This window comes from Streptomyces caniscabiei (genome assembly GCF_014930365.1).
GTDB lineage: Bacteria > Actinomycetota > Actinomycetes > Streptomycetales > Streptomycetaceae > Streptomyces > Streptomyces caniscabiei.
The window spans coordinates 226,930-284,233 of the sequence record NZ_JABXWI010000014.1 but is presented as its reverse complement, the minus strand read 5'-3'; the positions used below and the strand labels follow the sequence as shown (position 1 = coordinate 284,233).

Below are 57,304 nucleotides of genomic sequence, written 5' to 3'. Positions count from 1 at the left end.
GCGGCGGACCGTCGGCGAGGTTGGCGGCGTAGCAACCGCCGGGCTTCACGACCCGGCGTACGTCCGTGAGGAACTCCGTCGACGTCAGGTGCGCCGGGGTGCGCGCCGCGCTGAACACGTCGGCGATCACCAGGTCCGCCCACCCGTCGGGCACTTTCGCGAGCCCCTCGCGCGCGTCCGTCGACCGCACCCGTATGCGCGCGCCCGGGTCCAACGGCAGCTCCCGCCGGACGAGTTGGACGAGGGCCGCGTCACGCTCGACGACCTGCTGGGTGGAGCGGGGGCGGGTGGCGGCGACGTACCGGGCGAGGGTGAAGGCGCCGCCGCCGAGGTGCACGGCGTGCACGGGCCGTCCGGCCGGGGCGACCAGATCGATCACATGCCCGAGCCTGCGTTGGTACTCGAAGGACAGATACGCCGGGTCGTCGAGATCCACGTGCGACTGGGGCGCCCCGTCGACCAGCAGGGTCCAGGCCCGGGCCCGCTCCCGGTCCGGCACCAGCTCCGCGAGCCCCCCGTCGACCTCCTCGACCACGACGTCGGCATCCCGCCCACGCCGCCCCTGCCCTTTCTTCGACCTGCCCATTCACCCATTATCGGCCTGGACGCGGACAGCCGCGCCGCATGGGGAGCGCACCCTTCGGGCCGCAGGCCCGTTCCAGGGGTGCGGGGAACTGCGCGTTCAACCACGACGAACCCGCACCCGGCGACGAACAGAACCCCCACGGCGACCGGCGCTGAAATCAAAGGCAGTTGTCCGCGGCCTCGATCAGCCGCGCCGCCTCCCCCAGCGCGGCGCGCAGCACCGTCGGATCGGTCGCGAGGTCCGCCTCCCCCGGCGGCAGCAGCCAGCCCGCGCCCTCCGGAGGAGCCAGGACGGCCCCCCGCCCGTCGCTCTGTGTGCAGGTGCTCCCGGGCACGTCCCACGCGTCGGCCGTACCGGGCGGCACCAGGAATCCGAGCGTGTCGCACGTGTCGTCGTGCAGTACGGGTCCGACCGTCATGACGGGCCCCACCGCGTCGAGGGCGCCCCGCCGCAGGATGTCGACGGCCTCCAGCCCCTGCCGCGTGGGCACGGTCACCAGGTCGCAATCGGAACGGGGTTCGAGGTTCTTCATCCGGGCCTCCCACGCCTACCAGCGCCCTGCCCAACGCGCCTCCCTGTCAACGGCTACGGCGAAACTGCGCCGCAAAGGATGGCAGTTCATGGCAGATCCTGGATGAGATATCCGGTTTGTAGCCAAACCTCGCGTGGGGGCCCCGATGGGGCGGGTACGTTCTTGCCCCGCCGGACACAGCGGAACCAACCGTGCACCACGCATACAAGTCCTACTGAATCCGGCATGGTTCGACGGTTCGCGAGAGAGGGCCCGGCCATGACGTCGTCATCGGTGACCTCGTCCCAGTCCCCCCGTCCACAACGGCCGAATTCCGCCTTCAGGCAGCTGCGCGGGCAGCGCTCGCCGGGCGAGTTCGCCGCCGCGGTGCGGCGGGCCGCGCGTGAGATCGGCGAGCGGGTGAGCTGTGACGCGCGGTACGTCGGACGGGTCGAGGCGGGCGAGATCCGCTGCCCGAACTACGCGTACGAACGGGTGTTCCTGCACATGTTTCCCGGCCGAACGCTGACGGACCTGGGTTTCGCGCCCCGCGCGGAGGTACGCGGTCGGGGGGCGCGCCCCACCGACGAGGCGCCCTCCCCTCGCAACAAGAGCCGCTCGCACTCCTCATACGGAAGGGAGGGTGAGGCGGAAGGGGCGTACGAGCCGTATGACACGCAAGAGATGTACGACATGCAGGACCCGCGGGGCGACACGGGCTATGTGCGCGGCCGGCGGGGCACGCACCAGGCGTACCAGAACGACGAGGAGAGCGACGTGCAGCGTCGCGCGTTCATGACCGGAGGTACCGCCGCGATGGCGGCCGCCTCCCTCGGCCCCTTCGCCCTCGGCGGCGCGGCCTCGGCCGCGCCCCGGCCCGTGCACCGGGCGGGCACGGGGGAGGCGGGGGCCCTCGAAGCCGCCGTGCGCAAGATCCGGCTGCTGGACGACCGGCACGGGGCGGACGGGCTGTACCGCAGGGCCTCGGCGCCGCTGCGGGCCGCGTACGCACTGCTCGACGCGGGCACCACCCGGCAGCGCACCGCCGACCGGCTGTACGCGGGGGCGGGCGAACTGGCCATCTCCGTGGGCTGGCTGGCCCATGACTCGGGGCGCTTCGACGACGCCCGCTCGCACTACGCGGAGGCGCTCGCCACGGCCCGGATGTCCGGGGACCCGGGTCTCGAGGCGCACGCGTTCTGCAACACGGCGTTCCTGGCGCGCGACGCGGGCCGGCCGCGTGAGGCGGTCCGGGCGGCGCAGGCCGCGCAGCGGGTCGCCCGGCCGCTGGGCTCGCCCCGGCTGATGTCCCTGCTGGCGCTGCGGGAGGCGGGCGGCTGGGCGGGGCTCGCCGACCGCACCGGGTGCGAGCAGGCGCTGGCCCGCGCCCACGCCCTGTTCGGGCGCGGCGCCGCCGAGGCCGACCCGGAGTGGATGAGCTTCTACGGGGAGGCCGAGCTGGAGGGCCTGGAGGCGCAGTGCTGGTCGACGCTGGGCGACTGGCCCCGGGCGGCCCGGCACGCGCGCCGGGCGGCCGGTCTGCAGAACCCGCACTTCACCCGGAACATCGCGCTCTACACCGCCGAACTCGCGGACGACCTCGCGCGCGGGGGGCGTCCCGACGAGGCCGCGGCCGCCGGCATGCGGGTCCTCGACCTCCTCGACGAGGTCCAGTCCTCCCGTGTCCAGCAGATGCTGGCGGGCACGGCACGGGTCCTGCTGCCGCACCGGCGGGCGTCGGGGGTGTCGGCGTTCCTGGAACGCCACGCGGGGGTCGCGCGGACGGCCTGACCGCCGGTTCCGGCCGGGGCGGCGGGCCCCGAGTGCACGCGCCTCAGCCCGCCAGGTGCCCCGTGTCGTTCCAGGACTCGATCGCCGGGTCGCCGTAGGCCCAGCCGAGGACCGACAGGGACGTCGGGTTGAGGCGGACGCGGGCGGCGAAGCCGAGGTCCAGGCCCAGCCAGCGGGCGGCTATGGAGCGCAGCACATGTCCGTGGGCGAAGACGAGCACGTCGCGCTCGGCGGACCGCGCCCATGCGACCACCTCGTCCGCGCGCGCGGAGAGCTGCTCCAGGGTCTCGCCGTCGGGGACGCCGTCGCGCCACATCAGCCAGCCCGGCCGGAAGGCCTGGATCTCGGCGGGGGTCAGTCCCTCGTACGCCCCGTAGTCCACCTCCATCAGCGTGTCCCACTCGGTGGCCCGGTCGCCGAAGCCGGCCAGATCGCAGGTCTCACGCGCGCGGGAGAGGGGACTCGTACGGACGTCGACACCGGGCAGCCCGTCCAGGGGCGCCCGGTGCAGACGCTCCCCGAGGAGCTTGGCGCCGCGCCGGCCCTCTTCGAGGAGCGGGATGTCCGTCCTGCCGGTGTGCTTTCCGAGCAGGGACCATTCCGTCTGTCCGTGCCGGGCCAGCAGGATGCGCGGTGCCATGAGCGACCTTTCCGGGGGTCCTTCTCGCGAGAAGGGAGAAATCGGAGGCGGATGCCTCCATCATCGCTCACGCTGTCGTGGGGCAACCCGACGGACGATCCCAGCGTCTTGGACATCGTCTTGCTCAAGAGCCACACCAGCACCACACACAGATGAACATCGACGCAGCGACACACACAGACGGGGGAGGACGTTCGGATGCCGCAGACCGAGGCGACCGAGGCACCGGTTTCCAGAAAGACCGGCGCACCGGTTACCGAGGCGGCGCCGGGCACGCGGCTCCGCTGGTGGACCGAGCTGCCGCTGATCCTCCTGGTGTACGGGGCGTACTCGGCGGGCCGCCTGCTCGCCCGCGGCGACACCTCCCACGCCGTCGAGCACGGTCTGGCGATCCTGCGGATCGAGAAGGCGTTCCGGCTCAACGCCGAGCATCCGCTGAACCGTCTGTTCACCCGTGAACCCTGGATCGGGATACCCGCCGACTTCTGGTACGCCTCGCTGCACTACCTGGTCACCCCCGTGCTCCTGGTCTGGCTCTTCCGGTCCCGCACCGTGCGCTACCGCGCGGCCCGCACCTGGCTGCTGACCTCCACCTTCATCGGCCTCATCGGCTTCACCCTGCTGCCCACCTGCCCGCCCCGGCTGCTCGACCCCGCCCACGGCTTCGTCGACACCATGGCCCAGTACAGCTCGTGGGGCTGGTGGGGCGGCGAGGCCAGCGCGCCCCGGGGCCTGGGCGGCATGACGAACCAGTACGCGGCGATGCCGAGCCTGCACGTCGGCTGGGCCCTGTGGTGCGGGGTGATCCTGTGGCGCTTCGCGGGCGGCTCACGGCTCGCGCGGACCGCGGCCGTCGCCTACCCGCTGATCACCACGATCGTCGTGATGGGCACCGCGAACCACTACTTCCTCGACGCGGTGGCGGGCGCCGCCGTGATGGGGGTGGGCCTGCTGCTGACGCCGCTGGTGCTGCGGCTGGCGGACCAGTGGCGCGGCTCGCTCGGCCTCGGCGCGATGGCCGCGAGCCGGCTCGACGGCGACGACCGACCGCGCGCGCAGGAGCCCGCCACCGCCACCGCGGTCACGGCCGCCTCTCGGGCCTCGATCTCCCCCATTGTCAGTGGAGAGTGCCAGACTTCCCCGGGTGAGCGAATTCCACGGCAGCGGATCACCGAACCCGAGCCGGGTGCCGCCCCCTCGGAAGCAGGGGACAGCGCTGCGGCAGCGGCTCGCTGAGCTGCGCGGACCCGAGGTCCCACCCAAGGCGCTGGACGCCCGCGCCCTCGCCGCGCTCGCGGCCAACCCGGGCTGCGAGCGCCGCGCGCTGCTGGACGGCGCGGGGGTGAACAAGGCGGTCCTGGCGGGCGCGCTCGGCTCGCCCTCCGCCTTCGGCCAGTCCCAGTTCGCCTTCATGCGGGGCAACGCCTTCGAGGCCCGCGTCAAGGCGGACGGCGGCGCGGAGCTGCTGCGGCTGGTGCACGAGAGACTGGATCCCGGCGCCGAGCCGCCGGCCTCGGCCTCGGTCCCCGACCTCGCCGCCGTCGGCCCCGAGGGCCGCGCCGCCCGTACGGCACTGGCGCTGCGCGAGGCCACGGACACCGGCGGCTGGACGCTGCTCGACCACCCCATGCTCGCACTCGACGTCGCGGGCTCCCCCGCGTTCCTGGAGCCGGACGCGGTGGTGGTCCACCCGGACGGCACCTGGTCGGTCGTCGAGATCAAGTCCTTCCCGATGCTGGACGGTTCGGCGGACCCGGCGAAGGTGGGCGCCGCCGCCCGCCAGTCCGCGGTGTACGTGCTGGCGCTGGAGGAGGTCGCCGCCCGGCTCGGCGGCGGGAGCCGCGGGGGCGCCCCCGCGCCGGAGGTCCGCCACCGGGTGCTGCTGGTCTGCCCCAAGGACTTCACCAACCTCCCGACGGCCGCGGCGGTGGACATCCGCAAGCAGCGGGCGGTCACCCGGCGCCAGTTGACCCGGCTGACCCGCATCGAGGAGATCGCGGACGAGCTGCCCGAGGGCACCTGTTTCGCCCCGGACCAGCCCCGGGAGCAGCTGACGACGGCCGTCGAGGCGCTGCCCGCGGCCTACGCCCCCGAGTGCCTCGCCGCCTGTGAACTCGCCTTCCACTGCCGGGCCCGCTCCCGCACGGAGGGCGCGGTGACGTCCCTGGGCCGGGCCGCACGCGCGGAGCTCGGCGGCCTCACCACCGTCGACGACGTGCTGGCGGCGGCCCACGGCCTCGCCGGCGACCCGGACGACCCGGCCGTGGCCGCGCTGCGCAGAGCGGCGGAGCTACGGGCCGAGGCGCTGGCGGCCACCCTTCCCGGCTCGGCGCCGGAGGGGGTTCCGTGTCGCTGATCGCCACCCTCGCCCGCCTCGAAGCCGTCAGCACGGGCCGCGCCCAGCCCGCCGCCACCGTCCTGCACCGGCACCTCTCCGCCCACCCCCTCGTGCTCGTGCCGCTCATCACCGCCGGTGAGGCGGGCGCCCCGCTCGGCGCGCTCGTCGGCACCGACCGGGACGCGCCCCGCCTGCTGGTGGTGCCGCAGCCCCGCGACCGTGACCTGCGCTTCGCGTTCCTCGCCGAGCTCGCCGACATCGTCCTGCCGTACGTGGACGGCTACGCCGACGTGGTGGAGGCCGCCGAGCGGAGCGAGACCGACCCGGAGACCGGCAAACGCGTCAAGGTCGAGGTCGAACTGTGCGCGGACGCCCCGCAGTTGATCCTGCCGAGCCGGACGGGCATCGACTTCCTACGGCTCCTCGGGCGCTCCATGCGGTTCCGGCGCACCGCCGAGCAGGACCCGGAGGCGCCCCATCCGGCACCGCCGCGGGTGCCGTTGCTCGGGCGGTGGCTCACCCACTTCGGGGAGCGGGCACGGGTGCCGGGCTCCTCGCTGCTGCTCGCGCTCACCGACCTGCTGTCGAAGCACTGGGCCACCGGCCAGTCCGGGGTGGAGGACCAGCACCTCGGGTCGCTGCTCGCCTGGATCGACCCGCCGGACGGGGAGTCGGGCGAGGAGGCGGCGCGGCGGGCGGAGCTGGCGCGGGACGCCGACGGCCAGTTGCTGTGCCCGCCCGCCGGACCCGCCACCGATCCGGCGTTCGACAACAAGCTGCTGGCCCCGGCCATCGAGCGGTACGACCGGGCGCGGCTCGCGCTGGCCGCCGCCGAGGACGGTCTGGAGGCCGACGACCGGCTGGGCGCGCTGACCGCCGCCGAGCGGGAGATCCGCGCCCTGGTCGACAGCCGCACCCGGCCCACCTGGGACGCGGTGTGGCACGGCCTCGACCTGCTGCGCGCCCTGCCGGAGGGGGCCCACGCGGCCGACCGGTGGACCCGCGACCGCTGGTCCTTCACCGGCCACCGGGACCGGATCGTCGCCGGGGAGCCCCCGCAGCCGCGCATCGACGACGCGGTCACCGCGGCGAACAAGCTGGCCGCGCGCGAGCGTGAACAGGCCCGCCTCGACGCCCAGGAGGCCCTGGACGACCCGCTGGTGATGGCCGGGCGGCGGCTGGCCGGGGAGGCGTTCGCCGGTGAGGTGGTGGACGTGGTCATGGCGTACAGCGAGGGCAGACGCCCGAGCCCGCGGCCGCTGGTCACCCTGCTGACGCGGGACCGGCCGCATCTCGGGGAGCGCGCGAAGGTGTACCGCTCGCTGGGCGGGAAGCCGCAGACGGCGGAGTTCGTGGGGCACGAGCAGGGCGAGGCGGCCGGCGGGGGCGAGAGCCTGCTGGTGCTGCGGATCATGGACAAGATGGGGCGCGGCAAGGAGCCGGAGGCGGGGTCCGTCCCGGAGAAGGGGGACCTGCTCTGCTTCACCCTCTTCGAACACGACCAGCGGGGCGGGGCGAAGCTGCCCGACCCGGAGGACACACCGTGGACGCACGGCGGGCCGCCGGGTGAGCCCGACGCCGTGCCGCTGCCGGACCCGGTGACCGAGGAGGACACCCTGTGACCCCCGCCGAGGCCGTGCTCGACCCCGGGGCGGCGGCCGGCCGCGCCACCGACGCCATCCTGCGCGACACGCTGCACGGCGACGCGCGCGGGGTCGTCGTCGACTCGCCGCCCGGCGCGGGCAAGTCGACGCTCGTCGTCCGCGCCGCGCTCGAACTCGCCTCCGCCGGGCGCCCCCTGATGGTCATCGCACAGACGAACGCGCAGGTCGACGATCTGGTGGTCCGGCTCGCGGAGAAGGACCCGGAGCTGCCGGTCGGCCGGCTGCACAGCAGCGACAGCGACCCGTACGACAAGGCGCTGGACGCCCTGGCGAACGTACGGAAGTCGACGAAGGCGACCGATCTGGCCGGGCTGGACGTGGTGATCTCCACGGCCGCGAAGTGGGCGCACGTCAAGGGCGTCGAGCCGTGGCGGCACGCGATCGTCGACGAGGCGTACCAGATGCGGTCGGACGCGCTGCTGGCGGTCGCCGGGCTGTTCGAGCGGGCACTGTTCGTGGGCGACCCGGGGCAGTTGGACCCGTTCGCGATCGTGGGCAGCGAGCAGTGGGCGGGGCTGTCGTACGACCCGTCGGCCTCGGCGGTGACGACACTGCTGGCCCACAACCCCGAGTTGCCGCAGCACCGGCTGCCGGTGTCGTGGCGGCTCCCGGCGTCGGCGGCGCCGCTGGTCTCCGACGCGTTCTACCCCTTCACGCCCTTCCGCAGCGGCACGGACCACGGGGACCGGCGGCTCGGGTTCGCGGTGCCGTCGGACGGCTCCGGCCCGGACCGGGTCATCGACGAGGCCGCCGAGTCGGGGTGGGGCCTGCTGGAGCTGCCGGCCCGGCACACCCCCCGCACCGACCCCGAGGCGGTACGGGCTGTCGCCCAGGTCGTACGGCGGCTCCTCGACCGGGGTGGGGCGGCGACCTCGGAGCGGTCCGAGGAGCCCGTGCCGCTGACCGCCGACCGGATCGCCGTCGGCACGGCCCACCGCGACCAGGCGGCCGCCGTGCGCACCGCGCTGGCCGAGCTGGGGGTCGCGGACGTGGTCGTGGACACGGCGAACCGGCTCCAGGGGCGGGAGTACGACGTCACGGTCGTCCTCCATCCGCTCTCCGGACGCCCCGACGCGACGGCGTTCCACCTGGAGACCGGCCGCCTGTGCGTGCTCGCCTCCCGGCACCGGCACGCCTGCGTCGTGGTGTGCCGGGCGGGCGTGACCGACCTGCTGGACGACCACCCCTCCACCGAGCCGGTCCAGCTGGGGGTGACCGTGAAGTTCCCGGACGGCTGGGAGGCGAACCACGCGGTCCTGGCGACGCTGGCGGAGCACCGGGTGGTGTGGGAGCCCTAGGAAGCGGGGTTGGGGCGCCGCCGGGCGGGGCATTTCGGGGGGCGTGGGTGCGTGCGGGGTGGTGTGGGGGCGCCGGACGGGCCCGATGCCCACTTGCGCGGTCACGAGAGAATGGACGGTGGCCCTCCCCCGGGGACGCCCCCGGGGACCGGCCGAATGAACCGTCGTACGAGGAGGAGAAGACATGGCGGAGCCCACGTCGCGTCGGAACGAACCGCGGCTGCGGCCCGCGCCCCTGCTCTTCGAGCCGGCGGAGGCGGCCGGCGACCCCGAGCACTTCTTCGATCTGGAGTCGATCGACGACCCGCGGGCACTGCTGTCGCGGGCGACGGAGTTGGCGCAGGCGTTCCGGGCGGCGGCGGACCGGGCCGTGGAGTTCCAGGCGATCGCCGCGGCCCAGCTCGCCGATCCCCGGCGGTTCGACCGGCTGACCCCGGCGGACATCGCCGAGCGGGCGGAGTGGACCGAGGACTACGCCAAGAAGATGGTGGAGTTCGGACGGGACCTGTCGCGGGGGCGGGACGTGAGCGGGCCGGAGTCCCTCTGATCCCGCTCGCCGGGTGCCGTCGCATCCACCCCTGAAACCGCTTATGGCATATGCCGGGTGGGCAAGATACCCCACTTGCCCATCTGCTGTACCAGTTTCCGGTAACTGCTCGGGGGCGGCCGGTCACGGGCGGTAGACCTGGAGGCATGAGCGGTGGAGTGGGCACGGGCAGGTACCCGGAGGACGGGGTCGATGTCGCCGGCGTCACGGCGGACGGGGCGGCTTGGCTCGCCTCGGCAGGAACGTATCCGCGAAGCACCCTGACCCTCTGGGAGGAGCGGCCGGCCGCGCCGGTGGTGCTGCCGTGCGGCAGCGTCTTCGACGTCGTCAGCGTGCCCGCGCTCTTCGGGCGGCGGATGCTCGACCGGTTGTGGACCGAGGGCCCCGGCTCCGGACCGGTCGCCGTCTACCGCGGGCGCGTACTCCTGTTCGCCTCCCCCGGCACCGCGCAGCGGCTGCCCACCCTCCTGGAGTGGGAGGAGTGGGGCTCCCCCGGCCGCACCGGCGCGGTCCCGCCCCTCCTCTGCCACGGCACCGGCGACGCGGTCACCGTCCCTGCCGTGCTCGCCCCCGAGGACTCCGGCACCGACGGTTCCGGGCCCTCCCACACCCCCGGCGTCACCCGGCTCGGGTCCCGCTGGCTCGTCGCCCCGGACACCCGGCGACCTTGGCTTCCGGGGCCCGAGGTACTGCTCTGGGCGGCCGTGCGAGCGGCCCGGTCGAGCGCCTCCGCGACCGTGCGCGTATCGATTTTTCCTCCCGTCGATCAGGGTGCTAAGGTCTACGACGTCAGCAGGCGCCGCTAGCTCAGTTGGTTAGAGCAGCTGACTCTTAATCAGCGGGTCCGGGGTTCGAGTCCCTGGCGGCGCACGACACGGAAGAAGCCCCTCGCGGAAGCGGGGGGCTTCTCTCGTGTGCCGGGAAACCCCTGCGCGCCGACCCGCCGCGCGCCACCGAGCCGCCGCCGTCACCGTTCCGACGCGCGTCACCAGTCCGTCGTGACCCGCACGGTCCACGCCCCGGACGGCGTGCGCCCCTCCACGGCCACCCGCACGGCCTCCCCCGGCACCGTGAAGGTCTCGCCCACACGCACCGGCGCGTCCGCGAGCGGCGGGTAGACGGACTCCTCCCAGCAGGCCTCGGTGCGCGGGTGGGCGTCGAGGACCTCCATGGGGCCGCCGCCGGACTCGGCCCCGCTGCGGATGCGGTAGACGAGGACGCCCTGTGTGCAGACGGAGGCGTCGTTGCCGACCGCGCCCCGCGCCTCGATACCGAGCGCGCTGTCGGGCCCCGTACGGACGACCGCCAGCTTCGTCCCCCGGCCGGCACCGAACCCCCGCACGCCGGCCGGGATCCCAGCGACGCCGCCCCCGCCGCCGACACCGGAAGCGGTCCCGGCGCCCACGGCCACGGCACCGGCCACGGCACCGGCACCCTCGACGCGCCGCCCTCCCCCGCCCGCGTGCCCCACCTCGCCGTCGCCGGCCTGCGTGCCCTCCTCCGTCTCCCCCTCGTGCGCCCCCTTCGGCCCGGCCCCCACCGCCTCCAGCGTCAGCCGGGTCGTCCCGGCGCCGCGTACGCAGGTCACCTGGCGGGGTTCCAGCCAGCCCAGCTTCCACTTGTGCCAGGCGAACAGGTCCGGGGCCAGGGCGAACTGGCTGCCCATGAGGTCCCAGTCGCCGACATGGGTGTCCCAGTCGCCCTTGCCGTCGGCGGGGCGGTGATAGAGGTCGGGGAGGTCGAAGACATGGCCTGTCTCATGGGCGAGGACGAGGCGGTCCGGCGGATGCCGCTCGAACACGGTGACGACCCGGCGCAGACCCGTGCCGTCGACCTCCAGCGGGGTCCGCAGGTTGACCACCTTCGTCGCGTCCGAGTCGACGCCGGGCGCGTGCGGGTCGGCGACGAAGTACACGATGTCGTAGCGGGAGAAGTCGACGTGCGGGTCGGCCGTGGCGAGGGCGTCCTTGAGGTAGGCGGCCCGGTGCGTCGCGTTCCAGTCACGTCGTATGGCGTACGCGGTCGACGGCTGAGGCATCTCCAGCCACTCGCGGCGCGGATGGGGACGGAGACGGAACTTGCCGTACGACGCGCGTTCGAAGAACTCGCTGGTGGCCGGAAAGTGATCCGCGGTCAGCTCGGCCGGTGTGGTGAGAGGGGCCGCGTCCGGGAATGACAAGAATACGAGTACGGCGTCGAGGTCGCGGGTGGGGCGCGGATAGGCGGAGTTCCAGGTGTCGACACCCTCCGAGTGGTGCGCCTGGGTGCGCCGCAGCGTGCACGGCTCCGACAGAGGCACGGCGGAAGGCGCCGCGATCAGGGAGGTCGCGGCGAGCGCGGTGAGGGAGGTGAGCATGGCCGCGGTACTGCGCAGCACGGGCGCCCGGTCGCCGAGGAGTTCCTTCCAGGGGAGCGGACGCTGCACGGGGACCTCCGGATGCGGATCTTGGGAACGCCGCGTCCAGATTTTCGGAATTCGTAGTACTTTGCCCTGTTTGTCTGCACCAGAAGGGTGAGGGGCGGCCGTTCGACCCCGTCCGCCCGCACCGCGGGGGCACGCCTTCCGACACCCCGCGCGCTCACGGAACGTCACAACCGATCCACGGAAAGGGGAAGCCGTTCAGCTCGGGGCAGAAACGATCTGTCAGATCAGGTCGTTGTTCAGGGAGACTGGAGAGTGGCTAGAAGGCCCTGGGGTCAGCCTCTATGATCGGCACACTTTCCTGCACGGACACGGCTTGAGCGCCCTTACGTACCAGGTTCGGCCGCTCCGACGAGACATATGAGATCCGTACGAAAACGAGTGCACTGCGGGAGCGAACGGTGAGCGGAACGTCCCAAGGGCCGGCGCCCGCGGCAGATCTCCTCCGGCCGGCGATTACAGAGCGTCACGCCAATGCGTCAGTTCAGTCGTCTGAGCCGCCCCAGCCGTCTCAGTCACCCCAGCCACCCCAGCCGCCCCCGTCGTCGGAGGGGAGTCCCACGACGCCCGCCGCCTTCTCCGTCGCGCCCCTCGCCATGGCCGTCGTCGACCGGGACGGACTGGTCGTCACCGCCAACGGGGCGATGGGCACCCTGCTCGGGACCGGCTCCGAACCGCTCGTCGGGCGGGTCGCCGCCGACCTCGTGGACCTCACCTCGGACACCCGCATCTGGCACGCGTACCGCGAGGTGCTGCGCGGACGGCAGGCCCGGCTGCGCTGTACCCGACGGCTGAAACAGCCGGACGGGACCTGGCTGTGGGTCCAGGTCTCGGTGGCACCGCTGCCCGAGGAGGAGCGTGCCGTCCTGCTCTCGGTCGCCGACATCAGCGCCAACCGTCAGCTTCAGGCCAGGCTCCGTCATCTGCAGATGCACGACCCGGTGACCCGCCTCCCCAACCGCACCCTCTTCTTCGAACAGCTCTCCGCCGCCCTCGAACGGGAGGCGTACGACGAGGCCGGCACCGGCCGTATCGGCCTGGTCTATCTGGACCTGGACGGGTTCAAGGCGGTCAACGACACCCTCGGCCACCGCGTGGGCGACCGGCTCCTCACGGCCGTCGCCGAGCGGCTCACCCGATGCGCCGACGAGTCCGCGCTGCTGCGCACGACCGGAACGACGGCCGGGGCGCCGCTGGTGGCCCGCCTCGGCGGTGACGAGTTCGCGCTGCTCGTGGAGGACTCGACCGGCACGGAGCAGCTCGCCGATCTGGCCGACTCGGTCCTCAAGGCGCTCCAGGCGCCCTTCGACCTGGCGGGTCAGCGGCTCTCCGTCTCCGCCTCGATCGGGGTCGTCGAACGGCAGTCGGCGAGCACCACGGCGACGGGGCTGATGCAGGCAGCCGACACGACGCTGTACTGGGCGAAGGCCGACGGCAAGGCCCGCTGGACCCTGTTCGACCCGGAGCGCAACGCCCACCGGATGACCCGTCAGGCCCTGTCGTCCACCCTGCGGGCGGCCGTCGGAAGGGGCGAGTTCGTCCTTGAGTACCAGCCGCTGGTGGGCATGGCCGAGGGTGAGGTGCGCGGGGTCGAGGCGCTGGTGCGCTGGCATCACCCGCAGTTCGGCCTGTTGACGCCGAATCGGTTCATCTCACTGGCCGAGGAGGACGGCTCGATCGTGCAGCTCGGACGGTGGATTCTGGCCACCGCCTGCCGGCAGGCGCGCCGCTGGCAGACGGACCACCCCGACCGGGCCCCGATCTTCGTCAGTGTGAACGTGGCCGTGCGCCAGGTCTGGGACTCCGACCTGGTCGCCGACGTCGCCGAGATCCTCGCGGAGACCGGCCTCGCCCCGCACCTGCTCCAGCTGGAGCTCACCGAGTCCGCGCTGATGGGGTCGGCCGGACGCCCCCTCCAGGCCCTCAAGGCCCTCAGCGACATGGGCGTCCGCATCGCCATCGACGACTTCGGCACCGGGTACTCCAACCTCGCGTACCTCAGCCGCCTGCCCGTGTCGGTGCTGAAGCTGGACGGGGCGTTCGTGCGGGGCTTCCAGTACGAGGACGGCGAGGAGGGCGAGGGCCCCGGCGGGACGGGGCCCGTGGCCGCCACCGGTGGTCTCGGGGACGCCGGGCAGGCTAACCCCGCCGACGAGATCATCGTCGAGGCGCTGGTGCAGCTGGCCCACCGGCTCGGGCTGTCCGTCACGGCGGAGGGCGTGGAGACCGACGCGCAGGCCTCTCGGCTGCGGCGGCTCGGCTGCGACACCGGGCAGGGGTGGCTGTACTCCCGCGCGGTGTCGCCGGAACGGATCGCGGAACTGCTGGGCGCGGCGGCCTGCCCTCAGGCCTGAGCGGCGCCCTCCGCGGGAGAAGGCCTGCCCTCAGGCCTGAAGGGCGCCCTCCGCGGGAGGGATGTGCGGCAGGTCGTAGGCGTCCGCGATCAGGTCGTAGGAGCGCAGGCGTACGTCGGCGCTGTGGGCGTGGGTGGTGAGCATCAGCTCGTCCGCGCCGGTGCGCTTGTGGAGGTCGTCGAGGCGGGTGCGGACCTCGTCGACGGTGCCGTGGACGACGTCGGCGTTCCAGGAGTCGATGAAGTCCTGTTCGACCACGCTGAACTCGTGCGCCTCCGCCTCCTCCGGCGTGGGCACGAGACCGGGGCGGCCGGTGCGCAGCCGGACCATGTTCAGCGCGGCGGCCCTGACCTGGCGGCGGGCCTCCCGCTCCTCGTCGGCGGCGAGGGCGGAGACGCCGATCAGCGCGTACGGGGCGTCCAGGACCGCCGAGGGGCGGAACGACTCGCGGTACAGGTCGAGCGCCGGGATCGTGTTGCGCGCGGAGAAGTGGTGGGCGAAGGCGAAGGGGAGGCCGAGGGAGCCGGCCAGGCGGGCGCTGAAGCCGGAGGAGCCGAGCAGCCAGACCGGGGGGCGGTGCGGGGACTGGACGCCGCCCGGTGAGGTGCTCTGGACCGGGCCCGGGACCGCGTGGACACGGCGGTAGGGGTGGCCGTCGGGGAAGTCGTCGTCCAGGAAGCGGGTCAGCTCCGCGAGCTGCTCGGGGAAGTCGTCGGCGCCCTCGTTCAGGCGCGTCGAGCGGCGCAGGGCTGCGGCGGTGGCGCCGTCCGTGCCGGGGGCGCGGCCGAGGCCGAGGTCGACGCGGCCGGGGGCCATGGCTTCGAGGGTGCCGAACTGCTCCGCGATGACCAGGGGGGCGTGGTTGGGGAGCATCACGCCGCCCGAGCCGAGGCGGATGCGGGTGGTGTGGGCGGCGAGGTGGGCGAGGATCACGGCCGGGGAGGACGAGGCCACGCCGGGCATGGAGTGGTGTTCGGCGACCCAGTAGCGGTGGAAGCCGCGGCGCTCCGCTTGGCGGGCGAGGGTGACGCTGGTGCGGAGGGCGTCCGTGGCGGTGCGGCCGGCGCCGACGGTGACCAGGTCGAGGACGGAGAGGGGGAACGGGGCGGTGCCCTTGGTTTCGCCTCGTATCTCGGCTGTGGTCACGGTGGGGCCTCCTGGGGTGCGTGCGGTGGGTCGTGGGGTACGGGGGCGGTAACAGGAGGGTGGCTCCGGTTATTCCCTCGCCCCCGCCGCCCCTACCCGTCCCTCCCCCACTCTCGGCTTCGCTCGAGCGGGAGGTGCCCCCACCAGGGACTGCGCCCCTTCGACCCCCCGGGTCGGTGTTCGGGTGCGGGTTCGGTGGGGGCTGATCGCGCAGTTCCCCGCGCCCCTTTCGGGGCGCGGGAGTTTGCCGGGAGTCACACCTGCACGATCGGCTCTCGGGTGAACAGGGCGCCCAGTTCTGGCGCGTTCACCCTCCTGTCGGCCAGCCTCAGGGCCTCCCAGACGGTGACCTGGTTGGCGGTGAGGACCGGTTTGCCGAGTTCCTTCTCCAGGGTGGGGATGTGGGAGGCCGTGTGGAGGGCCGTGTCGGGGAGGAGGAGGGCGTCCGCCTCCGGGTGGTCGGCGGCGCGGGCGAGGGTCAGGGTCTGGTCGAGGCCCCAGGTGCCGACCTCCGCCGCCGTGATGATGCCGGCGCCCCGGACGGAGAGGACCTCGATGCCGGCCGCCGCCAGGAAGTCGACGAAGAGGCGGGCCACGTCGTCGGGGTAGGTCGCGGCCACGGCGACCCGGGTGGCGCCGATCTCGCGCGCCGCGTGGGCGAACGCGAAGGACGTGGAGGACGCGGGGAGGCCCGCCGCGCGGGCCAGGGCGCGGATCTGGTCGTGCGCGCCCTCGTGGCCGTGGACGAAGCTGCCGCTGGTGCAGGCCCAGACGACGGCCTCCGCGCCGGACAGACGCAGCGCCTCGCAGCCGGCGGCGAGCCGTTCGGGGGCGCCCATCTCGCGCAGGGCGTCCACGCGGTGGGCGTCCTCGCCGATGTCGGTGTGCACCACGTCCACCCGGATGTCGCTGCCGAGCAGTTGCTCCATCCGCGGATAGTCGTCCTCGGCGGAGTGGCCCGGATAGAGGAAACCGAGTGCGGTCATGCCCAACCTTCCTGTTCTTCCGGCAGTACCGGCGGTGGCGGAACAGGTCCCGCACCGAACGTCTGCCTGGCCGACTCGTCGAGCAGAGCCTGGTACGGACCCACCGCCCGAGTACCCAGATGACGCAGCGCCGCCCATATCGTCACCTGGTTGGCCGAGATCACCGGCATCCGCAGTTCCGCTTCCAGCTGGGGGATGACGTCGTAGGTGGGGAGGTTGGTGCAGGAGATGAAGAGCACGTCGGGTGTGGTGGTCCGGACCGCACGGTGGGCCATGGCGACCACGTCGTGGTACGGGACCTTCCAGATGTGCCGGACCAGGCCGAGCGAGGCGCGGCCGGTGACCAGGATGCCCGCCTCGGCGAGGTACTCCTCCAGGGACTGGGTGACCGAGACGGTGTACGGGGTGACCAGGGCGATGCGGTGGGCGTTCAGCTCGGCCAGGGCGGCGAGCATCGCGCCGGAGGTGGTGACGGCGTGCGCGGCGCCCGCGCGGGTCATCGCCTCGCCCATCGCGCGCTCCCCCGCGACCCCGCCGACGAAGCTGCCGCTGGTGCAGGCGTAGGCCACGACCTCGGGGGCGACCTCGTTCAGCGCCCGGACCGCCTCGTGCAGCGTCTCGTGCTCGGAGACCAGCCGGGCCAGGTCGAGGCTCACCTCGACGGGGACGTACGGGGTCCGGGTGAGGTGCAGGGAGACGTCGTCCGGGACCCAGCGCCACAGCTCGCGGTCGAGGGCGAAGTCGAACGGGGCGATGACACCGACGCCGCGCTGCGGACGGGGTCCACCGAGGAAGGAGACGTTCATGACAGCCACCGGCCTCACGGAGAGAGATGTGCGGACGACAGAACGTGCGCAAGTCCTTGTTGACGAAGGTAGGTTCGGGTGCGAGCGTGGTCAATCAGTGCATGTCACACGCATCTCGGGGGCCGCTATGGCCGCTAGGTTCACTTCGATCGTGAGGGGTTGCCTTCGCCCATGACCTCGATCTCGACCTCGACTCCTCGGCCGACCCTCCTCGTCCTCGACGCCGAACCGCGTCCCCGGCTCGGGCGGCTCACCGGGCGGGCGACGGTCGAGTACGCCGACGCCTCCACGCTGGCCGCGCGGCTGCCGTACGCCGATGTGCTGCTGGTGTGGGACTTCACCTCCCACGCGGTGCGGGACGCCTGGCCGGGCGGCGGGCCCCGGCCGCGCTGGGTGCACACGGCGAGCGCGGGCGTCGACCATCTGCTCTGCCCCGAACTGGTCGCCGCCGGGGACACGGTGGTGACGAACGCGCGCGGGGTGTTCGAGGCGCCGATCGCCGAGTACGTCGCCGCGCTCGTCCTCGCCATGGCGAAGGATCTGCCGCGCAGCTGGGAGTTGCAGGGGCGGCGGGAGTGGCGGCACCGGGAGGCGCTGCGGGTGGCGGGCGGCCGGGCGTGCGTGGTGGGGTCCGGGCCGATCGGGCGGGCGATCGAGCGCTGTCTGAAGACGCTCGGTCTGCACACGGCTCTGGTCGGGCGGACCGCGCGGCCCGGGGTGCACGGCCCGGAGGAGCTCGACCGGTTGCTGGCCCGTGCCGACTGGGTGATCGCGGCCGCGCCGCTGACGGAGGCGACGTACGGCATGTTCGACGCCCGGCGGTTCGGGGTCATGCAGCCGTCCGCGCGGTTCGTCAACGTGGGACGCGGGCAGCTCGTGGTGGAGGACGCGCTCGTCGAGGCGCTGCGCAAGCGGTGGATCGCGGGGGCGGCGCTGGATGTCTTCGAGCGCGAGCCGCTGGGCCCGGACGACCCGCTGTGGGAGGTGCCCGGGCTGATCGTCTCGCCCCACATGAGCGGGGACACGGTGGGGTGGCGGGACGAACTCGGCGCCCAGTTCGTGGAGTTGTTCGGGCTGTGGGAGGCGGGCACACCACTGCCCAACGTGGTCGACAAGGAGCGCGGGTACGTGCCCGGGCACTGAACTCCCCTGGGAGGGGCCGGATGTCGGAGCTCACGGAACTGTCCGCCGTACGACTGGTCGAGGGGTACCGCGAGGGCGAGTTCAGCCCGGTGGAGGTGGCGCGGGCGGCGCTGGAGCGGGCCGAGCGGATCCAGCCGGCCGTGAACGCGTTCGTGCGCGTCGACGCCGAGGCGGCGCTCGCGCGGGCGCGGGAGTCGGAGGGGCGCTGGCGGCGCGGGGAGCCGGCCGGGGCGGTGGACGGGGTGCCCGTCACCGTGAAGGACATCCTGCTGATGCGGGGCGGGCCGACGCTGAAGGGCTCCAGGACCGTTTCGGAGAAGGGGAGTTGGGACGAGGACGCGCCCTCGGTGGCCCGGCTGCGGGAGCACGGGGCGGTGTTCCTGGGGAAGACCACGACGCCCGAGTTCGGCTGGAAGGGCGTCACGGACTCGCCGCTCAGCGGGGTGACCCGGAACCCGTACGACCTCTCGCGCACGGCCGGGGGGTCCAGCGGGGGCGCGGCGGCGGCGGTCGCGCTGGGGGCGGGGCCGCTGGCGCTGGGCACGGACGGGGGTGGCAGCGTGCGGATCCCGGCCGCCTTCTGCGGGGTGTTCGGGCTGAAGCCGACGTACGGGCGGGTGCCGCTGTATCCGGCGAGCGCGTTCGGCACGCTGTCGCACGTCGGACCGTTGACGCGGGACGCGGCGGACGCGGCGCTGCTGCTGGACGTGGTCTCCGGGCCCGACGCGCGGGACTGGTCGGGGCTGGGGCCGGTCCCCGGGTCCTTCGTGGACGCGCTCGCGGGCGGGGTGCGGGGGCTGCGGGTCGCGTACTCGGCGTCGCTGGGCGGGCAGGTGGCCGTGCGGCCTGGGGTCGCCCGCGCGGTGCGGCGGGCGGTGGAGGGGCTGGCCGGGCTCGGTGCGTACGTCAGTGAGGCCGACCCCGACTTCTGTGATCCGGTGGAGGCGTTCCACACGCTGTGGTTCAGCGGGGCGGCGCGGGTGACGCAGCGGCTGGGGGCGGAGGGGCGGGCCGTTCTGGATCCCGGGTTGCGGGAGATCCGGGAGGCCGGGGCGCGGCTGTCCGCGCTGGAGTATCTGGCCGCGGTGGATGTGCGGATGGATCTCGGGCGGCGGATGGGGGCGTTCCACGAGCGGTACGACGTGCTGGTGACGCCCACGTTGCCGGTGACCGCGTTCGAGGCGGGGGTGGAGGTGCCGCGGGGCTCGGGGCATCGGCGGTGGACGGGGTGGACGCCGTTCACGTACCCGTTCAACCTGACGCAGCAGCCGGCGGGGAGTGTGCCGGTGGGGGTGGATGAGGGGGGCCTGCCGGTGGGATTGCAGGTGGTGGCGGCTCGGCATCGGGACGATCTGGTGTTGCGGGTGTCGCATGCGTTGTTCGAGGCGGGGGTTGCGGGGGTGGCTGCGCCGGGCGGGGTCGTCTCCTGAGTTTGTCCGCCCCCGCCGCCCCTACCCGTCCCATCCCAGGGGCGCTGCCCCTTCGACCCCGGGGGGGTGGGCGGAGGTGCGTTGTCGGGTGCGGCTCCGGTGGGGCTTCTCGCGCAGTTCCCCGCGCCCCTAAAAGACCAGGCCCCTGCGGGCCTGAAAGGCGACGGGGCGCAGCCCCTGCTTTTCAGGGGCGCGGGGAACTGCGCGAGAAGCCCCACCGGAGCCGCACTCGCTCACGAACCCGCACCCCCGAGCTACTAGGCGCCCCTCACGCCGCCCTCCGGAACCGCAGCGTCTCCCCCGCCGCCCCCGTCCGCCACAGGTCGTTGCACGCGGCAGCCATCTCGTCCAGCCCCGACACCACCTGGCCCCACACGATCCCCGGCACCCACCCCACGTCGCCGTTGAGGAGCAGGTTGTTGCGTTCGTAGAAGAGGGCGAGGTCCACGAGGGTGGTGTCGGGGCGGACGTCCCGGTCGTAGCCGTAGGCGCTCGTGGCGAGCTCCGTGCCGGCGAAGGAGAAGTAGCAGAGGTCGCCGGGGATGGGGGTGACGGTCGGGTTCTCCAGCGGCGGCTCACGGTCGGCGAAGGGCGGGAAGAGCGCGTAGATCTCGTTGCGGGCGTACTTGGCGTGGTAGACGTCCCCGGACAACGGCAGGGCGTCCCAGACGGCGGCGCACGTACGTGGCGCGCGGTCGTCGAGGAGCTTCGCCCGGCACACGACCTGGCGTTCGAGCAGGGAGATCTCCAGATGGCGGTCCGTCCTGTCACTCATGTCTTCCATGGTGCCGCCGGGGTCAAGGGCGCCTCCCGCGCGTGTGCGGGGGTCGTGAAGGGCTCCGCCGTGGCGTGAATACATCGCATCGGGTCGGGTAGCCGCGCGCCCATGGCTCCAGCAACGAAGACCTCCGGGAGAACCGGGAAGACACGCGACCCCAGCCGCCGCTCCCTGCTCGTCGGCGCCTCCGCGCTCGCCACGGCGGGCGCGCTGGGCGCCGCCGGGTGCAGCCGGGTGGCCACGGCCTCCGGCACGGAGGGGGGTGAGCTGCTGGACCGGCTGCGCGCGCAGGGCGTCGTACGGCTCGGTATCGCGGGCGAGATCCCGTTCGGCTACATCGACACCGACGGCGAACTGACCGGCGAGGGGCCCGAAGTGGCCCGGGTCGTCTTCAAGCGGCTGGGCGTGGGGCGGGTCCAGCCCGTGCCCACCGAGTTCGGGTCGCTCATACCCGGGCTGAACTCCCAGCAGTTCGATGTCGTCTCCGCCGGGATGTACATCAACCCCGAGCGCTGCGCCGAGGTCATCTTCTCCGAGCCCGACCACCAGATGCTGGACGCGTTCGTGGTGAAGAAGGGCAACCCCAAGGGGCTGAACGACTACGCGGACGTGATCCGCGCCAAGGCGAAGTTCGCCACGGGCTCCGGGTACGCGCAGATCGCGCACGCCGTCGAGGCCGGGTACAAGGAGAGCGACATCGTCATCGTGCCCGACCAGGTGGCCGGGCTGAACGCCGTGGAGGCGGGCCGGGTCGACGTGTTCGCGGGCACGTCGCTGACCACCCGCGAGGTGGTCAAGAAGTCCCGGACGACGGAGGCGACCAAGCCGTTCGCCGCGCTCGTCGACGGCAAACCCCGGGTGGACGGCGCGGGCTTCGCGTTCCGGCCGGCCGAGACACGGCTGCGGGACGCCTTCAACGTCGAACTGCGGAAGATGAAGGAGAGCGGCGAACTGCTGCGTGTGCTGCGGCCCTTCGGGTTCACCAAGGTCGAGATGACCGACCTGACCACGAAGGAGCTCTGTCGCGCATGACACCGGGACTCTGGGAACTCGTCCTGCGCGGCGTCTGGGTCACCCTCCAGCTGTTGGTGTTCGGCGCGCTGCTGGCCACGGTCGTCTCGTTCGTGGTCGGGGTCGCGCGCACCCATCGGCGGTGGATCGTCCGCTTCGTCGCGGGCCTCTACACCGAGGTGTTCCGCGGCACCTCCGCGCTGATCATGATCTTCTGGGTGTACTTCGTGCTGCCGCTGGCCTTCGGCTGGCAGCTGGTCCCGATGTGGGCGGGCGTCCTCGCGCTCGGCCTGACGTACGGGGCGTACGGCGCCGAGATCGTGCGCGGCGCCCTGACCGCCGTGGACCCGGCGCAGCGCGAGGGCGGTATCGCGCTGAGCTTCACCCCGTGGCAGCGGATGCGGCTGATCCTGCTGCCGCAGGCCGTGCCGGAGATGATCCCGCCCTTCGCCAACCTGGTGGTCGAACTGCTCAAGGGCACGGCGCTGGTGTCGGTCATGGGCATGGGCGATCTGGCGTTCAGCGGCAGTCTGGTGCGGCTGGCGCTCCAGGAGAGCGTGGAGATCTACGCGTATCTGCTGATCATCTACTTCGTGATCGCCTTCCTGCTGACCCGCGCCATGCGGGTGCTGGAGCGGCGGCTGAAGGCCGGGCTGGGCAAGGCCCCGGCGCGTAAGGCGGCCGTGCCGCCGGCGCGGGTCCCCGAGGGCGCGGGCGCGGGAGGTGCCGCCTGATGAACTGGGACTGGAACGCGGTCACGGACTTCCTGCCGCACTTCTACGACGGCCTGCTGGTCACCTTGCAGGCGCTGGCCCTGGGGTCGGTCGTCTCCTTCCTGCTCGGGCTGGTGTGGGCGCTGCTGGTGCGGACGCCCACCCGCTGGGTGAGCTGGCCGGTGGGTGTGGTCACGGAGTTCATCCGGAACACCCCCCTGCTGGTCCAGCTGTTCTTCCTCTTCTACGTGCTGCCGGAGTGGGGTCTGACCTTCTCGGCGCTGACCACGGGCGTCTTCGCGATCGGGCTGCACTACTCGACGTACACGATGCAGGTCTACCGGGCCGGTATCGAGGCGGTGCCGACGGGCCAGTGGGAGGCGGCCACGGCGTTGAACCTGCCGATGCGCCGCACCTGGACCGTGGTGATCCTGCCGCAGGCGGTCCGCCGGGTGGTGCCCGCGCTGGGCAACTACGTGATCTCGATGCTCAAGGACACACCGATCCTGATGGTGATCACGGTCCCGGAGATGCTGAGCGAGGCGCGGCTCTACGCCCAGGAGACCTTCCGTTTCACCGAGCCCCTGACCGTCATCGGGGTGGCCTTCATCCTCATCTCCTATCTGGCCTCCCTGCTTCTGCGAACCCTGGAGCGACGCCTTGTCCGCTGACACCCCGCTGATGAAAGAACCCGACGCGCCCGCGGACCAGCCCGTCGATCGCAGCGAGCTGATCCGCTTCGAGAACGTGACCAAACGATTCGGCAGCAACACCGTCCTGGACCGGCTCGACTTCTCGGTCGACGCGGGCAAGCACGTCACGCTGATCGGCCCGTCCGGCTCCGGCAAGACGACGATCCTGCGGCTGCTGATGACCCTGACCAAGCCCGACGAGGGCACGATCACGGTCGGCGGGCAGCGGCTGTTCCCGGCGAGCGAGAAGCAGTGCCGTGAGGTCCGCAAGAACATCGGGATGGTGTTCCAGCAGTTCAACCTCTTCCCCAACATGAAGGTGCTGCGGAACATCACCGAGGCGCCCGTCACCGTCCTCGGGCTCTCCAAGGACGAGGCCGAGGCGCGGGCCCGCGAACTGCTCGACATGGTCGGGCTCGCCGACAAGTGCGACGCCTACCCGACGCAGCTCTCCGGTGGACAGCAACAGCGGGTGGCCATCGCGCGGGCCCTGGCGATGCGCCCGCAGGTGCTGCTCCTCGACGAGGTGACGTCCGCGCTCGACCCCGAGCTGGTCGCCGGCGTGCTCGACCTGCTCAGGGACATCGCCCGCACCACGGACATCACGATGCTCTGTGTGACCCATGAGATGAACTTCGCCCGGGACATCTCGGACCAAGTTCTGATGTTCGATTCTGGCCAGGTGATCGAGTCGGGCAGCCCCGAGAAGATCTTCGGCGATCCGTCGCACGAACGTACGCGGGAATTCCTCGGCGCGGTCATCTGATTACGCCCTGTGAACGCCTGACCGCGTGGGAACATCCGAGGTCCGCCCGCCGGGCCACGCCTCCGGCATATGCCGGAGTGCTGGTCCGGCAGTTCGGAGGCCCGTGGGTGCCGGGATTTTCTCGCGAACAACCCCTCCGCGCACGACTCTTGGGCCGTATCGTGGGACACGGCAAGCTGTCCGAAAAACGGCCCGAGAAGCGCAGGGGGAAACCGTGGCGCTCAAGCACGAGCCGACCGCGCCGTACCACTCGGCCCAGGACGCCCTGCGCGTCCTGGAGACGGTGGCGCGGCACGCAGGTGGCGTCACCGACGCCGAGATCGCCCGTCGCACCGGCGTCGACAGTGAGCGGTTGACCGCGCTCCTGCGGATGCTGCGTCGCGAGGGATACGTGGAACAGACCACCGACGGCGCCTATGTCACCGGTGCCGCACTCGCCCGGCTGGGCTCCGCCCAGGGTCATGACCAGGCCCTGCGCGAGCAGCTCCAGCACACCCTCGACCGGCTCCGCGACTCCGTGGGCGCCGCCGTCTACGTCACCCGCTATCTGGACGGGGAGATCCAGGTCACCGGCTGGGCCGACAGCCCGGCCATGCCCGCCGTCCACGAGTGGGTCGACTTCCGCTCCTCCGCCCATGCCACCGCGTTCGGCAAGGGCCTGCTGGGCCAGCTCGACCTCAACGGCCGCCGCGACCACCTCTCACGGCACCGCCCGGCCCGGCTCACCGCCCGCACGATCACCAACGAGAAGGTGCTGCTGAGCAAACTCGACGCCCAGACCGCCACGGTCCCGGTCCTCGACCTCCAGGAGTACGCGCCGGGCACGGTCTGCGCGGCCGTCCCCCTCACCGCCGGCTCCGCCGTGGGCTGCCTCGCGCTGTCGCTGCCGCTGCGGCACGCGCACCGGCTCCGCGCGGCGGCGCACACGCTGAACCGGGAGGCCGCTCCGGTGCTGCTGTCGTTGGCGATCTAGCGGCCACCCGTTCCACCGAGATCCAGCTCACGTTTAAGTGGTCGAAGGCACCCGTCCGGGCCAGGTAGTATTTTCTCTGTCGCCAGCCGCGAGAGCGGATGAGCGACAGAGTCTGCGCCGCTAGCTCAGTTGGTTAGAGCAGCTGACTCTTAATCAGCGGGTCCGGGGTTCGAGTCCCTGGCGGCGCACCGAACGGAAGGGCCCCTCGCTTCGGCGAGGGGCCCTTCCGCGTACGCGCGGCGGCCGTCACGCACACAGGCCGTCACGCCCGCAGGTAGGCCAGCACCGCCAGCACCCGGCGGTGGGTGTTCTCCGCCGGGGGCAGGTCCAGCTTTCCCAGGATGTTGCCGATGTGCTTGCCGACGGCCGCCTCGGTGACGACCAGCTCCCGGGCGACCGCCCCGTTCGACTTCCCCTCCGCGACCAGGGCGAGCACCTCCCGCTCGCGCGGGGTGAGCGCCGCCAGCGGATCGCGCCGGCGCCGCAGCAGCTGCCGTACCACCTCGGGATCGACGACCGTGCCCCCGGCGGCGACCCGCTCCACCGCCTCGGCGAACTGTTCGACCTGGCCGATGCGGTCCTTGAGGAGATAGCCGACGCCGGTGCCGTCGCCGGTGTCCAGCAGATCGGCGGCGTAGGCGCGTTGGACGTACTGGCTGAGGACGAGGACCGGCAGGGCGGGGTTCGCCACGCGGAGTTCGAGCGCGGCGCGCAGGCCCTCGTCGGTGAGACCGGGCGGCATGCGGACGTCGGTGACGACGAGATCGGGGGCGTACGAGGTCACGGCCTCGATCAGCGACCGCGCGTCCCCGACCGCCGCGACGACCTCGTGTCCGAAGCGGGTCAGGACGCCGACGAGCCCTTCCCGCAGCAGCACGCTGTCCTCGGCGAGCACGATCTTCAGCGCTGCGGGCACGGGATCTCCAGGGACAGGACGGTCGGGCCGCCGGCCGGGCTGTGGACGGACAGTGTCCCATCCAGCACCGCGAGCCGGTCGGCGAGTCCGGTGAGGCCCGTGCCCCGCGCGGGATCGGCGCCGCCCGTGCCGTCGTCCCGGACCTCCACCCGCAGCCGTCCGCCGGTGTACCGCCCGGCGATCCACGCCCGGCGCGCACCGCTGTGCCGGCCGATGTTGGCGAGCGCCTCCCGGACCGCGAAGTAGGCCGCCGCCTCCACGGACTCGGCGAACCGGGGCAGGTCCACGTCCAGCTCCACGGGGACGACGGACCGGTCGGCCGCGTCGGCGAGGGCGTCCGGGAGGCCGTAGTCGACCAGGACCTGGGGATGGATGCCGTGGATCAACTCCCTCAGTTCGCCCAGGACTTGATCGGCCTCCCGGTGGGCGGCGGCGAGCCGGTCGGCCAGTTCGGGCGGGGCGTCCAGGCGGGCCAGGCCCAGGGTCATGCTCAGGGACACCAGGCGCTGCTGGGCCCCGTCGTGCAGATCGCGTTCGATCCGGCGCCGCTCCGCCTCGAAGGCCGCCACCAGCCGGGCCCGTGACCGGGTCACCTCACCGAGGCGCCGTTCTGCCTCGGCCTCGCCCGGCGCGAGCAGCAGCCGGGCGAGACCGGCACGGGCGCGCGCGTACCGGGCGAGGGGCCACAGCAGCGCGAGGAGGAGGACGACACCGGCTGCCGTGCACAGCAGGGCCTGGCCGTAGGAGTCGATCAGCCAGAGCTTGGCGATCCGCGCGTCACCGCTGACGCTGCTCGTCGTCGCGAGCTGCACGGGCGCCCCGATCATCGCGCCGGGCACGCCCAGCGCGACGAACAGCACGGTCACGTCCAGCGGCCACAGCACGAACGCGAGCAGGACGGTGTACGCCAGCTCCCGCCAGGTCGCCCGCTCGGTCAGCCGGAGCCGGGCCCAGGCGGCGAGGCCGGGCTCGGCCGGGGTGGCGTGCGGGTCGGGCGGCGGCGGGGTGCGGGTGAGGGCCAGCCGGCGCCGCTCCAGGGAGCCGACGGGGATGCCGGACAGGACGGCCACGGCGAGCAGCGGCAGGCCCACCAGGGCCGGGGCCAGGGCGAGCCCGAGGGTGCCCAGGACCAGCAGCACCACCAGCAGCGGGGCGCCGACGAGGACACCGCTCAGCAGGTAGGCCACCGCACGCGGCAACTCCCGTACGACCGTTCGGATCATGAGGGTCACGGTAGGCGGGGCGGTCGGCGGCGGCCATACGCGCAGCCGGTGTACGGAAGGTGGGGCCGGCCCTACCTCGTCACCTCGTCAACAACTCCTCCCGTCCGCGCGCCCGGTACTCCGTCACCAGCCGCGCCAGATCCACCGCCGAGAACTTGCGGTAGGCCCACTTCCCCGGCGGGCGCCACCAGACCGGGTCGGCGCAGCGGAAGCCCTCACGGCGGAGGGCGGCGCGCTGGATCTTGTTGGTGGCGGTGACGGGCATGGACGGGACGACCCGTACGAAGCGCGGGGTCATCTTCGTGCCCAGGTCGGGCTGGGCCAGCAGGAACTCGGCGAAGCGGCAGGGGTCGAAGGTGCCGGCGACGGTCGCCATGACCTGGTCCCCGGCGACCGGGTCGGGGACGGCGTACACGGCGACGGCCTCGGCGCCCTCGTAGCGGGCGAGGATGTTCTCGATGGCGGCGGCGGCGAGGTTCTCGCTGTCGACGCGGAGGCGGTCGTCGGTGCGGCCGGCGAAGTAGAGGAAGCCGTCGTCGTCGCGGTAGAAGAGGTCGCCGGTCCAGTACCAGCCGTCGCGGCGGCGGGCGGCGTCCGCCTCCGGGTTCCGCCAGTAGCCCTCGAAGGGGTTGGGGCCCCGGTTGACCAACTCCCCTATCGCCTCGGTGCCGTTGAGGAGTCGGCCGTCCTCGCCGAAGGCGGCCGGCGGGCACTCCTTCCGGGTCTCCGGATCGACCACGGCGAGGTCGTCGCCGGGTGCCGCACGCCCGATCGCGCCCGGCGGCGCACCGGGCGTGCGCTGGATCGCCGCACCGCCCTCGGAGGACCCGTACCCCTCCACGAGCCGCACCCCGAAGCGTTCCTCGAACGCCGCGGCGTCCACCGCGCCCGCCTCCGTGCCGAAGCCCATGCGCAGCGGGGTGTCGCGGTCGTCGGGGCGGGGCTCGGTGGCGAGGAGGTACTGCACGGCCCGGCCGACGTAGGTGAAGTACGTGGCGCGGTACGCCCGTACGTCGTCCAGGAACGCGGAGGCCGAGAAGCGGCGGCGCAGGGCGACACCGGCCCCCGCGACCAGGGCGGGGGCCCAGTCGGCGATGACCGCGTTGCCGTGGAACATCGGCATGCAGACGTAGTGCACGTCGTCCCGTCGCACCCCGAAGCGGTCCACCAGGGCCCGCCCGGCCGCCGCGAGCCGTCCCTGGGAGCAGATCGCGGCCTTGGGCGCGCCGGTGGAGCCGGAGGTGAAGTAGAGCAGGAGACGGTCGGCGGGGGTGGCCCGGGTGGGGTCGGGCACGGCGTCCGCGTACGGGGCGAGGAGGTCGGCGTACGGCTGGGTGCCGGTCACCAGGACGCGGACGCCGGGGAGTTCGAGGCCGTCGAGGAGCGGGAGGTGGGCCTCCTCGGTGATCAGCACCCGGCATTCGGTGTGCAGGATGTCGCGGGCCAGTTCGGGGCCTCGCCGGGTGGGGTTGACGCCGGCGACGGCCGCGCCCGCGAGGGCCGCCGCGCTCAGCCAGAGGGGGAACTCCGGGGTGTTGTCGAGGAGGACGCCGAGGTGCGGGTGGGCCTTCGCCGGCAGGAGGTCGGCGAGCAGGGCCGCGCGGGCGGCGGCCCCGGCGGCGACCTCGTGGTGGGTCAGGACCTGTTCCTCGAACCACAGCCCGGGCCGGTGGTCGCCCCACCGGTCGGCGACGAGCTGTGCGACCGTGCGCCTAGTGGACTCCATGTCGGCGCACGGTAGTTGACGTACCGTCAGTTGAGGAGGGTCACGGCGTCGGGAACGCCGGGTCGGTGGAGAACCGGTGGTAGGTGACCATGAAGAAGACGCAGAACGCGAAGGCGACTCCGAGGAAGGTCAGGATGCCGAGGCCGGCCGCGGCGTGCTTGACCCGCTCGCCGGGGGCGTGGGCCGTGGCGACCACGTTCGGGCCGTCGGTGTAGTGCACGGTGACGAAGTCGCCCTCGACGGTCGTCATCGGCCCGCCCTCCTCCTCGAAGCGGATGGGACGTCCGTCCTGGGTCGTGAACTCGTAGACGTGGTGGATCGTCGTGCTCACACGGCTGTGCCCGCCGCCGCTGTCGCTGACCGTGGTGAATGTCCTCAGGCAGCGGGCCTCGGCCGTCAGGCCGCTGCTCCAGGCCCTTCGGACCCGCAGCCAGCGCGTCAGCAGCCGGTACGCCATGAAACCGATGAAGGCCATCATGACCGTGGGGATGAGGTAGAAGAAGACGTCCATGGTGTTCCCCCGAGTTCGGTCCGCCGCCCTGGTCGGCGACGTGTGGGGAACGTACCCGTACGGCGGCCCCGCGCAGCTCAAGGGAGCCTCAGAACTGGCGGGGCCGGTGGGCGGGTTGCTCAGAAGGTGACGTCCGAGCAGGCGTAGAACGCGTTGGTGGTGTCGGCGATCGTCCAGACGGCGACGATCACGTGGTGGCCGCTCAGCCCGGACGGCAGGCGTCCCGTGTGGGAGAGCGTGGACGGTGGGCGCTGGCCGTTGTAGGGGACGGTGAAGAACGGGGTGAGGTTGAGGTCGGAGCGGGCGAGGGCGTGGTTCTGGTTCCAGCCCGCCCTGGTGACGTAGTACTTGAAGTCGGTGGTGGCGTGCATGGCGGTGAACTGCCAGCGGAACGTGTAGTTCTGGCCGCCCGTCACCCGGGTGGTGGGCCAGGCGCCGCCGCCCGGCCTCGTGGACGCGTCGAGCTGGTTGAACCTGCTGTTGCCGCCGGAGCAGATCTGGCCGTCAGCCGGCCCTGAGCCCGGGAAGCCCTTCGGTCCCTCGACGCTCTGCGGTTCCCACTGGATGTCGCCGCAGTTGGTCACGGTGCCGTTCTGACAGAGCTTCTGCCGGCTGACGGGAAGGTCGGTGTAGCCGTGGCCGGAGGCGCCACCACTGGAGAGGACGAGCGCTCCGGTGGTGGCGAGGCCGACGCCGGCGGCGTACCACTTGGTCCTGCTACGCGTGTGCTTGCGCATGCTGCCGCTCCCTGGAGTACGTGGGGATGTTCCAGGTCTAGACCAAGTCCCAGATTATGGGTGCGGATTGAACATGTCCATACCAATTCCCGGGTTCACGGGGACACTTCGCGGCGCCCTGTATAGAACGCCACCGTCAGGTCCTTCACCAGCGCCTTGCGCTCGTAGTCGTCGAGTTCGACCAGGCCGCGCAGGGTCAGCCGGGTCACCGTGTCCTCGACGGAGTCGACGACGGAGGTGAGCACGGTGTCCCGGTGCTGGGCGTCGAGCGCGGCGATCCGGCGGCGCTGCATCACGGCGGCCACCTCGGGCGCGTACTCGATCCGTACCGGCTGGACCGAGAACACCTCCATCCCCACCGGCGCCGCGTCCGCCGCCACCAGCCGGGTCAGCGCCTCCCCCACCGCCTCCGTGTTGCGCAGCGTCGAGTCCCGCACCAGCGCTCCCGGCGCGACGTCCGCCGGCAGCTGCGACAGCACCCGGGAGACCGCCGCCTCCACGCACTCGCGCAAGTACCGCTCATGATCCTCGATCCCGAGCAGGGCCCGCGCGGTGTCCCTGACCCGCCACGCCACCAGGACGACGACCCGCAGCGCCACCCCGTTCGCGTCGACGGCCGCCATCGGCTCGCTCCGCCAGTGCCGCAGCCGTACGTCGACACGACGGCGCAGCACGAACGGGTTCACCCAGAGCAGCCCGGTACGGCGGACCGTCCCCCGGTAGCGCCCGAACAGCCCCAGCACCCACGCCCGTCCGGTCCGCCCGCGCGCCAGCCCGCCGAACCCGAACATCGTCAGCGCCCCGGCCCCCGCGTACGCGGCCCACTGCGCCGGTCCGAGCCCGGCGCCGGCGTACGCGGTCGGCAGCCCGAGCGCCTGGACGGCCGGCCCCGGCAACACCCCGGCCCACCAGGAGGTCAGCACGCATCCGGCCACCCCGCACACCCCGCCCAGCACCCCCACCGCCCCGGGCACCACCCGTGCCGTCCGCTCGACGAGTTCGGGGTCGACCTCGACGGCGGGGCGCGGCTTCATCGAGGCGGGGCCCTGACGCACCCTCGGCTGCTCGCCGGTGCCGCGCCGACGGCCCACGACGGCGGGGGTGACCGGTACGGAGACCGGGGCGGGGTCGTCCCGGAACAGCAGATGGACGGGGATCTCGGTGGTGGTCTCGTTCTGGATGAGCCGGGCGGGCCGCGCGGCCCCCTCGGGCTCCGGGGTGTGTGAGGTGGTCGTACTCATACGTGCCTCCATGCCTCCGCGCAGGAAGAACCGTGGTGAGAGTCGTCGTCGAGGGGGGAGAGTCGTCGAGACGTGCGGGCGAGGGGTGCGGGCGAGGGCGTCAGGAGAACAGGCGGCGCCAGGTCTCCGGGCCGGGATAACCGTCGGCCGCGCCGCCGCGCCAGCCCTGGGCCCGCTGGAACGCCTCCACGTTCCGCCGGTCCGACTCGCCCCAACGCGGCCCCGGGCCCGAGGTGTAGTACTTGCCGAACCCCTTCTCGATCAGCCGCTTCCCCAGCCGGGTGACGAACGCGTTCTCCGCGCCCGGCCGGAACATGCCGCGCCCGGGGTAGCCGAGGACACCGTGCGAGGCGGGTGTCGTGGGGGTCACGGGCGTCACGGGTGTCATGGATGTCCTGGGGGTCACGGGGGTCACATGGGTGCGGGGGAACTTCGGGGTCGTGGGGACGCCCGGGACGCCGGGCTGCACGGATGTGCCGGGCTGCACGGATGTGGCGGGCTTGGCGGACGAGCCGGGCCTGGGGGACGAGCCACGGCTGACGGATGGCCCGGGCCTGACAGGTGCCCCGGGCTTGGCAGACGCCTCCGGCCTGACAGGTGCCCCGGGCCTGACGGACGACCCATGCCTGACGGACGAGCCATGGATGACGGATGGCCCGGGCCTGACAGGTGCCCCGGGCTTGGCGGACGCCTCCGGCCTGACAGGCGACCCGGGCCTGACGGACGACCCATGCCTGACGGACGAGCCATGGATGACGGATGGCCCGGGCCTGACAGGTGCCCCGGGCTTGGCGGACGCCTCCGGCCTGACAGGCGACCCGGGCCTGACGGACGAGCCATGCCTGACGGATGACCCGGGGTCGAGGGGCACGGTGGATGTGCCCGGTGCTCCCGGCTCCCCCGTCGGCCGGTGCACGACGGGCGGTCTGGGCGGTGCGGGCGTGCCCCGGGGGCCGGGGTTCCCGGCCGGCCCCGGCGGGATGTTCCTGCCCCTGCCGGTGACCAGGTACGACCAGGTCAGCGGGCCCGGGATCCCGTCGGCGTGACGGCCGGACCAGCCCTGCGCCCGCTGGAACGCCCGGGTGGCCCTGCGGTCGGCGTCGGACCAGACCGGCCCCGGACCACCGGTGTAGAAGCGAGCGCCGCCGCGCGCCACCAGCATCTGCCCCAGCCGGGCGACGTGCTTGTTCTGCGCCCCGGGCCCGAAGGCCGAGGCGCCGGGGAACCGGTCGCCACCGGACGGCCCGGCGGTCCCCTTCGCACCGGGGTTCTCCGAGGGGACGGCGGGCGCGCCGGAGCCGTTGGACGCGTCGGTCTCGTCGTCCGAACCGCCCGCGCCGTCGGGGACCAGCCCCTTGTAGCGGTACGGCACATAGCGGCTCGCGTTGTTCCAGTACGCGTACGGGGTGGCCTGCCTGCGGGCGTACGGGCGGGCCGACTCGTAGGCGATGTAGCGAGTCTCCGTGTCGTCCGTCCAGCCGCCGAAGATGACGACGTGCGAGCCCTGCCGCGGGTCCTTTGGATTATGGAAGAGCAGCATGTCGCCGGGCTCCAGCCGGCCCTTGGAAATCCGCTGCGCGAATGTGTCGAGGCTGCCCGTCCATTCGTTCCCGGGCAGGTTCCAGGCCATGGAGACGAATCCCGAGCAGTCCTGCCGATAACCGTCGGACCAGTACTCGCGCATGCTGTACGGGACCTCGTCGGCGATCCACCGCTCGGCCCGTTCGATGATCTCGGCGCGGGTGGTGGGCGGTGTCCGCACCCCCTTCAGCGGCTTCTCCCCCTCGGCCGGCCGACCGTGGGGGCCGTGCAGCGGAGTCTTCTTCCCCTGGGGTGTCTTGGGCCCCTCATCTGCGGGAACGGCGCCGGGACTGGCCGGTCCGTGGGCCGCGGCGACCGCCGGTACGGCATGACCCGCGCCGAGCGCGGCACCGGCGGCGGTGGCCACGACGAGGGCGTTCCTGGCGGTCCTGGCCGCCGGGTGACTCAGATGGGCGTACTGGGTCGAGTACGGCATGACCCGCCGCCAGTGGACACAGCCGGGGCATTCGCAATCGGCCCCCGGATCGATCTCCTCGAATACCGGAGTCCCCATGCGATTCCCCTCGCGAACCGACCGAAGAATTCCACGCTTCTGCACGCCCGTCAGTTTCTCAACTGTCCTCCCATGTCGCATGCTGACGGTCCAAATGATGTACCCGGCCCCACCCGGCCCCGAGAGCCTCCCCTCGCCGGCGCCGGCCCGGCGGGCTTCGGGCTCGCCTCCGCCGGCGTCGGTCCCGGCCGCGCCGCCGACCGCCCGGTCGACGACCGTGGGACGTCGCGAACAGCTGCTCGCACCTCGTGACGGTTCACCAAAACCCGGCAAAGTCCGTTCGGCGGTGCATAGTTACCGGTCGGTTTACTAATTTCGGCAAGTGACTCGCCAGTAGAGTTTCGTTCATAGAATCAAGTCACGCTCGATCTTGACGGCCGGTCCCACCGGTTGCATGATCAGCGCTGAACCAGAGCCGCGTAACCACGAAGAAGTCTTCCCACGGGTCTTGACCAGTCCCGCATGACTTCTCCACATGAAGAGGCGGGGCACGGGGGTTTCGGGCAGGCACTCCAAAAGTGCTACCCGCCGTCGATGTCGCGCTTCTTCCGCCATCGCCTTCTGCACGTTCACCGAACCATCTCCAAAGACCCCCCACCTTCTTTGGGAGCTGTTCACCACTCCGCACCCACACCTACCTCCCTCGCATACCCTCCTGCCCTTTTCGTGACCCCTTTCCCAGCCTCCTGCCACTTTTCCGCAGGCGCGAAAGGGGTGCTCACGCCTGCCCGAAAACGGCATTGTTTCGACCCTCAGAAAAGCCTTCCGATAAAGGTCCTTGAAGTCTTGACTTCACCTCGGGGCAGCTCCATATTGATTCCCGACCACCCCCCACCTCGAAATTCGGTCCTCCCCGGAGGACCGTTTTCGGGGACACCAAGGAGACATCAATGGCGATTGCACTCCAGTTCAAGCGCAAGGCGGTCCTGGCCGCACTTGTGATCACAGCGGCGGCGGCGACCACGGTCACGACGCCCGGCACGGCCGAAGCCCAGTCGGGGTCCCGTATCTGCGGGAACTACTGGGAGGCCCGGGCCAACGGAAAGACGGTCGGGATCATGGCCAAGGTCCTCGAGGTGCCCAAGGTCGACTTCGGCATCTGCCTCCGCGTCATCGACAAGACGAACAGCATCAACGGCCGGAGCCTGCCGGGCTACAACGGCAAGGTGACGTGGAACCCGCGCCAGCCGATCCGGTCCTGGACCTGCGAGGACGCCGGCGACCTGTTCAACGACAAGTACGGGAACGACCCCTGCCTCAACATGAACCGGGTGGACCTCATCGGGCAGGTGGCCAACCGCACGCCCGCCGAGTGGTCGCAGGTGTACTGAGAACACGCGGAAGCCGTCAGTGGCATCGCGCTCTGATGCGGGGCCCTCGCCCACACCAGACCATGCCGCCGGCGGGCGGGATCGAAGACGGACACCACGGGCCGAGCCGTCGACGGCGGGACCACCACAGGTGGCATCAATTCACCCTCGGAACCGGTCCAGGAGCATTCCCGAAAGGCAACCGTTCCAATTTCCCGCGAATGATCGCAACACCCCTTCACCCACCCCCGACCAAAATTCCCCCCAGGAAGGGATACGAAAATGGTCACAAAAATCTGGTGGAATCGCGCACTGATGTCCTCTGCCCTACTCCTCGCATCACTGATGAGTACGGTGGGCACAGCGGAGGCGGCGACGCAGTGCTTCACCCAAAGCCATTCGGATGGCGCGAAGATCGTTCCCGGTACAGGCGGCGGCAATGTGACGCGCTCGATCGCCCGGCAGCAGGCGGCGGGGACCTGGTACGACGTGGTGTGGAGGGGTGACCTCTTCCTGTGCCCCGGCGGCACCACCTGCAGCTACGCATGGCAGAAGTCGAAGACCTCGAGCACCAGCTGGAATCTCGGCGGAAGCACCGACATAGGCAACGCCAGCTCGCCCTCCAAGAAGTGGTACAACGTCGTGCTCGGACTGGTCGGCGGCTACAACAGGTCCACGGAGGTCAACACCACCTTCACCTTCACCGTCAACATGACGGGCGGACAGAAGGCAGCGCCCGTCAACGTGGCGGTCCGCCGCTGGACCGAGGGCGACTTCGTCGGCGGTTGGGTCAGGTCGAACCGAGGCTGCAAGGGCGGAACGTCGTACGACTGGGACGGGAACGTCAGGTTCGGCAAATGGAACAGGAACATATTCCAGCGCTGGATGGCCACGTACGAGATCAACGGCCAGGTCCGGCCCCGCTGAACATCCACGCACTGCCCGGTGCCGTCCCCGCGCGCACCGGTGAGGCCGACCAAGCTCAAGGAGCGATGATGAAGGTTCAGCGTATGAAGCGACGCACGGCGACGCTGGCGGCCGCCGGCATGGCGGCCGGGGCACTGTTCGCGATCGCCGTCCCGGGTACGGCCGAGGCCCAGTCGGGCTCCCGGATCTGCGGGAACTACTGGAAGGGCTACTACAACAAGGGCCAGCAGGAAGTGATCTGGTCCCGAGTGATCGAGGTGCCCAAGAGCGACGGCGTGTCCTGCCAGCGGGCGATGGACCGGACCGACAAGGTCGGCAACCCGCCGAGCGAACTGACCCGGCTCGGTGTGACCTGGGGCTCCCGGCAGCGCCTGCACAACGTGACCTGCGAGTGGTTCTCGCAGGACCTGTTCAACGCCAAGTACGGCGACGACGTCTGCAACAGCATGCAGCGCGCCGACAACGTCTGGCAGGTCAACGGCCGCACCATCAGCCAGTTCTGGTACAAGTGACCGCCCGGCGGGGGTGCTCCGTGGTCGGAAGCACCCCCGCCGCTCCGGTAAAGTTCTTCTCGCGCGCCGCTAGCTCAGTTGGTTAGAGCAGCTGACTCTTAATCAGCGGGTCCGGGGTTCGAGTCCCTGGCGGCGCACCCATCGGAGAGGCCCCTCGCGAGTGAACCGCGAGGGGCCTCTCCGCATGTGCGCGTTCTCCCGCGCCCTCCCCCGCGGGTTCCGCACACCCCCTTCGCACTCCTCACGGATTCTCCGCCAATGCCCCATTGATCGTGTATGACCGGTAAACGCCCTGTTTCGCATCTTGCGATCAAGATGGACACCATAGAACCCTGGGCCGTAAGAGACACCGGATACACGGCGGTTGGGGGGCCTTGGGCGGTTTGCGCCCGGGGATGGGGATCTCAGGCCCTCATTGAGGCACACGATGTGCGCGCTCAGGAACAAAAGATGCCGAGGGGGCATCAATGCAACCGGATGGTCGTCGTCCCGTGTCTCCATGGTGTAGATCACATGGTGACGATGACCCACTGATACGTCCGTAACGGTCGAGGGGGACCGATTCGGACGAAAGACCGACGAACACACACTCGACGAAGTGTGTGCGGGGGGAATGACTCATGACGTCGACGCCGACGGGCGCCCGGCACAACCACGACCCATCCGAGACAACCCAGCTGAAGGTGCCGTCGCACCGGACCGGAGCCTTTCGCAAGCTCAAGAAGAACCTTCCGAGATACGACTACGAGCACTACAGCCGCCTCGCCGGCCCGCTCACCCAGCCCGACCCGACCAAGCCGTACACGGTGCAGTACCGGTCGCTGATCTCCCAGGAGCCGCACCGCCTCAGGGTCGCCCTGATGCTGGCCGCCGCGCCGCTGCTCTCCCTGGTCCTGCTGGCCTGGCTGCTGCAGCAGGACCACTGGACCAAGCGCGACTACGTCGAGTACGACTTCCTGCCCGCCCTCGACATGGTCATGCTGGTCTCGATCGGTCTGATCGAGTTCTTCCGCTGCATGAACGTCCTGTCGAACGCGCACGCCACCCTGGTCGCCCGCGACCCGATCCCGGTGGTGCCCGAGACCGGCACCAGAGTCGCCTTCCTCACCTCCTTCGTGCCCGGCAAGGAACCGCTGGAGATGGTGACGAAGACCCTGGAGGCCGCGGTGCGGCTCCGCCATCGCGGACTTCTGCACGTGTGGCTGCTCGACGAGGGCGACGACCCGGACGTGAAGGCGGTCTGCGCGCGCCTGGGCGTGCACCACTTCTCCCGCAAGGGCATCGCGAAGTGGAACCAGCCCAAGGGCCCGCACCGCGCCAAGACCAAGCACGGCAACTACAACGCCTGGCTCGACGCGCACGGTGACGACTACGACTTCTTCGCCTCGGTCGACACCGACCACATCCCGCTCCCCAACTACCTGGAGCGGATGCTCGGTTTCTTCCGCGACCCGAACATCGGCTTCGTCATCGGCCCGCAGGTCTACGGCAACTACGACAACTTCGTCACCAAGGCCGCCGAGTCCCAGCAGTTCCTGTTCCACGCGCTGATCCAGCGCGCCGGGAACAGGTACGGCGCGCCCATGTTCGTCGGCACCTCCAACGCCGTACGGATCAAGGCGCTCAAGCAGATCGGCGGGCTGTACGACTCGATCACCGAGGACATGGCCACCGGTTTCGAGATCCACCGCCACAAGAACCCCGCCACGGGCAAGAAGTGGCGTTCGGTCTACACCCCGGACGTCCTCGCGGTCGGTGAAGGGCCCAGCGCCTGGACGGACTTCTTCACCCAGCAGATGCGCTGGTCGCGCGGGACGTACGAGACGATCCTCACGCAGTACTGGAAGGGCTGGTACTCGCTGCCGCCGACCAAGCTCTTCAACTACACGATGATGATCATCTTCTACCCGATGTCGGCGCTCAACTGGATTCTGGCAGCCCTGAGTTGTGCGCTGTTCCTGGGCCTCGGCGCCTCGGGTGTGAACATCGACCCGGTGGTGTGGCTGATGCTCTACGGCAACGCCTCTGCCCTCCAGATAGGCCTGTACGTCTGGAACCGCCGGCACAACGTCTCCCCGCACGAGCCGGAGGGCTCCGGCGGCGTGGCCGGCATGGTGATGTCCGCGCTGTCCGCGCCGCTCTACGCCAAGGCGCTGATCGATTCGGCGCTGCGCCGCAAGAGCAAGTTCGTGGTCACGCCCAAGGGCGACTCGGCGAGCCCCGACCGGTGGTTCGGCACCTTCCGGTACCACTGGTACTTCATCGTCATCTTCGGTGCCTCGATCACCGCCGGGTTCGCCTTCGGCAACGCCCATCCCGCGATGATCATCTGGGCCGTCTTCGCCATGACGATCACCGCTCTCCCCATCTTCGCCTGGCGCTACATGCTGCGGCAGGACCGGAAGAAGGCCGCCGCCGCGGCCGCACTGCAAGGGTCCATGGTGGCGCCGCCCGAGGCGGCTCCCGCACCGTTCGCGCCGACCCACGCACCACACGCCCCACACGCGCCCCACGCTCCCCAGCACAAGCCGAGCTGGGCGGCGTCCGGGTCGGGCGGCGGGGGTAGCGACCAGACCATGCAGATCGCCCTGGGCGGACTTGGGGGACGTAAGGAATGAAGGACCGTGCAGGCCGCCGCCGTGCCCGTCGCCTCGCGATCGGCGCGGCGGTGGTCCTCGCGCTCGCCGGGATGAACGGGCCGTGGGTGTACCGCTTCAGCACCGAGAAGTACCACGAGTACAAGATCAACAGACCCGAGTACAAGGCCGCCAACGGGCACTGGCAGATCGTGGAGTTCCCGGAGAAGTACCGGCAGAACACCATCCACGCCGCGCTGCTGCACACCGGCAAGATCCTGCTGATCGCGGGCTCGGGGAACGACGCCGAGAACTTCGACAAAAAGAAGTTCGACACCCGTGTCTGGGACCCGGTGAAGCAGACGATCAAGCGGGTGCCGACCCCGGCCGACCTGTTCTGCACCGGGCACACCCAGCTGTCCAACGGCAATCTGCTGATCGCGGGCGGCACCAAGCGCTACGAGAAGCTGAAGGGGGACGTCACCAAGGCCGGCGGCCTGATGATCATCCACAACGAGAATCCCGACAAGGGGATGAAGCTGAGGGCGGGGACGAGGTTCGTCGGCAAGGCGAACGGCAGGACCTTCGTCCTCAAGGACACCGTCGAGCTGAAGAAGGCCGTCAAGACCTTCGACCCGGACACCGGCAAGTTCACCGGCAACAAGCCGGGCATCGCCCGCGCCTATGTCGAGGCCGAACGCAGGGGCAAGCGGTACGAGACGGGGACGGAGGACAACTACAAGGTCGTCGGCCTGAAGGGGGAGGACGCGCGGAACACGTACGGCATCGCGCAGAAACTCGCCCTCGACAAGAAGGACTTCCAGGGGATCAGGGACGCCTACGAGTTCGACCCGGTCGCCGAGAAGTACATCAAGGTCGACCCGATGAACGAGGCGCGCTGGTACCCGACGCTGACGACCCTGTCGGACGGCACCGTCCTGTCGCTGTCCGGTCTCGACGAGATCGGGCAGCTGGTCCCGGGCAAGAACGAGGTCTACGACCCCGGGACGAGGAAGTGGACGTACACGAAGGGCGTCCAGCAGTTCCCGACGTACCCGGCGATCTCCCTGATGCAGAACGGCAAGCTGTTCTACTCGGGCGCGAACGCGGGGTACGGGCCGGACGACATCGGGCGCGACCCCGGGATCTGGGACCTGAAGACCAACAAGTTCACCAAGGTCCCCGGCATGAGCGACAGCAAGCTGCTGGAGACCGCCGGGACCGTGCTGCTGCCTCCGGCGCAGGACGAGACGTACATGGTCGTCGGCGGGGGCGGGGTCGGTGAGTCGGAGCGGTCCAGCAGGCGGACCCGGGTGGTCGATCTGCTGGCCGACCGGCCGCGGTTCGTGGACGGGCCGCGGCTGGCGAAGGGCACGCGGTACCCGCAGGCCTCGATCCTGCCCGACGACACGGTCCTCATCTCCGGCGGCTCGGAGGACTACCGGGGGCGCGGCGACTCCGACATCCTCGAAGCGCGGCTGTACGACGCGCGGTCGGGCGGCATGCGGCGGGTGGCCGACCCCCTGGTGGGCCGGAACTACCACTCCGGGTCGATCCTGCTGCCGGACGGACGGGTCGTGTTCTTCGGGTCGGACTCCCTGTACTCCGACAAGGCCAACACCAAGCCGGGGGAGTTCGAGCAGCGGATCGAGATCTACACACCGCCGTATCTCTTCCAGGACGCCCGGCCGTCGCTGACCGGGGACCCGAAGACGGTCGCGCGGGGCGGGAAGGCGACGTTCGGCACGCGGGACGGGTCGTCGATCGAGGCGGCGCGGCTGATCCGGCCGAGTGCGTCGACGCATGTGACCGATGTGGACCAGAAATCGATCGAGGTGGACTTCGAAGTGACCGGGGACGAGATCACGGTGACCGTGCCGAAGAACCGGAATCTGGTGCAGTCCGGCTGGTACATGCTCTTCGTGACGGACGACGCGGGGACGCCGAGCGAGGCGCGGTGGGTGAAGGTCCCGTAGCGCGCATGGTGTGACGAACGCCGAGAACCCCAGGTCGTGGACCTGGGGTTCTCGTCGGTCGGCGGGCCGGGGGGCTCAGCGCGGGGCGTTCAGGGCCTCGGGGGCCGGTTCGCCGCTGAGGGTCTGCAAGACCGCGCGGACGGCGTCCGTCGCCGCCCGCTCCTGGGCCTCGCGGGTGCTGGCGCCCAGGTGCGGGGTCACCGTCACCTCGTCGAGGGCGAGGAGCGGGGAGTCGGTGCACGGCTCGTCGACGAAGACGTCCAGCGCCGCGCCGGCGAGGCGGGACTCCCGCAGGGCCGTGTGCAGGGCCGCCTCGTCCACGATGCCGCCGCGCGAGACGTTGGCGAGATAGGCCGTGGGCTTGACCAGGCGGAGTTCGGCCTCGCCGATCAGGCCCACGGTCTTCGGCGTCCTCGGCACATGCACGGTGACGAAGTCGGACCGGGAGAGCAGTTCGTCCAGCGGCACGAGCTTGATGCCGTGCTGGTCCGCCGTCTCCGCGGTCGCGTAGGGGTCGTGGCCGAGGACCGTCATGTCGAAGGCGGCCATGCGGCGCGCCACCGCCAGACCGATCCGGCCGAGCCCGACGATCCCCAGGGTCTTGCCCGCGAGTTCGGTGCCGACATGAGTGGTCCGCCGCCACACGCCGGACCTCAGCTCCCGGCCCGCCGCCTGGATGTCGCGGGCCGCCGCCAGCAGCAGCCCGCAGGTCAGCTCGGCGGCGCTGACGACGTTGGCGGCCGGGGCGTTGACCACCACGACACCGGCCTCGGTGGCGGCGGCGACATCGATGTTGTCGACCCCCACCCCGGCCCGCCCGACGACGGCGAGATGAGGAGCCGCCGCCAGGACCTCGGCGTCCACCGTCGTGGCGCTGCGGACGAGGAGCGCGTGGACCTCGGGCACCGCGCTCAGCAACTGCGCGCGGTCGGCGCCGTCGCAGTGGCGCACCTCGTACCCGGGGCCGAAGCGCTCCAGGGCGGCCGCCGGCAGGGGGTCGGCGACCAGGACGACACGGGAAGACATCTGAATCTCCGTAGGGGTGGGGGCGGTTGGGCGAGATGTGCGCCCAGGTGGGGGCCTGCGGATCAGCTCTGGACGGCCATCGCGATACCGAAGGCGATCATGACCGTGCCGGCGGTGGCGTCGACGTTGCGGCGGACCGAGCGGCGCCGCATCCAGGTGCGCAGGCCGTGCGCGCCGAGGCTGATCAGGCCGTACCAGATCACCGCCTCCAGCGCGTTGACCGCGGCCAGCGCGGTGCCCATGAGCGCGGGCGAGACACCTTCGGGGATGAACTGCGGGATCGTGGCTCCGTAGAAGACACCGACCTTGGGGTTGGCCAGGTTGTTGAGCATGCCCCGGCCGAAGGAGCGCCACAGCGAGGCGGCCTCCGGTTCGAGGTCGGCCTCGCCCTCCTTGGCCGCGCCGATGGCCCGCGCCGAGCGCCACAGGCCGATGCCCAGCCAGACCATGTAGGCGGCGCCGACGATACGGAACACGGTGTACGCCGTCTCGGAGGCGGCGAGCAGCGCGCCGACGCCCACCGCGATGGCCGCGCCCCACATGACGGCGCCGACGCCCACGCCGACGCCGGTGATGAACCCGTGGAGCCGACCGCGCGCGACGGTGTTGCGGATGACCAGCGCGGTGTCCACTCCCGGCATGATCACCAGCAGGGCGGACACCAGGGCGAACGAGACCAGTGCCTGGAGGACTGACACGCTTACACTCCTGTCTTCTCGGCCGTGACCCCGGTGATCTCGGCCAGGGGGATTCCGTCACGCGTGAGGCCGCGCAGCCAGTTGCGGTAGAAGGTCCGTCCGGGGGCCTGCCAGTTCTCCACGGGCGCGGCGGACGGGTCGTCGCCCGGGAAGTAGTTGGCGGGGAGGGCGATGTCCGCGCCCTTGGCCGCGTCGCGCCGGTACTGCCGCAGCAGGGTGTCGGGGTCGTACTCCGGGTGCCCGGAGACATACAGCTCCCGGCCGTCCCGGCTTGCCGCGATGTGCACCCCGGACTCCGGCGACTCCACCAGGATCCGCAGCTCCTCGGTCTTCTCGAAGTCGGCGCGGAGGTTCTCGGTGTGGCGCGACTGCGGGACCGCGATCACCGGCGCGATGTCCGCCAGCAGCGGGGAGGAGGGGTCGGCGAGCCGGTTGGGGAAGTTGCCGAACAGCTTGGCGGGCAGTTCGTGCTTGGGGATGCCGTACCGGTGGTACAGCGCGGCCTGGGCGCCCCAGCAGACGTACTGGGCCGAGGTGACGTTATCCCGCGCCCAGTCCATGATGCCGCGCAGCTCGTCCCAGTAGGTGACCTGCTCGAAGGGGAGGAGCTCGACGGCGGCGCCGGTCACGATCAGGGCGTCGAAGCGGCGGTCGGCGACGTCCTCGTGCGTCAGGTAGTGCTCCTTCAGATATGCCTCGGGCGTGCTCCTGGAGACGTGGTCCCGGGGGCGCAGCAGGGTGACGCGTACGGGGAGGCCGGCACCGGACAGCAGCCGCAGCAGCTGGGTCTCGGTGACCGGCTTGTCCGGCATCAGGTTGAGGATCGCCAGTTCGACGGCCGGGGTCGCGGGCGCGGCCTCGCGTGGCTCGACGGTGACGGCTATGCCTTCGGCGGCGAGCCGTTCGACGGCGTCGATCGGGGTGGGGACGATGAGGGTCACTGGGCGGGGCTCCTGGTGATGATCTCGGTGGGGGTCTCGGCCGCGTTCGGGGTCGCGGTCGGGGTCTCGGGCGCGGCCAGGGTCGCGGTCGGGGTCTCGGGCGCGGCCGGGATCGCGGTCCGGGTCTCGATCGGCGTCGCGGTCGGCGTCGCGGCGTCGAGTTCGGCCAGTACGGCGGTGACGCACCGGTCGGCGTCCGCCAGCGCGCGGTTGCGGCCGCCGGGGGACGGCACGTAGTGGTTGTAGAAGGTCGCCCCCTCGCAGAGCGGGCCGAGGACGCGGACCTTCCGGTCGGGCCGTCCGTCGGCGGCGACGGGATGCTGGTCCGCCGTGATGTCGACCCCGCGGCTGCTGAGGGCGCCCGGGCGGTGTCTGCGGATACGTCCGCTCGCCACGAGGCCCGCCAGCAGCGGGCTCCCGGTCGCCTCCACGTCGGGCTGGCCCGAGGTGGCGTACGCCAGCCAGTCCGCCGGGGCCTCGTGGCCGGTGCCGAGGCGGGTGGAGGAGATCCGCCACACCGTCCCGTCCCACTCCACACGCGGCGCGGGCCCGAAGGGCACGCTGACGATCCCCGCCTCCAGCAGCGCGAGGAGCTCCTCGTGCCGGTCGAGCTGGGGGCCGGTGACCGAGCGGTTGAGGGTGGCGGTGAAGGAGCCGTAGAACTCGTCGTGCGAGTGCTCGTCCAGGCCGCCGAAGTCGACGGCGTGGCGGACGACGTCCCGCAGGTCGCGCAGGACTTCGAGGCCCGCCTTGACCGGGCTGCCGCCGAGGCCCAGCCGCGCCTCGACCAGGTCCGACCGCAGCCGTTCCTCGTACCACTTGCGGTAGGCGTCGGCGGAGTCGAACTCGGCGCTGTCGGGGAACAGCAGTTCCTGCGGGTCGAAGTGCCCGAACCGCTCGGCGTGTTCGACGTCCAGGGCGTTCAGCTCGTCGTCCAGGGTCCCCGCGTCCGCCGCCGCGCGCAGCCGCTCCGTCAGCGTCCGCTCGGCGTCGGCTCCCCCGGCGAGGGCGGCGCCGAGCCGGTGGAAGGCGCTGCGCATCTCGGCGCGGATCAGGGGGAGCACATCGCCGTGCAGATCCAGGGGGCGGCCCGCCCCGGCGGCCCGGAGCCGGTCGAGGGTCTGCGGCGTGAACAGCACCGGCCGGTACGGTCCGCCGGTGCGGTTGTCGGCGGGCCGGGCCCGGAAGGGGATGCCGGTGCGGGAGAACAGCAGGACGCTCGGTTCGCGTCCGCTGGGCAGATAGCGCAGGCCGCCGTCGACGGCCTCATAGCGGCCGCCCCTGCCGACGGTGAGCGAGGCGAGGACGTCCATCGCCGACAGGCCGGTGCCGCCGAGGGCCAGGGTCTGGCCCGCTGTGACGGCCGCGAAGGCGTCGGCGGGCGGGTAGATCTCGTGGATCCGCCGGGTCGCTCCCGGTGCCCCCGGGTCGGGGGCGGCCGGCGGGGTGTGGCCGGTGGTGAGGAAGACCGTGTCCACCCGCAGGGTCTCGCCGCTGTCCAGGGTGATCAGCCGCGAGTCGTCCGGGCCCGTGGTCAGACCGGTCGCCGTGGCGCGGTGGAACCGTAGCTCCACGTTGGCGGGGACGCGGTCGAGCAGGCGCCGCAGGAACCAGCGCAGGTACTCGCCGAGCACCCGCCGGGGCAGGAAGTCGTCCGGGCGCACCGGCCGGCCCTCGGTGCCGAGGGTGTGACCGTCCTCGGCCACCTTCAGACCACGGGCCGTCACCCACTCGTACAGGTTGGGGCCCCGGTCGCCGACGGCCGCGCCCACCGTCGCCTCCTCGGGGAAGAGGCTCACCTGGGCGCAGACGGTGTTGAGCAGCAGGTGGTCGGGCTGGTCGACGGCGTGGATGCCGACGCCGGTGCCGTCGGGGTCGACCACCTCGACCACGAGCCGCCGCCCCGCCCGGTCCGGCAGCGCGGCGAGGGTGACGAGGCGTTCGAGCACGCCGATGCCGCGCGACCCGAGCCCGATGATGCCGACGGTGCCGGCGACGGGAGCCTCCTGGACGGAGAGGGTGGGCTGAACTGCAGTCGTCTGCACGGGAGTTGTCCCGGAAGGAGTCGTCACCACCGCTCGGTCTCCCCGAAGAAGTCGGCGATGGCGGTGACGCGGCCGGACCCGGCGGCCACGCGGTGGACTTCGAGTCCCACGGCGAGGTCCAGGACGCCCAGGCCGAAGGGGGAGAAGATGACCGGCTTGTCGGCGCCGACCGCGGCCTCCCCGTTGATCACCTCGGCGAGGGTGCCGGTGATGAAGTCCCGGTTGCCGTACTTCTGTTCGGCCAAGTGCGGCGAGGTGTCGGCCTTCAGGCAGTGGTCGACGTCGTCCAGCACGTTGTAGGAGCCGGCGATGATCTCGGGGCCGATGTCCCGCAGGGAGATGTTGAGGACGATCTGCCCGGGGGCGAAGGCGTCGGCGTCGAGGACGTACGGCTCCCCGGCCGTGGTCGCGAAGACGACCAGGTCGGCGCCGGACACGGCCTCCTGGAGGGTGCCGGCGTAGGTCGCCGGGTACTGGAGCCGCTCGGTGGCGTGGGCCGCCAGCGCGCTGCCGTACTCCTCGCTCAGGTCGTGCACCGCCACCTGGTCGAACGCCCACTGCTCGGCGCGGAAGAACTCCAGGATGTTGCGGGCGATGATGCCCGCGCCGACGACCGCGAGCCGCCCGCCGCGGCGGTCCCCGGCGAGCACGTTCGCCGCGAGGACGGCCGACGCGGCGGTGCGGGCGGCGCTGATCTGCGAGGCCTCCAGGAGCGCGAACGGGTAGCCGGTCTCGGCGTCGTTCAGGACGAGCGTGGCCGAGGCCCGGGGTATGCCGCGCTGGATGTTGGCCGGGAAGCTGGCGATCCACTTGATGCCGGCGACCTCGCGCTCGCCGTCGAGATAGGCGGGCAGGGCGATGATCCGGTCGCCCGGCTTCTCCGGGAAGCGGAGGAAGTAGCTGTCCGGGTTCACGGAACGGCCGGCGTGGTGGGCGAGATAGGTGTCACGCACGACCCGGACGATGTCCTGGCGGCTGTCCCGGACGATGTCCTGGACCGTACGGCCGCCGACGACATCAAATTCGAACATGGAGACTCCTTCTACTGCTGACGGGTTGCGCGATGGGGCGTTGGGGCCATGGGCGAAGGGGCGAAGAGGCGAAGAGGCGTTGCGACCATGGGGAGTTGGGGCCGTCCCGTGGCGGGGCGACGACGTGCTCCCGGTCAGTCGTCGAGGGCGCCGAAGCGCTCGTCGACCCAGGCGTCGTCGTAGATCGTGTCGAGGTAGCGCTCGCCGAGGTCCGGGCTGATGGCGACCACCGACGCGCCCCGGGGGATGTCGTGGCGCCTGGCCGCGACGGCGGCGAGCACCGACCCGGTGGAGCCGCCGGCGAGGACGCCCCGCCGGGTCGCCAGCAGTCGGCACATGCGCACCGCCTCGGGCTCCGGCACCATGACGACCTCGTCGACGAGCCCGTCCCGGAAGATCTCCGGACGGCGGCTGGTGCCCAGGCCGGGGATGTGCCGGCGGGCGGGCGGAGCGTCGAAGGTGACCGAGCCGACCGAGTCGACGGCGACGATGCGGGTCCCGGGCGAGTACTCGCGGAAGTACTCGGCGCAGCCCATGAGCGTGCCGGTGGTGCCGGCGCCCACGAAGAGCACGTCGACCTGGCGCTCCTTGAGCAGGGCCGGGGCGGTACGCCGGTAATGGGCGCGCGGGTTGGCCTCGTTGGCGTACTGGTTGGGCCAGACCAGGCCGGGGTCCTCGCGCAGCCGGGCGTGGATGTGGTCGATACGGGACTGCAGGAAGCCGCCGTTGGCGTCTCTGCGGTCGACGACGACGACCTCGGCGCCGTACGCCCGCATCAGACGGATGCTCGTGGTCGCGGTGTTGGGGTCCGCGACACAGGTGAACCGGTAGCCGCGGGCCGCGCAGACCGAGCTCAGCGCGATGCCGAGGTTGCCGGAGGAGGACTCGATGACCCGGCCGCCGGGCTTGAGCACACCGCGGCTCTCCAGATCCTCCAGCAGGCCCACGGCCGCCTTCAGTTTGATGGATCCCGCGGGATTGAGTCCTTCGATCTTGAGCGTGAGATCGACGTCGCCGATGAAGCCGCTCAGGTCGAGGAAGAGGTCGTCGAGTACCAGGTCATACGCATGACGAAAGATCATCGAGCACCTTCGGTAACGGGTTGAACGTGACGGAGGTGGTACGAGTGCGTGCGAGGGCGGCCTCCTACGGCACGGCCGGGACGCACCTGGACGCGGCAGCGCACGGCCCTGGACATGCGCCATTTCTGGCCATGCGCAAGGGCGTGGGCGCGGCCGCGCATGGCCACGAGCACGCAGAAAGGGGCATGGAAATGAACATGCGCACGAACATGCGCATGCCAAGACTGCGCGCATGGTGGCGGACGTCGAAGGTCGTGACGCGGAGGTGATCCGGAGCGCGCGTGCGTCGGCGGAGTACCACCGACCCCACCGCTCCGGAGGTCAGAAGAGCGCGGCCTCAGCCGTCGAAGGCGCCCGGCGCACCGTAGGGCGGCCCGTTAGGACAGAGCCGGACGTGCGCCCGACAGCGCCCGGACGGACAGGAACCGGTCCGGGCGGCGGCAGAAGGGCCTTCCCGGATGAGCTGAGTCGCCGACATCGAGCGTGACATCAAGCGCGACGTCGAGCGAAGCGCCGAGGGGACTTCCTCATGACGGAGACGGCGCTCTGCCCACCCCGCACACAGGCGCTCCGCCCGCCCCGCGGACAGGCGTTCCGCCCGCCCCGCGAACAGGGCGTCGGCGGGCGCTAAGTGATCGTCCGTCTGCTCGCGGAGCGAAGCCCGCGACGGCCCGGAACGGCATTCCCTCGGTGCGGCAACCGCACGCGTGACGTGCACGCCTTTCCCCTTCCCCCGTGGGTGGCAACTGTGTTGCCCGTGCGTCACGGACCGGTGCCTCGGCACCCATCCGTGATCTTGAAGAAACCCTAGCCCACTATCCGTGACCGGTCTATGACAGCAACGTTAAGGCTCAGCATAGGCATGCCTAAGTTCCGTGGCCAGCAGCGTCATTCGGACGCCTTGGCCAGATCCAGCGCGTACTCCGGCCACCACTGCCCCGCCTTGGGCCCGCCCTTGCACTCCCCGTCCGACTCCCCCGGGCGCTTGACCCAGAGGTACGCGTCCACGAGAGGGTCCGCGGTCTTGGTCGTCGGGGACTCCCCCAGGGCCCGTCCCGGCGGATTGCACCAGCGCTCGTCCTCGTCGCCCTCGTCCCAGGGGCCGTTGCCGTTGCGGCTGGTGTCGACGACGAAGGGCTTGTCCCCGATCTTCGAGGAGAGTTGCCTGCCGTACTCGATGGAGTCCTCGGTGGTGTAGAAGTTCGAGACGTTGACGGCGAAGCCGTCGGCCTGTTCCACGCCCGCCCACTTGAGGGGGTCGTAGATCTCCTCGGGGTCGCCCCAGCCCGCGTTGCCCGCGTCCAGGTACACCTTCGTGTTCTTCAGCGCGCCCAGCGTCCCGATCGCGCCCTTCAGCAGGTCGTACCGCTCCTCGTGGAACTCCTCCGGCGTGCAGCCGTCCACCACGTGCAGCACCGCGTCGGGCTCCAGCACGATCGTGGCCGGACGGTCGCCGATACCCCGGGCCACACCGTCGATCCAGGCCCGGTACGCGTCGCCGTCGGCCGCGCCGCCGCCGGAGTACTGGCCGCAGTCGCGGTGCGGGATGTTGTAGAGGACGAGGACGGCGTCCCGGTCGGCCTTCTCCGCGGCCTCGGTGAAGCCCTTGGCCTCCCCCTCCGGGTTCTCCGGGCCGATCCACTCGCCGGTCGGCTGCTCGGCGATCCGGCGGATCAGCCTGGCGTCCTTGTCCTTGCCGGCTTTCTCGTAGGCGGCGACCTGTGCCGCCGCGTTCCCCTTCGGGTTGACCCAGAACGGGTCCGTGCCGTGCGGCTGTTGGGTGATGCCGGAGCCGGAGGACCGACCCTTGTCACCGTCACCGTCGTCTCCCCCGGAACAGCCGGCGAGCACTAACGCGACCCCCACCACCGCCACGGACGCCCGAACCCCGGCCCCCCTACCGCCGTACATCCAACTCCCCCTTGGGTGCACCGTGTCGTAAGCCCCAATCCTGACATAAGTCCCCCCTCGCCCACGAGGTCGTCAGGACCCGCCGGGCGGCACCGGCGGGCACCTCGGGGCCCGGAACACCCCGGTTCCGCCGCCACCTGCCTCCATGACGGAGCGTCACGGGTCATCGACTTGGCGTCAAACAACCTCTGGCCGACGGCTTCCACGCGCTCCGGAGTCGCTGCCGTACGGCCCCCGCCACCGGCCTCCCACCCATTCCCTCGGGCTCCGCGCTCCCCTAGGGGTCGCCGACCGGGCCGGGCGCACGCCGGGAGCACGCCGGGCGCGTGCGTCTACGGGTTCCGGGGCCCCGTACCACCGGTGCGCCCGCGCTGGTCACTTTCCGGTCATTGTCACGACCGGTCGGCCGAAGTCCCCGCGACCGAAGTACCTGGGGCTGAAGTCCCCATAGCCGAGGCGCTGTTGGGGTCACGCTCCCGTTCCGCTCAGATACGCGTTGACGACGACGTTCGCCGTGTAGGTGCGGCTCGCCTTGTCGAAGGTGCCGCCGCAGGTGACGAGTCGGAGTTCGGCGCGCCCGGACTGCCGTACGCCGTAGGCCTGTCGGGCGTCGAACTCGTCGCGGCCGATGACCTGGACGTCGTCCACGGTGAACTCGACCATGCGGCCGTCGCTGCGGGCCACCCGCACCTTGTCGCCGACGCGCAGCGCGCTCAGCTTGTAGAAGACGGCCGGCCGGGTCTCGGTGTCGACGTGCCCGACGAACAGCGCGGCACCCGTCGCCCCGGGCCGCGCACCGCCCGCGTACCAGCCGACGACGCCCGGCTGACCGTAGGACGGCGGCTCGACCGCCCCGTCCCGGTCGAGGCCGCGCGCCACGACCGGCGCCTGCACACCCATCGAGGGGATGTCCAGCCGCTGCGGCCGCGCCCCGCTCAACGGCTCGGCGGCGGGCGGCAGTTCGGCCTGGGCCGGCCGCCCCACGGCCGCCACGTCTCCGGTGGTCGGCGCGGAGCCGCCCTGCCGTACGTCGGTGACCTCGCGGCCCCACAGCCACAACCCGAGCAGCAACACGGCCCACGTGACACCGGCGACGACCCGGCCGGTCCCGCCGCCCCCTCCCCCGAACCCGCCGTCACCACCACTGCCGCTGCCGCTGCCGTCACCGAGGCCGATGTCGCTTCCATAGTCGGCGTAGTCCCGTCCTGGCACGGGGACCCCCTATTCCGTACGGCGGCCGCGGCCCCGGCGCGCGCCACGCGCCACGACCGCCACCGCCGCGACCCCGGCGAGGACCAGCCCGACCACCGCGTGGCGGGCGCCGGGTCCGGTGTGCCGGGCGTCGTCCGTCGAATTGGCCGGGGCTGCGGAGCCCCGCGCGTCGGCCGGATCGCCCGCAGCCGCGAGCTGCTCCGCCGCCCCACCGCCGCCCGCGCGGACGGGGGCGACCGGGGAGGAGGGCGAGGAGGGCCGCCGGTGGGCGGGACGGTCGGGTGGGGACGACGGTTCGGCCGAGGGTTCAGCCGACGGAGGGCTGAGGTCCGTCGGGGGGCTGAGGTCCGTCAGGGGGCCGATGTCCGCCAGGGGACCGATGTCCGCCAGGGGACCGATGTCCGTCGGGGGTCTGGTGCCCTTCGGGGGCTTGCTGTCACCGATCTTGATCGTCGCCGGGAGCTGATGCGCCCTGCCGTCGCAGGTGATCCGTACCCGGTAGGTGCCGGGATCGAGTGAGGAACGGACGCGGGTCTCGCCGGCGAGCGTGCCGGGACTCCTGCCGGTGAGCTGGGTGAGCTGCGCGTCCGCGACGAACGCGACCGAGGCGGCCGTACCCGTCCTCCCGCCGCACTCGCTCGCCCGTACCTGGATGTCGGTGCCGGGGACTGGTGAGACCGGCACCGTCGAGATGTCCCCCGACGCGGTTCCCGACGCGTGTCCCGACACGTTTCCCGAGGCGGCCGCGTGGACCGAGGGCGCCGACGCGGCGAGCGCCGCCGCGACCACCGCACCGGCACAGAGAGTGACTCGAACTGAGCCCATGGTGAACCTCCAGACACCCCAGAGACTCCCTCGCCGGGAGCCTGGACGCATCCGGGGAGGCGTCCCGACTGCTCCGTACGGGTGTCAGGGGGTTTACCCGGGGCCGGGCAACTCAGCGACCTCGCCGATGGACCGCACAAGGAACGGACCGAGTGCGGATCGCATGGGGACCGGACAGGGGTCAGATGCGGTCCACGAGGTCCGCGATCGAGTTCACGATCTTCGAGGGGCGGTAGGGGAACTTCTCGATCTGCTCGGGGGTCGTCAGACCGGTGAGGACGAGGAAGGTCTCCATCCCGGCCTCGATGCCCGCGAGGACGTCCGTGTCCATGCGGTCGCCGATCATCGCGCTGGTCTCGGAGTGCGCGCCGATCGCGTTCAGACCGGTGCGCATCATCAGCGGGTTCGGCTTGCCGGCGAAGTACGGCTTCTGCCCGGTCGCCTGGGTGATCAGCGCGGCCACGGCCCCCGTCGCGGGCAGCGGGCCCTCGGCGGAGGGGCCGGTCTCGTCCGGGTTGGTGGCGATGAAACGGGCGCCGCCGTCGATCAGCCGGACGGCCTTCGTCATGGCCTCGAAGGAGTAGGTGCGGGTCTCGCCCAGGACGACGTAGTCGGGCTCGTGGTCGGTGAGGACGTACCCGATGTCGTGCAGCGCGGTCGTCAGGCCCGCCTCGCCGATGACGTACGCCGTGCCGCCGGGACGCTGGTCGTCGAGGAACTGGGCGGTCGCCAGGGCAGAGGTCCAGATGTTCTCCACGGGCACGTCGAGGCCCATGCGGGAGAGACGGGCGTGCAGGTCGCGCGCGGTGTAGATCGAGTTGTTGGTGAGGACCAGGAAGGGGCGCCCGGAGTCGCGGAGCTTCTTTATGAAGGCGTCGGCGCCGGGGATGGGCACGCCCTCATGGATGAGCACCCCGTCCATGTCGGTGAGCCACGACTCGATGGGCTTGCGCTCTGCCATGTGCGATCTCCTGCCGGCCTCTGTCGATACCTGCCGTACGGCCGTACATCCGTACGTCCGGGTTCGACCCAACCCTAGTGAGCCCTGGCCGAAAAGAGGAGGCCGATCTTGGCCGCTGAGACCGGGGTTGCTTCAGGTCAGCGGGGGTGCCGACGCCGGGGGCCGCTCAGCGGGCTCGTCTGCGGACCGTTGCCGTCAGCAGGCCGCCGGCGGCCAGGAGCAGGAGTCCGGTCACGTACGGGAGGGCCTCGCGCATGCCCGAGGCGGCCAGTTCGTCGGGGTACGGCCGCCGCTCCTTCGGTACGGCCGTGCCGCCGCTCTCCTTGGCCGGACCGTCGGGGTCCCGGCCGACCTCCGCGCTCTCCTCCTCGCCCTCCCCCTCCTCCTCGTCGTCGGTGACGCGGAAGCGGTAGTCGTTCGACTCGCCCACCCACGCGCCGTCGTCGCCGCGCCGCTGGACGACGGCCGCGTTCACCACGACGTCGTTGGGCACGGCCGCGTCGGAGGTGAGGGAGAGGCGGACCTTGACGGAGAGGGTGCGGCCGGGGGGCACGGTGAAGCCGGTGCCGTGGCCGTCGCCGTCCCCGCCGAGTACGCCGACCAGTTCGTCCGCGTCGGTCCGTTCGAAGGTCACCGGCCGGGCGGTGGTGCTGTCGGCGTCGGCGTAGAACTCCAACTGCGGCTGTGTCCGCTTCAGGGTGCGGGCGCCGTCGACCAGCACGACCACCGGGTGGATGTTTCCGCAGGTGCGGGAGGTGGTGTTGGTGAGCTCCACGGCCCAGGTGTGGAAGCCGCCGCCGGCGACGTAGGTGGCGGGGCCGCCGCGGATACGGGTCCGGATGGGGAAGGCGCCGCTGTCGTCACCGACGCAACTGGGCAGCCGCGCGTCCGACAGGGGCGCAGGCAGGGGCGCCGCCGCCGCCGGACCACTGAGGGGCACGGCTGCGGCGCCAAGGGCAAGGGTCAGGCACGTACACAGTCGCATGAACACATGACCATGCCACCGCCCCCACCGAAAACCCCCCGCCACGCCCCGGCCCGACGACATCACCCCCCAATCACCCCTCGATCAGCGCAGCCACCACCCTTCCCGGGTGCACGGAAACCGCGGCCCGCGTCCAAGACCAAGGGCGCGCCCCATCTTTCCCGGGGGCGCGGGAACCCGTGGCCCGCCCTCACGGCCGTGGGCGCACCCCGTCTTTCCCAGGCGCGGGAAACCACAGCCCGCTCTCACGGCCGTGGGCGCACCCCGTCTTTCCTCGCGGCGCCGAACCCCATGGCCCGCCTCCAAGACCAAGGGCGCCCCCGGTCGTTCAGGGGCGCGGGGAACTGCGCGAGCAACCCCACACAACCCGCAGCCGCCCACCGACCGCCCCCTCCCCCACCCCCCGCGTCCCGGCCCCACGCGGAGCCCGCCTCACCCATCCTCCCGCCCGAACAACGGCGCGAGCAGCAGCTGAGCCGCCCCCTCCGCCACCCCCGACGCCCCCACCCCGGCCACCCGCACCGGCACCGCCGGATCCTCCCCCTGCAACCGGGCCCACTCGTCGAGCACGAACCCGACCCCCCGCACGAACTCCTCCGGCCGGGCCTCGATCGTGCGCCCGCCCAACAGCACGAGCTCGATGTCGAGGAGCCCCACGAGGTTGGCGGCCCCGGTCCCGAGCACCCGCGCCGCCTCCTCCACGTCCCCCCGCGCCATCGCCGCGAGGCACAGCGCCTCGACGCACCCCCGGTTCCCGCACTCGCACCTCGGCCCGTCCAGCTGGACGACCTGGTGCCCGAACTCCCCGGCCCGGGTCCGCGCACCCCGATGGACGGCCCCGTCGATGACGAGCCCGGCCCCCAGCCCCGTACCGAGGTGGAGGTAGGCGAAGGACCCGTGTCCCCCCGCGTCCGCAGCGAGGCCCAGGGCCGCCGCGTTGGTGTCCTTGTCCACGACCACCGGCACCCCCAGCCGCCGCACGAGCGCCGCCCGCAGCGGAAAACCGTCCCACTCCGGGAACCCGGTGACCCGGTGCAGCACACCGTGCAGATGGTCGAGCGGCCCGGGCAGCGCGACTCCGACACCGAGCACGGAGAGCGGAGGAGCCGCCCCACCCGCGTCGGACGCGGAGCCGTGCCCCACCAGCAACGCCTCCACCTCCCGTGCCGCCCCCTCGACGACGTCGTCCGCCCCGGCCCCCAGGTCCAGCGGCGCCTGCCGCCGCGCGACCACCGCACCGGTGAGATCGCAGAGCACGGCCGTCAGCTCGTCGCGGTCGAGGTGGAGCCCGACCGCGTGCCCGGCGTCGGGCACGAGCCGCAGGACGGTGCGCGGCTTGCCCCCGGTGGACGCCCGGTACCCCGCCTCCGTCAGCAGCCCGTCCGCCCGCAACCGCGCAGTGATCTTGCTGACGGCCTGCGGGGTGAGCCCGGTCCGCTCGGCCAGCTCCAGCCGGCTTATCCCTACGGTCCCGGACCGGCGCAGCAGATCGAGCACCAGCGCCCCGTTGTGACTGCGCAGCGCGAGCAGGTTCACCCCGGCCACACCGGCGGCACGCCCGAGCCCCACCCCGTTCCCATTGCCGACCTCGCCCCGGCCGTTGCCGCCGCCGTGGCCGCCGCCGCTGTCGCCGTTCCCGTCACCGATCCCGTTGCCGTCCACACCTCCATTGTCCCTCGCGCTTGCACTTTGGCAACAGCGTTGCTTAAGTGGGTGTATGACAGGCACCAGCACAGACAGGCCCCTCCGCGTCGCCCTCGTCGGGTACGGCCTCGCCGGCTCCGTCTTCCACGCCCCGCTGATCGCCGCGACGGAGGGCCTGGCCCTCGACACCGTCGTCACGTCGAACCCGGAGCGCCAGGCGCAGGCCCGCGCCGAGTTCCCGGCCGTACGCTTCGCGGCCACGGCGGACGAGCTGTGGGCCCGCGCGGACGAGCTGGACCTGGTCGTCGTCGCCTCCCCCAACAAGACGCACGTCCCGATCGCCACCGCCGCTCTGGAGGCGGGCCTCGCGGTCGTCGTCGACAAGCCCGTGGCAGGCACGGCGGCCGAGGCGCGCGAACTGGCCGCTCTCGCGGAGTCACGCGGCCTGCTCCTCTCGGTCTTCCAGAACCGCCGCTGGGACAACGACTTCCTGACCCTCCGCGCCCTCCTCGCCGACGGCGCACTGGGCGAGGTCCGCCGCTTCGAGTCCCGCTTCGAACGCTGGCGCCCCCAACTCAAGGGCGGCTGGCGCGAGTCCGGCGACCCCGCAGAGATCGGAGGTCTCCTCTACGACCTGGGCAGCCACGTCGTGGACCAGGCCCTCACCCTCTTCGGCCCCGCCACCCTGGTGTACGCCGAGTCCGACCTCCGCCGCCCCGGCGCCGAGACGGACGACGACACCTTCATCGCCGTGACGCACGCGAACGGCGTCCGCTCCCACTTCCACGCCTCCGCCGTCACGCCCCAACTCGGCCCGCGCTTCCGTGTGCTGGGCTCCGAGGCGGGCTACGTCAAGTACGGTCTCGACCCGCAGGAAGCGGCCCTCCGCGAGGGCGAGCGTCCGACCCCCGGTGCCGCCTGGGGCCAGGAGCCCGAGGACCTCTGGGGCCGTGTGGGCGCCGGCGACTCCCCCCTCACCGACGGCGGCCGCCCCGTCCCGACCCTCCCCGGCGACTACCCCGCGTACTACACGGCCGTGGCCGCCGCGCTGCACGGCACCGGCGACAACCCGGTCACGGCGCACGAGGCCGCCGCCGCGCTGGACGTACTGGAGGCGGCCCGGAAGTCGGCGAGCGAGGGCGTGGCGGTGAAGCTGTGACGACCGACGACGCCACCCCCGCCGAGACGACCGCGCCCGCCACCCCCACCATCGAGGAACTCGAAGCCCAGGAGCGCGACCTGGTGCTCCCCCGCTTCACCCACGAGGACGCCTGGGCCCTGGGCTCCCTGCTGGTGGAGCTGGCCCGCGAGCGCGGCGCCCCCGTCGCGGTCGACATCCATCGCGGCCCCCAGCAGCTCTTCCACGCCGCCCTCCCCGGGTCGAGCACGGACAACGACGCCTGGATCGACCGCAAACGCCGGGTCGTGGAGCGCTACGCCGCCTCCTCCTACCTCGTCGGCGCCCGCTTCCGCGCCAAGGGCACGACCTTCGAGGACTCGTCCCGCCTGGACCCCGACCGGTACGCCGCGCACGGCGGTTCCTTCCCCCTGGCGGTCGAGGGAGCGGGCGTGATCGGCACGGTGACGGTCTCGGGCCTCCCCCAACTGGAGGACCACGCGATGGTGGTGGAGGCCCTGACGCACTTCAAGGGCACCCTGTAACCACCGGCCGCCCCAGGGGCGCGAGGAACTGCGCGACAAGCCACGACACACCCGCAGCCGCCCACCAACCGCAGCCCCCGCCCCCTAGGCACCCGGCCATGTGACCACCGGCCGCCCCAGGGGCGCGAGGAACTGCGCGACAAGCCACGACACACCCGCAGCCGCCGACAAACAGCAGCCCCCCGCCCCTCAGGCACCCGGCCCCAAAGCGGAGCGCCTACGCGTTCAGGAACTCCTGCCGCTGCCGCCCGAGCCCGTCGATCTCCAGCTCCACCACGTCCCCGGCCTTCAGGAACGGCTTCGGCTCGGGCTCCCCCAGCGCCACCCCCGCCGGCGTCCCCGTGTTGATGACGTCCCCCGGGTACAGCGTCATGAACTGACTGACGTACCGCACGACTTCACTCACCGCGAAGATCTGCTCGCCGGTCGTGCCGTCCTGCTTCAGTTCGCCGTTGACCCACAGCCGAAGCCCCAGCTTCTGCGGATCCGGCACCTCGTCGGCGGTCACCAGCCACGGGCCCAACGGGTTGAACGTCTCGCAGTTCTTGCCCTTGTCCCAGGTCCCGCCGCGCTCCAGCTGGAACTCCCGCTCGGACACGTCGTGCGAGGCGGCGTACCCGGCGACATGCTCCAGGGCCGCCTCGCGCGACTCGACGTACCGGGCGGTCCGCCCGATGACGACGGCCAGCTCGACCTCCCAGTCGGTCTTCGTCGACCCGCGCGGCACGAGCACCGAGTCGTGGGGCCCGACGACCGTGTCCGCCGCCTTGAAGAAGATCACCGGCTCGGCGGGCGGCTCGGCCCCCGTCTCGCGCGCGTGGTCGTGGTAGTTGAGCCCGATGCAGACGATCTTGCCGATCCGGGCGAGCGGCGGCCCGATCCGCAGCCCCGCCGCGTCCAGGACGGGCAGCGAACCGCTCTCGGCCGCCTCGCGGA

At 72.0% G+C, this 57,304-nt stretch carries 49 protein-coding genes, 3 tRNA genes and 2 pseudogenes (2 of these 54 running past the window's edge); 25 read left to right on the top strand and 29 right to left on the bottom strand.

Annotated features, from left to right (window positions below; genetic code table 11):
* Together HW837_RS34895 and HW837_RS34890 are read right to left on the bottom strand one after the other, a co-directional pair.
* A protein-coding gene (locus HW837_RS34895; RefSeq protein WP_045560565.1) for a spermidine synthase crosses the window boundary here: on the bottom strand, positions 1–586 show its 5' portion. 287 nt of this gene lie to the left of the window's left edge; the window shows 586 of its 873 coding nt (coding positions 1–586); its start codon is at positions 584–586; its stop codon lies beyond the left edge, outside the window.
* A gap of 157 nt (positions 587–743) precedes the next feature.
* Positions 744–1,118, bottom strand: a complete 375-nt coding sequence (locus tag HW837_RS34890) for a hypothetical protein (RefSeq protein ID WP_045560566.1) — start codon at positions 1,116–1,118, stop codon at positions 744–746.
* Positions 1,119–1,376: 258 nt separating this feature from the next.
* On the opposite strand from HW837_RS34890, the gene HW837_RS34885 reads away from it, so the two are divergent.
* Positions 1,377–2,888 carry an NsdA family TPR-like regulatory protein gene (locus tag HW837_RS34885; protein WP_045560567.1) on the top strand — a complete coding sequence of 504 codons (1,512 nt, stop codon included), beginning with the start codon at positions 1,377–1,379 and terminating at the stop codon, positions 2,886–2,888.
* A gap of 43 nt (positions 2,889–2,931) precedes the next feature.
* Here the strand turns inward: HW837_RS34885 and HW837_RS34880 are convergent, their stop codons facing one another.
* On the bottom strand, positions 2,932–3,528 hold the full coding sequence (locus tag HW837_RS34880) for a histidine phosphatase family protein (protein ID WP_045560568.1): 597 nt from the start codon (positions 3,526–3,528) through the stop codon (positions 2,932–2,934).
* A gap of 198 nt (positions 3,529–3,726) precedes the next feature.
* Here HW837_RS34880 and HW837_RS34875 point away from each other — a divergent pair, with 198 nt between their 5' ends.
* The 7 genes from HW837_RS34875 to HW837_RS34845 all read left to right on the top strand — a co-directional run bounded on the left by HW837_RS34875 (position 3,727) and on the right by HW837_RS34845 (position 10,245).
* Positions 3,727–4,764, top strand: coding sequence for a phosphatase PAP2 family protein (locus HW837_RS34875; RefSeq protein WP_045560569.1), 1,038 nt, complete (start codon positions 3,727–3,729; stop codon positions 4,762–4,764).
* Positions 4,715–5,884, top strand: coding sequence for a hypothetical protein (locus tag HW837_RS34870; protein WP_193381168.1), 1,170 nt, complete (start codon positions 4,715–4,717; stop codon positions 5,882–5,884). Before HW837_RS34875 ends, HW837_RS34870 begins: the two co-directional genes overlap by 50 nt.
* Positions 5,875–7,488 (top strand): hypothetical protein, encoded by a 1,614-nt coding sequence (locus tag HW837_RS34865; protein ID WP_193381116.1) that lies wholly within the window; start codon positions 5,875–5,877, stop codon positions 7,486–7,488. The genes HW837_RS34870 and HW837_RS34865 overlap by 10 nt, the downstream gene beginning before the upstream one ends.
* Positions 7,485–8,828 carry an AAA domain-containing protein gene (locus HW837_RS34860; RefSeq protein WP_093791611.1) on the top strand — a complete coding sequence of 448 codons (1,344 nt, stop codon included), beginning with the start codon at positions 7,485–7,487 and terminating at the stop codon, positions 8,826–8,828. The genes HW837_RS34865 and HW837_RS34860 overlap by 4 nt, the downstream gene beginning before the upstream one ends.
* Before the next feature lie 184 nt (positions 8,829–9,012).
* Complete coding sequence (locus tag HW837_RS34855) at positions 9,013–9,375, top strand: hypothetical protein (protein ID WP_045560573.1); 363 nt, start codon at positions 9,013–9,015, stop codon at positions 9,373–9,375.
* 146 nt (positions 9,376–9,521) lie between these two features.
* Positions 9,522–10,181: a bifunctional DNA primase/polymerase gene (locus HW837_RS34850; protein ID WP_086787682.1), complete on the top strand. Its 660-nt coding sequence runs from the start codon at positions 9,522–9,524 to the stop codon at positions 10,179–10,181.
* Positions 10,172–10,245 (top strand) — tRNA-Lys (locus HW837_RS34845). The genes HW837_RS34850 and HW837_RS34845 overlap by 10 nt, the downstream gene beginning before the upstream one ends.
* Before the next feature lie 115 nt (positions 10,246–10,360).
* Here HW837_RS34845 and HW837_RS34840 read toward each other — a convergent pair.
* Positions 10,361–11,800, bottom strand: a complete 1,440-nt coding sequence (locus tag HW837_RS34840) for a M6 family metalloprotease domain-containing protein (RefSeq protein WP_045560574.1) — start codon at positions 11,798–11,800, stop codon at positions 10,361–10,363.
* Positions 11,801–12,393: 593 nt separating this feature from the next.
* On the opposite strand from HW837_RS34840, the gene HW837_RS34835 reads away from it, so the two are divergent.
* Positions 12,394–14,151, top strand: a complete 1,758-nt coding sequence (locus HW837_RS34835) for a putative bifunctional diguanylate cyclase/phosphodiesterase (protein ID WP_045560575.1) — start codon at positions 12,394–12,396, stop codon at positions 14,149–14,151.
* A gap of 30 nt (positions 14,152–14,181) precedes the next feature.
* Here the strand turns inward: HW837_RS34835 and HW837_RS34830 are convergent, their stop codons facing one another.
* The 3 genes from HW837_RS34830 to HW837_RS34820 form a co-directional block, all read right to left on the bottom strand.
* The gene (locus tag HW837_RS34830; RefSeq protein ID WP_093791605.1) at positions 14,182–15,297 is read right to left on the bottom strand and encodes an LLM class flavin-dependent oxidoreductase; all 1,116 of its coding nucleotides are present in this window, start codon (positions 15,295–15,297) and stop codon (positions 14,182–14,184) included.
* A gap of 254 nt (positions 15,298–15,551) precedes the next feature.
* Entirely contained in the window at positions 15,552–16,283 is a 732-nt protein-coding gene (locus HW837_RS34825) for a maleate cis-trans isomerase family protein (RefSeq protein WP_045560577.1), read from the bottom strand.
* Complete coding sequence (locus tag HW837_RS34820; RefSeq protein WP_177262069.1) at positions 16,280–17,089, bottom strand: maleate cis-trans isomerase family protein; 810 nt, start codon at positions 17,087–17,089, stop codon at positions 16,280–16,282. Before HW837_RS34820 ends, HW837_RS34825 begins: the two co-directional genes overlap by 4 nt.
* 171 nt (positions 17,090–17,260) lie before the next feature.
* Between HW837_RS34820 and HW837_RS34815 the strand changes: the two genes are divergently transcribed.
* Positions 17,261–18,232, top strand: a complete 972-nt coding sequence (locus tag HW837_RS34815; RefSeq protein ID WP_045560578.1) for a D-2-hydroxyacid dehydrogenase — start codon at positions 17,261–17,263, stop codon at positions 18,230–18,232.
* A gap of 20 nt (positions 18,233–18,252) precedes the next feature.
* Positions 18,253–19,662: an amidase gene (locus HW837_RS34810; protein ID WP_045560579.1), complete on the top strand. Its 1,410-nt coding sequence runs from the start codon at positions 18,253–18,255 to the stop codon at positions 19,660–19,662.
* Positions 19,663–19,930: 268 nt separating this feature from the next.
* On the opposite strand, the gene HW837_RS34805 is transcribed toward HW837_RS34810, so the two are convergent.
* Positions 19,931–20,437, bottom strand: coding sequence for a DUF3830 family protein (locus HW837_RS34805; RefSeq protein WP_045560580.1), 507 nt, complete (start codon positions 20,435–20,437; stop codon positions 19,931–19,933).
* Between the two features lie 111 nt (positions 20,438–20,548).
* Between HW837_RS34805 and ehuB the strand changes: the two genes are divergently transcribed.
* From ehuB to HW837_RS34775, 6 genes are all read left to right on the top strand, one after another.
* Positions 20,549–21,472, top strand: coding sequence for an ectoine/hydroxyectoine ABC transporter substrate-binding protein EhuB (gene ehuB, locus HW837_RS34800; RefSeq protein ID WP_045560581.1), 924 nt, complete (start codon positions 20,549–20,551; stop codon positions 21,470–21,472).
* The gene (ehuC, locus tag HW837_RS34795; protein WP_045560582.1) at positions 21,469–22,185 is read left to right on the top strand and encodes an ectoine/hydroxyectoine ABC transporter permease subunit EhuC; all 717 of its coding nucleotides are present in this window, start codon (positions 21,469–21,471) and stop codon (positions 22,183–22,185) included. Before ehuB ends, ehuC begins: the two co-directional genes overlap by 4 nt.
* A complete protein-coding gene (gene ehuD, locus HW837_RS34790; RefSeq protein WP_045560583.1) occupies positions 22,185–22,835 on the top strand; it encodes an ectoine/hydroxyectoine ABC transporter permease subunit EhuD in 651 nt (216 codons plus the stop codon). Before ehuC ends, ehuD begins: the two co-directional genes overlap by 1 nt.
* A 10-nt stretch (positions 22,836–22,845) precedes the next feature.
* Positions 22,846–23,622 carry an ectoine/hydroxyectoine ABC transporter ATP-binding protein EhuA gene (ehuA, locus tag HW837_RS34785; protein ID WP_045560584.1) on the top strand — a complete coding sequence of 259 codons (777 nt, stop codon included), beginning with the start codon at positions 22,846–22,848 and terminating at the stop codon, positions 23,620–23,622.
* Positions 23,623–23,836: 214 nt separating this feature from the next.
* Positions 23,837–24,595 carry an IclR family transcriptional regulator gene (locus HW837_RS34780; protein WP_060884562.1) on the top strand — a complete coding sequence of 253 codons (759 nt, stop codon included), beginning with the start codon at positions 23,837–23,839 and terminating at the stop codon, positions 24,593–24,595.
* 114 nt (positions 24,596–24,709) lie between these two features.
* Positions 24,710–24,783 (top strand) — tRNA-Lys (locus HW837_RS34775).
* 74 nt (positions 24,784–24,857) lie between these two features.
* On the opposite strand, the gene HW837_RS34770 is transcribed toward HW837_RS34775, so the two are convergent.
* From HW837_RS34770 to HW837_RS50125, 8 genes and pseudogenes are all read right to left on the bottom strand, one after another.
* The gene (locus tag HW837_RS34770; RefSeq protein ID WP_045560586.1) at positions 24,858–25,511 is read right to left on the bottom strand and encodes a response regulator; all 654 of its coding nucleotides are present in this window, start codon (positions 25,509–25,511) and stop codon (positions 24,858–24,860) included.
* Positions 25,496–26,734, bottom strand: a complete 1,239-nt coding sequence (locus HW837_RS34765) for a sensor histidine kinase (RefSeq protein ID WP_193381117.1) — start codon at positions 26,732–26,734, stop codon at positions 25,496–25,498. The genes HW837_RS34770 and HW837_RS34765 overlap by 16 nt, the downstream gene beginning before the upstream one ends.
* A 79-nt stretch (positions 26,735–26,813) precedes the next feature.
* Positions 26,814–28,460, bottom strand: a complete 1,647-nt coding sequence (locus HW837_RS34760; RefSeq protein WP_045560587.1) for a long-chain-fatty-acid--CoA ligase — start codon at positions 28,458–28,460, stop codon at positions 26,814–26,816.
* A 40-nt stretch (positions 28,461–28,500) separates the two neighbouring features.
* On the bottom strand, positions 28,501–28,971 hold the full coding sequence (locus HW837_RS34755; protein WP_045560588.1) for a DUF3592 domain-containing protein: 471 nt from the start codon (positions 28,969–28,971) through the stop codon (positions 28,501–28,503).
* A 119-nt stretch (positions 28,972–29,090) separates the two neighbouring features.
* Entirely contained in the window at positions 29,091–29,708 is a 618-nt protein-coding gene (locus HW837_RS34750; protein ID WP_045560589.1) for a lytic polysaccharide monooxygenase auxiliary activity family 9 protein, read from the bottom strand.
* A 95-nt stretch (positions 29,709–29,803) separates the two neighbouring features.
* The gene (locus HW837_RS34745) at positions 29,804–30,949 is read right to left on the bottom strand and encodes an SPFH domain-containing protein (RefSeq protein WP_045560590.1); all 1,146 of its coding nucleotides are present in this window, start codon (positions 30,947–30,949) and stop codon (positions 29,804–29,806) included.
* 100 nt (positions 30,950–31,049) lie between these two features.
* Positions 31,050–31,307 (bottom strand): annotated as a pseudogene (locus HW837_RS34740) (peptidoglycan-binding protein); the annotation flags it as partial.
* Positions 31,308–31,961: 654 nt separating this feature from the next.
* Positions 31,962–32,489, bottom strand: a pseudogene (locus HW837_RS50125) (peptidoglycan-binding protein); the annotation flags it as partial.
* A 1,445-nt stretch (positions 32,490–33,934) separates the two neighbouring features.
* Here HW837_RS50125 and HW837_RS34730 point away from each other — a divergent pair.
* The 6 genes from HW837_RS34730 to glxA all read left to right on the top strand — a co-directional run bounded on the left by HW837_RS34730 (position 33,935) and on the right by glxA (position 40,345).
* Positions 33,935–34,375, top strand: coding sequence for a hypothetical protein (locus HW837_RS34730; protein WP_193381118.1), 441 nt, complete (start codon positions 33,935–33,937; stop codon positions 34,373–34,375).
* Positions 34,376–34,795: 420 nt separating this feature from the next.
* The gene (locus HW837_RS34725; protein ID WP_237270495.1) at positions 34,796–35,281 is read left to right on the top strand and encodes a hypothetical protein; all 486 of its coding nucleotides are present in this window, start codon (positions 34,796–34,798) and stop codon (positions 35,279–35,281) included.
* An 83-nt stretch (positions 35,282–35,364) separates the two neighbouring features.
* Positions 35,365–35,793, top strand: a complete 429-nt coding sequence (locus tag HW837_RS34720; RefSeq protein WP_237270494.1) for a hypothetical protein — start codon at positions 35,365–35,367, stop codon at positions 35,791–35,793.
* A 63-nt stretch (positions 35,794–35,856) separates the two neighbouring features.
* A tRNA-Lys gene (locus HW837_RS34715) sits at positions 35,857–35,930 on the top strand.
* Positions 35,931–36,413: 483 nt separating this feature from the next.
* Positions 36,414–38,411, top strand: coding sequence for a glycosyltransferase family 2 protein (locus HW837_RS34710; protein WP_193381121.1), 1,998 nt, complete (start codon positions 36,414–36,416; stop codon positions 38,409–38,411).
* Positions 38,408–40,345, top strand: a complete 1,938-nt coding sequence (gene glxA / locus HW837_RS34705) for a radical copper oxidase GlxA (protein ID WP_045560594.1) — start codon at positions 38,408–38,410, stop codon at positions 40,343–40,345. The genes HW837_RS34710 and glxA overlap by 4 nt, the downstream gene beginning before the upstream one ends.
* A 75-nt stretch (positions 40,346–40,420) precedes the next feature.
* Here the strand turns inward: glxA and HW837_RS34700 are convergent, their stop codons facing one another.
* The 12 genes from HW837_RS34700 to HW837_RS34645 form a co-directional block, all read right to left on the bottom strand.
* Positions 40,421–41,371: a hydroxyacid dehydrogenase gene (locus HW837_RS34700; RefSeq protein WP_052683060.1), complete on the bottom strand. Its 951-nt coding sequence runs from the start codon at positions 41,369–41,371 to the stop codon at positions 40,421–40,423.
* Between the two features lie 62 nt (positions 41,372–41,433).
* Positions 41,434–42,069, bottom strand: coding sequence for a LysE family translocator (locus tag HW837_RS34695; protein WP_045560595.1), 636 nt, complete (start codon positions 42,067–42,069; stop codon positions 41,434–41,436).
* A 2-nt stretch (positions 42,070–42,071) separates the two neighbouring features.
* The gene (locus tag HW837_RS34690) at positions 42,072–43,010 is read right to left on the bottom strand and encodes a homoserine O-succinyltransferase (RefSeq protein WP_052683061.1); all 939 of its coding nucleotides are present in this window, start codon (positions 43,008–43,010) and stop codon (positions 42,072–42,074) included.
* The gene (locus HW837_RS50120) at positions 43,007–45,055 is read right to left on the bottom strand and encodes an FAD/NAD(P)-binding protein (protein ID WP_177262068.1); all 2,049 of its coding nucleotides are present in this window, start codon (positions 45,053–45,055) and stop codon (positions 43,007–43,009) included. Before HW837_RS50120 ends, HW837_RS34690 begins: the two co-directional genes overlap by 4 nt.
* A 23-nt stretch (positions 45,056–45,078) precedes the next feature.
* The gene (gene sbnB / locus HW837_RS34680) at positions 45,079–46,086 is read right to left on the bottom strand and encodes a 2,3-diaminopropionate biosynthesis protein SbnB (protein ID WP_045560596.1); all 1,008 of its coding nucleotides are present in this window, start codon (positions 46,084–46,086) and stop codon (positions 45,079–45,081) included.
* Between the two features lie 134 nt (positions 46,087–46,220).
* On the bottom strand, positions 46,221–47,168 hold the full coding sequence (sbnA, locus tag HW837_RS34675; protein ID WP_045560597.1) for a 2,3-diaminopropionate biosynthesis protein SbnA: 948 nt from the start codon (positions 47,166–47,168) through the stop codon (positions 46,221–46,223).
* A gap of 888 nt (positions 47,169–48,056) precedes the next feature.
* Positions 48,057–49,079, bottom strand: coding sequence for a glycoside hydrolase family 6 protein (locus HW837_RS34670; RefSeq protein ID WP_177262067.1), 1,023 nt, complete (start codon positions 49,077–49,079; stop codon positions 48,057–48,059).
* A gap of 468 nt (positions 49,080–49,547) precedes the next feature.
* A complete protein-coding gene (locus tag HW837_RS34665) occupies positions 49,548–50,291 on the bottom strand; it encodes a class F sortase (protein WP_390623605.1) in 744 nt (247 codons plus the stop codon).
* Between the two features lie 9 nt (positions 50,292–50,300).
* Positions 50,301–51,116, bottom strand: coding sequence for a hypothetical protein (locus HW837_RS34660; RefSeq protein WP_193381122.1), 816 nt, complete (start codon positions 51,114–51,116; stop codon positions 50,301–50,303).
* A 181-nt stretch (positions 51,117–51,297) separates the two neighbouring features.
* Complete coding sequence (locus HW837_RS34655) at positions 51,298–52,077, bottom strand: HAD-IIA family hydrolase (RefSeq protein WP_045560601.1); 780 nt, start codon at positions 52,075–52,077, stop codon at positions 51,298–51,300.
* 166 nt (positions 52,078–52,243) lie between these two features.
* Entirely contained in the window at positions 52,244–53,062 is an 819-nt protein-coding gene (locus HW837_RS34650; protein ID WP_052683065.1) for a hypothetical protein, read from the bottom strand.
* 432 nt (positions 53,063–53,494) lie between these two features.
* Positions 53,495–54,724 carry an ROK family transcriptional regulator gene (locus tag HW837_RS34645; RefSeq protein ID WP_078853737.1) on the bottom strand — a complete coding sequence of 410 codons (1,230 nt, stop codon included), beginning with the start codon at positions 54,722–54,724 and terminating at the stop codon, positions 53,495–53,497.
* Positions 54,725–54,779: 55 nt separating this feature from the next.
* Between HW837_RS34645 and HW837_RS34640 the strand changes: the two genes are divergently transcribed.
* Positions 54,780–55,865, top strand: coding sequence for a Gfo/Idh/MocA family oxidoreductase (locus HW837_RS34640; RefSeq protein WP_093791581.1), 1,086 nt, complete (start codon positions 54,780–54,782; stop codon positions 55,863–55,865).
* Positions 55,862–56,368, top strand: a complete 507-nt coding sequence (locus HW837_RS34635; protein WP_193381123.1) for a heme-degrading domain-containing protein — start codon at positions 55,862–55,864, stop codon at positions 56,366–56,368. The genes HW837_RS34640 and HW837_RS34635 overlap by 4 nt, the downstream gene beginning before the upstream one ends.
* 217 nt (positions 56,369–56,585) lie before the next feature.
* Here the strand turns inward: HW837_RS34635 and HW837_RS34630 are convergent, their stop codons facing one another.
* On the bottom strand, positions 56,586–57,304 hold the 3' portion of the coding sequence (locus HW837_RS34630; RefSeq protein ID WP_093791577.1) for a fumarylacetoacetate hydrolase family protein. It continues 139 nt past the right edge of the window; the window shows 719 of its 858 coding nt (coding positions 140–858); its start codon lies off the right edge, out of view; its stop codon occupies positions 56,586–56,588.

Bases quoted from the DNA above. Each gene is read 5' to 3' on its own strand.
- HW837_RS34890 (WP_045560566.1), bottom strand. From the start codon at position 1,118: ATGAAGAACCTCGAACCCCGTTCCGATTGCGACCTGGTGACCGTGCCC.
- HW837_RS34885 (WP_045560567.1), top strand. From the start codon at position 1,377: ATGACGTCGTCATCGGTGACCTCGTCCCAGTCCCCCCGTCCACAACGG.
- HW837_RS34880 (WP_045560568.1), bottom strand. From the start codon at position 3,528: ATGGCACCGCGCATCCTGCTGGCCCGGCACGGACAGACGGAATGGTCC.
- HW837_RS34875 (WP_045560569.1), top strand. From the start codon at position 3,727: ATGCCGCAGACCGAGGCGACCGAGGCACCGGTTTCCAGAAAGACCGGC.
- HW837_RS34855 (WP_045560573.1), top strand. From the start codon at position 9,013: ATGGCGGAGCCCACGTCGCGTCGGAACGAACCGCGGCTGCGGCCCGCG.
- HW837_RS34850 (WP_086787682.1), top strand. From the start codon at position 9,522: ATGAGCGGTGGAGTGGGCACGGGCAGGTACCCGGAGGACGGGGTCGAT.
- HW837_RS34835 (WP_045560575.1), top strand. From the start codon at position 12,394: ATGGCCGTCGTCGACCGGGACGGACTGGTCGTCACCGCCAACGGGGCG.
- HW837_RS34825 (WP_045560577.1), bottom strand. From the start codon at position 16,283: ATGACCGCACTCGGTTTCCTCTATCCGGGCCACTCCGCCGAGGACGAC.
- HW837_RS34820 (WP_177262069.1), bottom strand. From the start codon at position 17,089: ATGAACGTCTCCTTCCTCGGTGGACCCCGTCCGCAGCGCGGCGTCGGT.
- HW837_RS34815 (WP_045560578.1), top strand. From the start codon at position 17,261: ATGACCTCGATCTCGACCTCGACTCCTCGGCCGACCCTCCTCGTCCTC.
- HW837_RS34810 (WP_045560579.1), top strand. From the start codon at position 18,253: ATGTCGGAGCTCACGGAACTGTCCGCCGTACGACTGGTCGAGGGGTAC.
- HW837_RS34805 (WP_045560580.1), bottom strand. From the start codon at position 20,437: ATGAGTGACAGGACGGACCGCCATCTGGAGATCTCCCTGCTCGAACGC.
- ehuB (WP_045560581.1), top strand. From the start codon at position 20,549: ATGGCTCCAGCAACGAAGACCTCCGGGAGAACCGGGAAGACACGCGAC.
- ehuC (WP_045560582.1), top strand. From the start codon at position 21,469: ATGACACCGGGACTCTGGGAACTCGTCCTGCGCGGCGTCTGGGTCACC.
- ehuD (WP_045560583.1), top strand. From the start codon at position 22,185: ATGAACTGGGACTGGAACGCGGTCACGGACTTCCTGCCGCACTTCTAC.
- ehuA (WP_045560584.1), top strand. From the start codon at position 22,846: ATGAAAGAACCCGACGCGCCCGCGGACCAGCCCGTCGATCGCAGCGAG.
- HW837_RS34765 (WP_193381117.1), bottom strand. From the start codon at position 26,734: ATGATCCGAACGGTCGTACGGGAGTTGCCGCGTGCGGTGGCCTACCTG.
- HW837_RS34760 (WP_045560587.1), bottom strand. From the start codon at position 28,460: ATGGAGTCCACTAGGCGCACGGTCGCACAGCTCGTCGCCGACCGGTGG.
- HW837_RS34755 (WP_045560588.1), bottom strand. From the start codon at position 28,971: ATGGACGTCTTCTTCTACCTCATCCCCACGGTCATGATGGCCTTCATC.
- HW837_RS34750 (WP_045560589.1), bottom strand. From the start codon at position 29,708: ATGCGCAAGCACACGCGTAGCAGGACCAAGTGGTACGCCGCCGGCGTC.
- HW837_RS34745 (WP_045560590.1), bottom strand. From the start codon at position 30,949: ATGAGTACGACCACCTCACACACCCCGGAGCCCGAGGGGGCCGCGCGG.
- HW837_RS34730 (WP_193381118.1), top strand. From the start codon at position 33,935: ATGGCGATTGCACTCCAGTTCAAGCGCAAGGCGGTCCTGGCCGCACTT.
- HW837_RS34720 (WP_237270494.1), top strand. From the start codon at position 35,365: ATGAAGCGACGCACGGCGACGCTGGCGGCCGCCGGCATGGCGGCCGGG.
- HW837_RS34710 (WP_193381121.1), top strand. From the start codon at position 36,414: ATGACGTCGACGCCGACGGGCGCCCGGCACAACCACGACCCATCCGAG.
- glxA (WP_045560594.1), top strand. From the start codon at position 38,408: ATGAAGGACCGTGCAGGCCGCCGCCGTGCCCGTCGCCTCGCGATCGGC.
- HW837_RS34700 (WP_052683060.1), bottom strand. From the start codon at position 41,371: ATGTCTTCCCGTGTCGTCCTGGTCGCCGACCCCCTGCCGGCGGCCGCC.
- sbnB (WP_045560596.1), bottom strand. From the start codon at position 46,086: ATGTTCGAATTTGATGTCGTCGGCGGCCGTACGGTCCAGGACATCGTC.
- sbnA (WP_045560597.1), bottom strand. From the start codon at position 47,168: ATGATCTTTCGTCATGCGTATGACCTGGTACTCGACGACCTCTTCCTC.
- HW837_RS34670 (WP_177262067.1), bottom strand. From the start codon at position 49,079: ATGTACGGCGGTAGGGGGGCCGGGGTTCGGGCGTCCGTGGCGGTGGTG.
- HW837_RS34660 (WP_193381122.1), bottom strand. From the start codon at position 51,116: ATGGGCTCAGTTCGAGTCACTCTCTGTGCCGGTGCGGTGGTCGCGGCG.
- HW837_RS34655 (WP_045560601.1), bottom strand. From the start codon at position 52,077: ATGGCAGAGCGCAAGCCCATCGAGTCGTGGCTCACCGACATGGACGGG.
- HW837_RS34650 (WP_052683065.1), bottom strand. From the start codon at position 53,062: ATGCGACTGTGTACGTGCCTGACCCTTGCCCTTGGCGCCGCAGCCGTG.
- HW837_RS34640 (WP_093791581.1), top strand. From the start codon at position 54,780: ATGACAGGCACCAGCACAGACAGGCCCCTCCGCGTCGCCCTCGTCGGG.